This is a genomic window from Sphingomonas sp. Leaf339, assembly GCF_001426195.1.
GTDB lineage: Bacteria > Pseudomonadota > Alphaproteobacteria > Sphingomonadales > Sphingomonadaceae > Sphingomonas.
Genome location: NZ_LMRS01000045.1, coordinates 56841 through 113924 on the forward strand (window position 1 = coordinate 56841; position 57084 = coordinate 113924).

56 protein-coding genes (2 of these 56 running past the window's edge) are annotated in these 57084 nt (G+C 65.2%); 28 read left to right on the forward strand and 28 right to left on the reverse strand.

Annotated features, from left to right (window positions below; all coding sequences use genetic code 11):
• Positions 1-1422: the 5' portion of an amidase gene (locus tag ASG67_RS14415; RefSeq protein WP_082543573.1), read on the reverse strand. It extends 165 nt beyond the left edge of the window; 1422 of the gene's 1587 nt are visible here — the first part of the coding sequence; it begins with the start codon at positions 1420-1422; its stop codon lies off the left edge, out of view.
• A 136-nt stretch (positions 1423-1558) separates the two neighbouring features.
• Between ASG67_RS14415 and ASG67_RS14420 the strand changes: the two genes are divergently transcribed.
• On the forward strand, positions 1559-2806 hold the full coding sequence (locus ASG67_RS14420) for an MBL fold metallo-hydrolase (RefSeq protein WP_414887677.1): 1248 nt from the start codon (positions 1559-1561) through the stop codon (positions 2804-2806).
• Positions 2807-2810: 4 nt separating this feature from the next.
• Here the strand turns inward: ASG67_RS14420 and ASG67_RS14425 are convergent, their stop codons facing one another.
• On the reverse strand, positions 2811-3620 hold the full coding sequence (locus ASG67_RS14425; protein ID WP_082543574.1) for a ferredoxin--NADP reductase: 810 nt from the start codon (positions 3618-3620) through the stop codon (positions 2811-2813).
• A gap of 121 nt (positions 3621-3741) precedes the next feature.
• Between ASG67_RS14425 and uvrB the strand changes: the two genes are divergently transcribed.
• The gene (gene uvrB, locus ASG67_RS14430; protein WP_056531583.1) at positions 3742-5940 is read left to right on the forward strand and encodes an excinuclease ABC subunit UvrB; all 2199 of its coding nucleotides are present in this window, start codon (positions 3742-3744) and stop codon (positions 5938-5940) included.
• Entirely contained in the window at positions 5940-6329 is a 390-nt protein-coding gene (locus tag ASG67_RS14435) for a hypothetical protein (RefSeq protein ID WP_056531585.1), read from the forward strand. The genes uvrB and ASG67_RS14435 overlap by 1 nt, the downstream gene beginning before the upstream one ends.
• Before the next feature lie 39 nt (positions 6330-6368).
• Here the strand turns inward: ASG67_RS14435 and ASG67_RS14440 are convergent, their stop codons facing one another.
• Complete coding sequence (locus tag ASG67_RS14440) at positions 6369-6806, reverse strand: DUF3597 domain-containing protein (protein ID WP_056531587.1); 438 nt, start codon at positions 6804-6806, stop codon at positions 6369-6371.
• Between the two features lie 25 nt (positions 6807-6831).
• The gene (locus ASG67_RS14445; protein WP_056531589.1) at positions 6832-7203 is read right to left on the reverse strand and encodes a PRC-barrel domain-containing protein; all 372 of its coding nucleotides are present in this window, start codon (positions 7201-7203) and stop codon (positions 6832-6834) included.
• Between the two features lie 103 nt (positions 7204-7306).
• On the opposite strand from ASG67_RS14445, the gene ASG67_RS14450 reads away from it, so the two are divergent.
• The 4 genes from ASG67_RS14450 to ASG67_RS14465 all read left to right on the forward strand — a co-directional run bounded on the left by ASG67_RS14450 (position 7307) and on the right by ASG67_RS14465 (position 9525).
• Entirely contained in the window at positions 7307-7849 is a 543-nt protein-coding gene (locus tag ASG67_RS14450) for a hypothetical protein (protein WP_056531591.1), read from the forward strand.
• Between the two features lie 418 nt (positions 7850-8267).
• Positions 8268-8504, forward strand: coding sequence for a helix-turn-helix transcriptional regulator (locus ASG67_RS14455; protein WP_056531593.1), 237 nt, complete (start codon positions 8268-8270; stop codon positions 8502-8504).
• Positions 8504-9025, forward strand: a complete 522-nt coding sequence (locus ASG67_RS14460) for a hypothetical protein (protein WP_056531595.1) — start codon at positions 8504-8506, stop codon at positions 9023-9025. The genes ASG67_RS14455 and ASG67_RS14460 overlap by 1 nt, the downstream gene beginning before the upstream one ends.
• A complete protein-coding gene (locus ASG67_RS14465; RefSeq protein WP_056531598.1) occupies positions 9022-9525 on the forward strand; it encodes a hypothetical protein in 504 nt (167 codons plus the stop codon). Before ASG67_RS14460 ends, ASG67_RS14465 begins: the two co-directional genes overlap by 4 nt.
• A 76-nt stretch (positions 9526-9601) precedes the next feature.
• Here the strand turns inward: ASG67_RS14465 and ASG67_RS14470 are convergent, their stop codons facing one another.
• Both ASG67_RS14470 and ASG67_RS14475 read right to left on the reverse strand, forming a co-directional pair.
• Positions 9602-9982, reverse strand: a complete 381-nt coding sequence (locus ASG67_RS14470; protein WP_056531600.1) for a DUF2501 domain-containing protein — start codon at positions 9980-9982, stop codon at positions 9602-9604.
• Between the two features lie 65 nt (positions 9983-10047).
• Entirely contained in the window at positions 10048-11568 is a 1521-nt protein-coding gene (locus ASG67_RS14475; protein ID WP_056531602.1) for a fumarate hydratase, read from the reverse strand.
• Between the two features lie 115 nt (positions 11569-11683).
• Here ASG67_RS14475 and ASG67_RS14480 point away from each other — a divergent pair, with 115 nt between their 5' ends.
• The 4 genes from ASG67_RS14480 (at position 11684) to ASG67_RS14495 (ending at position 18048) form a co-directional block, all read left to right on the forward strand.
• Positions 11684-14302 carry an EAL domain-containing protein gene (locus ASG67_RS14480; protein ID WP_235535231.1) on the forward strand — a complete coding sequence of 873 codons (2619 nt, stop codon included), beginning with the start codon at positions 11684-11686 and terminating at the stop codon, positions 14300-14302.
• Positions 14303-14446: 144 nt separating this feature from the next.
• On the forward strand, positions 14447-15253 hold the full coding sequence (locus ASG67_RS19600; protein ID WP_056531605.1) for a PEPxxWA-CTERM sorting domain-containing protein: 807 nt from the start codon (positions 14447-14449) through the stop codon (positions 15251-15253).
• A gap of 433 nt (positions 15254-15686) precedes the next feature.
• Positions 15687-17570: a ribonucleoside-diphosphate reductase subunit alpha gene (locus ASG67_RS14490; protein WP_235535232.1), complete on the forward strand. Its 1884-nt coding sequence runs from the start codon at positions 15687-15689 to the stop codon at positions 17568-17570.
• 82 nt (positions 17571-17652) lie between these two features.
• Entirely contained in the window at positions 17653-18048 is a 396-nt protein-coding gene (locus tag ASG67_RS14495; RefSeq protein WP_056531608.1) for an endonuclease domain-containing protein, read from the forward strand.
• A 77-nt stretch (positions 18049-18125) separates the two neighbouring features.
• Here the strand turns inward: ASG67_RS14495 and ASG67_RS14500 are convergent, their stop codons facing one another.
• Entirely contained in the window at positions 18126-18377 is a 252-nt protein-coding gene (locus tag ASG67_RS14500; RefSeq protein ID WP_056531926.1) for a DUF2171 domain-containing protein, read from the reverse strand.
• 56 nt (positions 18378-18433) lie between these two features.
• On the opposite strand from ASG67_RS14500, the gene ASG67_RS14505 reads away from it, so the two are divergent.
• The 4 genes from ASG67_RS14505 to ASG67_RS14515 all read left to right on the forward strand — a co-directional run bounded on the left by ASG67_RS14505 (position 18434) and on the right by ASG67_RS14515 (position 21328).
• A complete protein-coding gene (locus ASG67_RS14505; RefSeq protein WP_056531610.1) occupies positions 18434-18634 on the forward strand; it encodes a hypothetical protein in 201 nt (66 codons plus the stop codon).
• 50 nt (positions 18635-18684) lie between these two features.
• Positions 18685-19743 carry a ribonucleotide-diphosphate reductase subunit beta gene (locus ASG67_RS14510; protein ID WP_056531612.1) on the forward strand — a complete coding sequence of 353 codons (1059 nt, stop codon included), beginning with the start codon at positions 18685-18687 and terminating at the stop codon, positions 19741-19743.
• 15 nt (positions 19744-19758) lie between these two features.
• Entirely contained in the window at positions 19759-20388 is a 630-nt protein-coding gene (locus tag ASG67_RS19005; protein WP_156460845.1) for a hypothetical protein, read from the forward strand.
• A 433-nt stretch (positions 20389-20821) separates the two neighbouring features.
• Positions 20822-21328, forward strand: coding sequence for a hypothetical protein (locus tag ASG67_RS14515; RefSeq protein ID WP_056531613.1), 507 nt, complete (start codon positions 20822-20824; stop codon positions 21326-21328).
• Between the two features lie 97 nt (positions 21329-21425).
• Here the strand turns inward: ASG67_RS14515 and ASG67_RS14520 are convergent, their stop codons facing one another.
• The 5 genes from ASG67_RS14520 to ASG67_RS14540 all read right to left on the reverse strand — a co-directional run bounded on the left by ASG67_RS14520 (position 21426) and on the right by ASG67_RS14540 (position 24719).
• On the reverse strand, positions 21426-21710 hold the full coding sequence (locus ASG67_RS14520) for an HNH endonuclease (RefSeq protein ID WP_056531928.1): 285 nt from the start codon (positions 21708-21710) through the stop codon (positions 21426-21428).
• A 153-nt stretch (positions 21711-21863) separates the two neighbouring features.
• Positions 21864-22493 carry a hypothetical protein gene (locus ASG67_RS14525; RefSeq protein WP_056531615.1) on the reverse strand — a complete coding sequence of 210 codons (630 nt, stop codon included), beginning with the start codon at positions 22491-22493 and terminating at the stop codon, positions 21864-21866.
• A gap of 350 nt (positions 22494-22843) precedes the next feature.
• A complete protein-coding gene (locus ASG67_RS14530) occupies positions 22844-23068 on the reverse strand; it encodes an MliC family protein (RefSeq protein ID WP_056531617.1) in 225 nt (74 codons plus the stop codon).
• Between the two features lie 11 nt (positions 23069-23079).
• Positions 23080-23421 (reverse strand): hypothetical protein, encoded by a 342-nt coding sequence (locus ASG67_RS14535; RefSeq protein WP_056531619.1) that lies wholly within the window; start codon positions 23419-23421, stop codon positions 23080-23082.
• Between the two features lie 68 nt (positions 23422-23489).
• A complete protein-coding gene (locus ASG67_RS14540) occupies positions 23490-24719 on the reverse strand; it encodes a multidrug effflux MFS transporter (protein WP_056531621.1) in 1230 nt (409 codons plus the stop codon).
• Positions 24720-24812: 93 nt separating this feature from the next.
• Here ASG67_RS14540 and ASG67_RS14545 point away from each other — a divergent pair, with 93 nt between their 5' ends.
• On the forward strand, positions 24813-25769 hold the full coding sequence (locus ASG67_RS14545; protein ID WP_056531623.1) for an isopenicillin N synthase family dioxygenase: 957 nt from the start codon (positions 24813-24815) through the stop codon (positions 25767-25769).
• A 22-nt stretch (positions 25770-25791) separates the two neighbouring features.
• Here ASG67_RS14545 and ASG67_RS14550 read toward each other — a convergent pair whose 3' ends face one another.
• The 6 genes from ASG67_RS14550 to hflK all read right to left on the reverse strand — a co-directional run bounded on the left by ASG67_RS14550 (position 25792) and on the right by hflK (position 32869).
• Positions 25792-26244, reverse strand: coding sequence for a hypothetical protein (locus tag ASG67_RS14550; RefSeq protein ID WP_235535233.1), 453 nt, complete (start codon positions 26242-26244; stop codon positions 25792-25794).
• 2 nt (positions 26245-26246) lie between these two features.
• Positions 26247-27476 carry a M20 metallopeptidase family protein gene (locus tag ASG67_RS14555; protein ID WP_056531625.1) on the reverse strand — a complete coding sequence of 410 codons (1230 nt, stop codon included), beginning with the start codon at positions 27474-27476 and terminating at the stop codon, positions 26247-26249.
• Positions 27477-27489: 13 nt separating this feature from the next.
• Positions 27490-29157, reverse strand: coding sequence for a helicase HerA-like domain-containing protein (locus tag ASG67_RS14560; RefSeq protein WP_056531627.1), 1668 nt, complete (start codon positions 29155-29157; stop codon positions 27490-27492).
• Positions 29158-29248: 91 nt separating this feature from the next.
• Positions 29249-30790, reverse strand: a complete 1542-nt coding sequence (locus ASG67_RS14565) for a Do family serine endopeptidase (RefSeq protein WP_056531629.1) — start codon at positions 30788-30790, stop codon at positions 29249-29251.
• A gap of 85 nt (positions 30791-30875) precedes the next feature.
• Positions 30876-31733: a protease modulator HflC gene (gene hflC / locus ASG67_RS14570; protein ID WP_056531631.1), complete on the reverse strand. Its 858-nt coding sequence runs from the start codon at positions 31731-31733 to the stop codon at positions 30876-30878.
• 5 nt (positions 31734-31738) lie between these two features.
• The gene (gene hflK, locus ASG67_RS14575; protein WP_056531633.1) at positions 31739-32869 is read right to left on the reverse strand and encodes a protease modulator HflK; all 1131 of its coding nucleotides are present in this window, start codon (positions 32867-32869) and stop codon (positions 31739-31741) included.
• A gap of 71 nt (positions 32870-32940) precedes the next feature.
• Here hflK and ASG67_RS14580 point away from each other — a divergent pair, with 71 nt between their 5' ends.
• From ASG67_RS14580 to ASG67_RS14595, 4 genes are all read left to right on the forward strand, one after another.
• Complete coding sequence (locus ASG67_RS14580; protein WP_056531635.1) at positions 32941-33876, forward strand: Mrp/NBP35 family ATP-binding protein; 936 nt, start codon at positions 32941-32943, stop codon at positions 33874-33876.
• Between the two features lie 54 nt (positions 33877-33930).
• Entirely contained in the window at positions 33931-34368 is a 438-nt protein-coding gene (locus tag ASG67_RS14585) for a CoA-binding protein (RefSeq protein ID WP_056531637.1), read from the forward strand.
• A 73-nt stretch (positions 34369-34441) separates the two neighbouring features.
• A complete protein-coding gene (locus ASG67_RS14590) occupies positions 34442-34786 on the forward strand; it encodes a hypothetical protein (protein ID WP_056531639.1) in 345 nt (114 codons plus the stop codon).
• A complete protein-coding gene (locus ASG67_RS14595) occupies positions 34783-35289 on the forward strand; it encodes a hypothetical protein (protein WP_056531641.1) in 507 nt (168 codons plus the stop codon). Before ASG67_RS14590 ends, ASG67_RS14595 begins: the two co-directional genes overlap by 4 nt.
• 299 nt (positions 35290-35588) lie before the next feature.
• Here ASG67_RS14595 and ASG67_RS14600 read toward each other — a convergent pair whose 3' ends face one another.
• A complete protein-coding gene (locus ASG67_RS14600; RefSeq protein WP_056531933.1) occupies positions 35589-36878 on the reverse strand; it encodes a homoserine dehydrogenase in 1290 nt (429 codons plus the stop codon).
• Positions 36879-36964: 86 nt separating this feature from the next.
• On the opposite strand from ASG67_RS14600, the gene ASG67_RS14605 reads away from it, so the two are divergent.
• Both ASG67_RS14605 and ASG67_RS14610 read left to right on the forward strand, forming a co-directional pair.
• Positions 36965-38923 (forward strand): OPT family oligopeptide transporter, encoded by a 1959-nt coding sequence (locus ASG67_RS14605; RefSeq protein ID WP_056531642.1) that lies wholly within the window; start codon positions 36965-36967, stop codon positions 38921-38923.
• A gap of 160 nt (positions 38924-39083) precedes the next feature.
• Positions 39084-39617 carry a GAF domain-containing protein gene (locus ASG67_RS14610; protein ID WP_082543558.1) on the forward strand — a complete coding sequence of 178 codons (534 nt, stop codon included), beginning with the start codon at positions 39084-39086 and terminating at the stop codon, positions 39615-39617.
• A 22-nt stretch (positions 39618-39639) separates the two neighbouring features.
• Here ASG67_RS14610 and ASG67_RS14615 read toward each other — a convergent pair whose 3' ends face one another.
• From ASG67_RS14615 to queF, 3 genes are all read right to left on the reverse strand, one after another.
• A complete protein-coding gene (locus tag ASG67_RS14615; RefSeq protein ID WP_056531646.1) occupies positions 39640-40920 on the reverse strand; it encodes a glycoside hydrolase family 130 protein in 1281 nt (426 codons plus the stop codon).
• Between the two features lie 51 nt (positions 40921-40971).
• Positions 40972-43242 carry a glycosyltransferase family 4 protein gene (locus ASG67_RS14620; protein WP_056531649.1) on the reverse strand — a complete coding sequence of 757 codons (2271 nt, stop codon included), beginning with the start codon at positions 43240-43242 and terminating at the stop codon, positions 40972-40974.
• A gap of 130 nt (positions 43243-43372) precedes the next feature.
• On the reverse strand, positions 43373-43819 hold the full coding sequence (gene queF / locus ASG67_RS14625; RefSeq protein WP_056531651.1) for a preQ(1) synthase: 447 nt from the start codon (positions 43817-43819) through the stop codon (positions 43373-43375).
• Positions 43820-43848: 29 nt separating this feature from the next.
• Here queF and ASG67_RS14630 point away from each other — a divergent pair, with 29 nt between their 5' ends.
• Genes ASG67_RS14630 through ASG67_RS14645 form a run of 4 tightly spaced genes read left to right on the forward strand, consistent with a single transcriptional unit; the run spans position 43849 to position 48774 of the window.
• The gene (locus tag ASG67_RS14630) at positions 43849-45396 is read left to right on the forward strand and encodes a cryptochrome/photolyase family protein (RefSeq protein WP_056531652.1); all 1548 of its coding nucleotides are present in this window, start codon (positions 43849-43851) and stop codon (positions 45394-45396) included.
• An 8-nt stretch (positions 45397-45404) separates the two neighbouring features.
• The gene (locus ASG67_RS14635; protein WP_056531655.1) at positions 45405-46235 is read left to right on the forward strand and encodes a sulfurtransferase; all 831 of its coding nucleotides are present in this window, start codon (positions 45405-45407) and stop codon (positions 46233-46235) included.
• Positions 46232-47428, forward strand: coding sequence for a cystathionine beta-lyase (gene metC / locus ASG67_RS14640; protein ID WP_056531657.1), 1197 nt, complete (start codon positions 46232-46234; stop codon positions 47426-47428). Before ASG67_RS14635 ends, metC begins: the two co-directional genes overlap by 4 nt.
• Positions 47425-48774, forward strand: a complete 1350-nt coding sequence (locus tag ASG67_RS14645) for a mechanosensitive ion channel family protein (RefSeq protein WP_235535234.1) — start codon at positions 47425-47427, stop codon at positions 48772-48774. Before metC ends, ASG67_RS14645 begins: the two co-directional genes overlap by 4 nt.
• Here the strand turns inward: ASG67_RS14645 and ASG67_RS14650 are convergent.
• The 3 genes from ASG67_RS14650 to ASG67_RS14660 all read right to left on the reverse strand — a co-directional run bounded on the left by ASG67_RS14650 (position 48755) and on the right by ASG67_RS14660 (position 51571).
• A complete protein-coding gene (locus tag ASG67_RS14650; protein WP_162244367.1) occupies positions 48755-49345 on the reverse strand; it encodes a sugar transferase in 591 nt (196 codons plus the stop codon). The genes ASG67_RS14645 and ASG67_RS14650 overlap by 20 nt on opposite strands.
• 95 nt (positions 49346-49440) lie before the next feature.
• Positions 49441-50865: a protoporphyrinogen/coproporphyrinogen oxidase gene (locus ASG67_RS19010; protein WP_162244368.1), complete on the reverse strand. Its 1425-nt coding sequence runs from the start codon at positions 50863-50865 to the stop codon at positions 49441-49443.
• Entirely contained in the window at positions 50858-51571 is a 714-nt protein-coding gene (locus ASG67_RS14660) for a PIG-L deacetylase family protein (RefSeq protein WP_056531663.1), read from the reverse strand. The genes ASG67_RS19010 and ASG67_RS14660 overlap by 8 nt, the downstream gene beginning before the upstream one ends.
• 150 nt (positions 51572-51721) lie before the next feature.
• Between ASG67_RS14660 and ASG67_RS18525 the strand changes: the two genes are divergently transcribed.
• Positions 51722-52486 (forward strand): WecB/TagA/CpsF family glycosyltransferase, encoded by a 765-nt coding sequence (locus ASG67_RS18525; RefSeq protein ID WP_162244369.1) that lies wholly within the window; start codon positions 51722-51724, stop codon positions 52484-52486.
• Positions 52487-52697: 211 nt separating this feature from the next.
• Positions 52698-53549 carry a TorF family putative porin gene (locus tag ASG67_RS14675; RefSeq protein WP_056531667.1) on the forward strand — a complete coding sequence of 284 codons (852 nt, stop codon included), beginning with the start codon at positions 52698-52700 and terminating at the stop codon, positions 53547-53549.
• A gap of 321 nt (positions 53550-53870) precedes the next feature.
• Here the strand turns inward: ASG67_RS14675 and ASG67_RS14680 are convergent, their stop codons facing one another.
• The 3 genes in view from ASG67_RS14680 to ileS are tightly spaced (each overlapping or abutting the next) and all read right to left on the reverse strand, a layout consistent with a single transcriptional unit that may run on beyond the window.
• Positions 53871-54332 (reverse strand): DUF3035 domain-containing protein, encoded by a 462-nt coding sequence (locus tag ASG67_RS14680; protein WP_056531669.1) that lies wholly within the window; start codon positions 54330-54332, stop codon positions 53871-53873.
• Positions 54325-54831 (reverse strand): signal peptidase II, encoded by a 507-nt coding sequence (gene lspA, locus ASG67_RS14685; protein ID WP_056531936.1) that lies wholly within the window; start codon positions 54829-54831, stop codon positions 54325-54327. Before lspA ends, ASG67_RS14680 begins: the two co-directional genes overlap by 8 nt.
• On the reverse strand, positions 54828-57084 hold the 3' portion of the coding sequence (ileS, locus tag ASG67_RS14690; protein ID WP_056531672.1) for an isoleucine--tRNA ligase. The gene runs 677 nt beyond the window's last position; only the last 2257 of its 2934 coding nucleotides appear in the window; its start codon lies off the right edge, out of view — the gene reads right to left on this strand; the stop codon is at positions 54828-54830. The genes lspA and ileS overlap by 4 nt, the downstream gene beginning before the upstream one ends.

The window sequence follows — 57084 nt, forward strand, 5'->3', positions numbered from 1 at the left end:
CCCCATCGGCACCGTCAGATTGGGATAGCCCGCCACGGCCGGCAATTCGGACGAGGACGGCCCGCCATATTGATCGCCGTGCACCGGATCGCTCAACCATGCCGCGCCGTAGCTCGGCTCGACCAAAACGGTGGCGCGCGCGGTTTTCAGCATCGCGTCGATCCCCTCCACCCCCGCCAGCCGCAGCGATGTGGCACGCGCGGCGCGATAGGCGGGATCGGCCAGCCCCTTTGTCAGCGCCGCCGCATCGAACGTCTCCTGATCGAAGAACGGCATCTCGGTCGCCGCGTTGGCGCGGTTGAAGGCGATCACCTGATCCAGCGTCCGCGTCGTCACCGCTGCCGGCGTGGTCGCCAGATAGGTGTTCAGGTCCGCCTTCAACTCGGTTTTCAGCACGGTGAACTCGGCATCGCCCAACCCGTCGAGCTGGGGTCGCTTCACCTCGACCAACGTGGCGCCGCCGGCGCGCAGTACCGCCAGCGCCGCGTCGAACCGCGCCGCCAGATCGCGCGTCATCTCTGGCCGCAGCACCGCCACCCGCAGGCCCGACAGCGCACTCGCCGACAGGCCGGTGGCATAATCGTGGCGCACCGCGTCCCTCGTCACCGGGTCGGCGAGATCGGGCGCGACCATCGCCGACAGCATCACCGCCACGTCGCGCACGCTGCGCGCCATCGGCCCCGGCGTATCCTGCGAATGGCTTATCGGCACGACATGCGTCCGGCTGACGAGGCCGATCGACGGCTTTAGCCCGACAAGGCCGTTCAGCGACGACGGGCAGATGACCGACCCGTCGGTTTCGGTCCCGACCGCCGCCGCCGCGAAACTGGCCGCCACCGCCGCACCCGATCCGGACGACGAACCGCAGGCGGTGCGATCCAGCGCATAGGGGTTGCGGACCAGACCGCCGACCGCGCTCCACCCGCTCATCGACCGGGACGAGCGGATGTTCGCCCATTCCGACAGATTGGTCTTCCCCAGGATCACCGCCCCCGCCCGGCGCAGTTCCGCCACCACGGGCGCATCGCGGCGGGTGAGATTGTCCTTCAGCGCCAGGCTGCCCGCGGTCGTCGGCATCGCATCAGCGGTTTCGACATTGTCCTTGATGAGCAAGGGGATCCCGTGCAGCGGCCCGCGCACCCGCCCCGCCCGGCGTTCGGCATCCAGTGCGCGTGCCTGGGCGATCGCATCGGGATTCACGGCGATCACCGCGCGCAGGGTCGGCCCCTTGCGGTCCATCCGCGCGATGCGATCCAGATAGGCGCGGACCAGATCGACGCTGGTCGCGCGGCCAGCCGCCATCATCGCCCGCAGATCGTCGATCGACCGCTCCTCCACCGCCACGGTCCGTGCCGCCGACGGGGTCACCGGCATAACCGCCAGCAGCGTGCCGACGGACAATAGCAGAGGGGATCGGCGCATGGATTTCCCTGACTTGATGGCGGGATGGTCGAAATGCACCATCACCCTTGATGCAGATATGCCATCACGCTGAACCGACGCCGTCAACCTGCGTTGAATGCATCCGGCCTTTTCCAGGACACCCGATTTGACTGCCATCGCCCGCCTTCTCGCCATCGTGCTGCTGTTCCTGGGCGTGATGGCGGGGTTGGCGATGACGATCGTCCCGCATTTCCTCGACCGGATCTATTATACCGGCCCCGCCAGCGGCCATTTCGACACCCAGCGCTTTTTCAACCCGGACGGCGATGCCGACACCGCCGCGCCGCCGACCGGCGGCAGCCGCGCCGGTTTTTTCTGGAACGCGATGACCGGGCGTGACGGTCGGCCGGCATGGCCCGACCGCGTGCCGATCCACGCCGCCAAGCCCGCCGAACTGCTGCAACCGCTGCCCGCCCCGTCGGTGTTCACCGTCGCCACGCCGGCGCAGGTCACAGCGACGCCCATGGTCGCGACCTGGATCGGCCATGCCAGCGTGCTGGTGCAGACGCCCGGTCTCAACATCCTGACCGATCCGGTCTGGGCCGACCATAGCGGCCCGTTCGGTTTCGGCCCGAAACGCTTGGCGGCCCCCGGCATCGCCTTTGCCGATCTGCCGCATGTCGACCTGATCCTGCTCAGCCATAATCATTACGATCATCTCGACCTGTCGACGCTCAAACGGCTCTGGGCGCGCGACCGGCCGCTGATCGTCACCAGTCTGGGCAACGACGCGATCCTGCGCAGCCGTGGTATTCCGGCGGTGGCGGCCGACTGGAACCAGGCGGTGACCGTGGAGGGTCGCCCGCGCGTCGGTGCCAACACATATTGGGGCCGGCCGGTGCGCGTTCACGTCACGCGCAATCATCACTGGGGCAGCCGCTGGTTCGCCGACCGCAACCGGGCGCTGTGGTCGAGCTTCGTCGTGACGCTGCCCGGCGGCAACCTGTTCTTCGCCGGCGACACCGGCATGGGCGATGGTCGCTGGCCCGCAGAAGCCGCCGCGCTGGGGCCGATCCGTCTCGCGTTGATCCCGATCGGCGCGTTCCGCTTCGCGCCGGGCCAGATGGCGAGCGGCAGTCATATCGGGCCGCCGCAGGCGGTGCAGGTGTTCGAGCGCCTGCGCGCCGCCACCGCCATCCCCATCCACTGGGGCACGTTCCGCCTGTCCTATGAGGGATACCGCACGCCGCCGGGGTTGCTGAAGGCGGCGATGGCGTGTGCGGGGCGGACCGGCTTTGATCCAGTGGCGATCGGGCGACCGAAAGCCATCGCCCCCATCGGGACGCAGGTGGCGGCGACCACGACGTCGGATGCCGCCATGGCTCGCTGCCTTGATACGCCGGCGGTCAGGGCGCTGCGTTAAGCCTTCACCCCACGAACGCCCGCTCGATCACGAAGCTACCCGGATTGGCGTTCGACCCCTCGACAAAACCCTGCGCCTCCAGCGACTTCGCGAAGTCGCGGATCATCTCGGTCGACCCGCACAGCATCACCCGGTCCGTCTCCGGGTCCAGCGTCGCGCCACCGTCGATTCCGCTGAACAGCGTCCCGTCCTCGATCAGCACGCCCAGCCGCGCCGACGTATGAAACGCCTCGCGCGTCACCGTCGGCACATAATGGAACTGTGCCGCCGCCTCGTCCGCCACCAGCGGGTCTTCCGCCAGCCGGCCGGTCATTTCCTCGTGATAGGCAAGGTCGCTCACCCGCCGCACCGAATGCGCGACCACCACCTTGTCGAACACCGAATAGACATCGGGATCGCGCATCAGGCTGAGGAACGGCGCCAGCCCGGTGCCGGTCGACAGCATCACCAGCCGCTTGCCCGGCAACAGCGCGTCGAGCACCAGCGTGCCCGTCGGCTTCTTGCCCAGATACAGCTCGTCGCCCGGCTCGATCGCCTGCAATCGCGACGTAAGCGGCCCGTCCTGCACCTTGATCGACAGGAACTCCAGCTCCTCGGCATAATGCGGCGACGCGATCGAATAGGCGCGCATCAGCGGCTTTTTCTCACCCGGCAGCCCGATCATCACGAACTCGCCCGACCGGAACCGGAAGCTCGCCGGCCGTTCGATCGCGAACGAGAACAGATGCTCGTTCCAGTGGCGTACCCACAGCACCTTGGCGCTCAGGAAAGCGGCGTTTTCGGGGATCAGCGCAGGCGCGCGCACGTCAGTCATGAATCTTCCGATGAATTGCGAACGCCGCGCAATATGGTCGCGGGCGACATGGGTCAACCATAGCACATCTTGGCCACGCCCCACGTTGCCTGTTCCGTACCCGTTCCCCATATCGGTCGCCATGGCCATCCAGATCCGCACCAGCCTCGCCGAACCGGACACGGACGAGCATTTCGTCCCCCACCGCCCGCAGCGACCGACCAAGGTGGAGGGCGGCAAGCGTTTCGAACTGGTCAGCGAATACAGCCCGTCGGGCGACCAGCCGACCGCGATCCGCGAACTGGTCGACACCGCGCTGCGCGGCGAAAAGGATCAGGTGCTGCTGGGCGTCACCGGGTCCGGCAAGACCTTCACCATGGCCAAGGTGATCGAGGCGTTGCAGCGCCCCGCCCTGATCCTGGCGCCCAACAAGATCCTCGCGGCGCAGTTGTACGGGGAGTTCAAGTCGTTCTTCCCGAACAACGCGGTCGAATATTTCGTCAGCTATTACGACTATTACCAGCCCGAAGCCTATGTCGCGCGGTCGGATACGTACATCGAGAAGGAATCGTCGATCAACGAATCGATCGACCGGATGCGCCATTCCGCCACCCGGTCGCTATTGGAGCGTGACGACGTCATCATCGTCGCCTCTGTCTCGTGCCTGTACGGCATCGGTTCGGTCGAGACCTATTCGGCGATGATCTTCGACCTGAAAAAGGGCCAGACCGCCGACCAGCGCGAGATCGTCCGCAAGCTGGTCGCCCTGCAATACAAGCGCAACGACGCCGCGTTCCAGCGCGGCAATTTCCGCGTGAAGGGCGACAATCTCGAAATCTTCCCCTCGCATTATGAGGACAGCGCGTGGCGCATTTCGTTCTTCGGTGACGATATCGAGGAGATCGTGGAATTCGACCCCCTCACCGGCCAGAAATCCGCCTCGCTCAACTCGGTCCGCATCTACGCCAACAGCCATTATGTCACGCCCGGCCCGACGATGAAGCAGGCCGCCGACGCGATCCGCCACGAACTGACCGAGCGGCTGAAGGAGCTGGAAGCGGAGGGCAAGCTGATCGAGCATCAGCGGCTGGAGCAGCGCACCAATTTCGATCTGGAGATGATCGCCGCCACCGGATCGTGCAACGGCATCGAGAATTACAGCCGCTTCCTCACCGGCCGCCTCCCCGGCGAGCCGCCACCCACGCTGTTTGAGTATCTCCCCGAAAACGCGTTGCTGTTCGTCGACGAGAGTCACCAGACGATCGGTCAGATCAACGGCATGTCGCGCGGCGATCACCGTCGCAAGATAACGCTGGCCGAATATGGTTTCCGCCTGCCCTCTGCGATCGACAACCGGCCGCTACGCTTCAACGAGTGGGACGCGATGCGCCCGCAGACCGTGTGTGTCTCGGCGACGCCGGGGCCGTGGGAGATGGAGCAGGCCGCCGGCGTCTTCGCGGAACAGGTCATCCGCCCCACCGGCCTGATCGACCCGCCGATCGAGATCAAGCCGGTCGAGGAACAGGTGCAGGACCTGATCGTCGAGGCGCGCAAGACCACCGAACTCGGTTACCGCACCCTCGTCACCACGCTGACCAAGCGGATGGCGGAGGACCTGACCGAATATATGCATGAAGCCGGCATCAAGGTCCGCTACATGCACAGCGACGTCGAGACGCTGGAGCGGATCGAGTTGATCCGCGACCTGCGTCTGGGCGTGTACGACGTGCTGATCGGCATCAACCTGCTGCGCGAGGGCCTCGACATTCCCGAATGCGGGCTGGTCGCGATCCTCGATGCCGACAAGGAGGGGTTCCTGCGCTCGGAAACCTCGCTGATCCAGACGATCGGCCGCGCCGCGCGCAACGTCGACGGCCGCGTCATCCTCTATGCCGACCGCATCACCGGCAGCATGGAGCGGGCGATGAACGAAACCTCGCGCCGGCGTGAGAAGCAGGAGGCGTACAACGTCGAACACGGCATCACGCCGACCACGATCCGGCGCAACATCGGCGACATCATCAAGGACGTGTCTAGCCGCGATCAGGTAACGGTCGAGATCGACGAGGATCGCCCGCACATGGTCGGCCACAATCTGCGCGCCTATATCGAGGACCTCGAAAAGCAGATGCGCAAGGCCGCCGCCGATCTGGAATTCGAAACCGCCGGCCGCCTGCGCGACGAAATCCGCCAGCTGGAGAACGAGGAACTCGGCCTGCCTGTCGATCAGCAGAAGCTGCCGATCATGGGCCGCAGCAATGAAGGCAAACCCGGCACGCGCAAGACGCGGTATGGGAAGGAAAGCAAGATGCGGATGGGGGGCCGGCGCGGGGGCCGGTGATGCGCCGCCGGTCCTTGGTCGTGCTCAGCCTGTTGGTCGCGGCGGTGGCGACGATCGCGATCATGACCGTGGGCAGCTATTACGAAAGCGTCTCGCTGTTGGCGACCCAGCTTCCCATGCTGGCGCTGCCCATCGCGGTACCGTTAGTGATTGCCAGCCTGTCCCGACATCACCCGCGCGCCATCTGGAGTGTCACTGCGCTGATACTCGCCGTCGGATGGGGCTATGTGCTGTATACCGACCTTCGGCCCGATCAGGGCATTGGCCCGAGCTTCGCGATCGTTATGGGATGGTTCGCCAGCGTCGTGGCATTGTGCGTCACATTGTTATGGATCACCGGCGCGGCAATCGCATCGGCCATACGCCGAAAGCGGACCGACGCCGCATAGACGGAGGCGACGCCATTGCCGCCCCCGCTCTGTTATCGATCAGTCCTTTAGCCCGGCCGGCACGGTGCCGCCGTTCTTCTCCAGCTCGCGCATCACCGCCTTGTGCAGCCAGATGTTCATTTCGGCCGATCCGTCCTTCGCGCCCGAATAACCCAACTCGGTCGCCAGTTCCTTGCGGTTGGCCAGCGACGAATCGAGATCGAGCAGCTTCATCAGATCGACGATCGAGGTGCGCCAGTTGAGGTCCGCGCCGCCCTTGCGCGCCGCGATGCCGTTCAGCACCGCTTCGACATCGACGGGCTGGGACGCGGCAACGGGTGCCGCTGGCGGCACTGGCGATGGTTCTGCGGCGGTCGTCTGCGGCGCGGGCGTAACCGGAGCGGGTGCCACCGGCGTGTCCTTCCTGCCGCTGAACTGCCCGCCGAGCGGCCCCTTGTCGCCAAAAATGGCGGTCTTGATCTTGCCGAAAATGCTCATGTCACAATCTCCTGTCGTCGATCGATCACGCGACCGACAGGTTTTCGGAACCGACGGCGTAATAGCTGGCGACACGATCGGCATAGGCTTGGTCGAACACCGGCGCATTGTTCGCCCAGCTCGGGCCGCCTTCCAGCAAGCGACGATCGATCGTCACGACGTACAGGTCGCGCACCGGATCGAAGGTCAGCAGGCTGAACGGGATCGGATAGAAACTGCGGCCCATGCCGAGAAAGCCGCCCAGGCTCAGCACGGCATGCGTCACCTTGCCGGTGCCCTTGTGAACCATGAACGAATAGACCGAACCGACCGCATCACCGTCGCGGCTTTCGATCTTCACGCTTTGCGAGACATTGGACTGGATCAGAATCTGGGTGGGGATCGTCTCGGTCGACATAAGTGGCTCCTGTTTGGTTGCCGGTCGAACCGGCGGAGCGTCCTGCCGGTTCCATCGCCACCCCCGGGTTGAGCGAGGAAGCGGTCGCGCCTAAGCCGCGACCATGCGCGCCAAGCCGATCCTGTTCGCCCTATTGTCCCTGTCGCTGTCCGTCTCCGCCTGCGTCGCGCCGCCCGCGTCGCCGCCGCCGCCGGTCGAACGGACACCCGCCCCCGCGCCGCCACCGCGCCCGGCGCCCTTGGCCGCCGACTGGCGTGATTGGGCGCGGACGCCCGGCGACTGGCGATATAATGCGACCCCGACCGACACCATCGCGACCTATGGCGCCGCGACCGGCAAACCCGCGCTGTCGATGACGTGCAACCGCGCCGCCCGCCAGGTCACGCTGACCACGGCCGGCACCACCGCCACCGCCATGACCATCCGCACGACCAGCGTCACCCGCGCCCTGCCGGGCCGCGTGATCGCCAATACCGGGGTGTGGGCGCCGATCGTCCTTCAGGCGACGCTGCCCGCCACCGATCCGCTGCTCGACGCCATGGCGTTCAGCCGCGGGCGTTTCGTGGTGGAACAGGCGGGAAGCCCGCCGGTGGTGTTGCCCGCCTGGGCCGAAGTCGGCCGCGTGATCCAGGACTGCCGCCCCTGATTTCAGGTCGGCGGGGGCGCGGATATTCGGCCGGATTATCGCGTAAAACAAGGCTTGTATGTGATCCGGGGATCGCCCACATTCCGGTTGCGGGCAGAGATGGCCGCGTCGTTTATCAACTAGCGAAAGGAGGTGATCCGATGTCTCATGGTTCAGCAGTGAGTTCGGTTCGGTTCGTTCGGGGGACGCGCTTTTAAGTCCGCCGGGCCGGTCGGGAGGTATCCTCCTCCAATCAACGACAGGCTCACAGGATAAAGAGGCACGCATGGTCCTCCGGGCTGGAGCTCTCCGGCCGCTGACCATGTCTGGGGGTTGTCGGGCATCCTGAGGGATGCTCGGCAACCTCTTTTCATATCTGGCGATGTCGCAGACGAAATGAATCGTTGTGTAAACACAACAATCCGATCATAAATCTGGTGTGTTTAATCGCATAGCCCTGTTTAGGAACGACCGCGCCGTGTCGCGGCGTCAGCTGGCCGATGCAGTAGGCGTCAATCCCCAGACCATCGGCTATCTGGAACGCGGCGATTACAAGCCCAGCCTGGAACTGGGCATGAAGATCGCCGCCTATTTCGGCGTGCCGGTCGATCTGGTCTTTTCCCTGACACCCTTTCCCTCGCTCCCCGACGCGCTGCGTCTGGCAGGAGACGCATGATGCGCCATGACAGCAGCGGCTGGACCGGCCGCCATGCGTCCGAGGGTCTGCTCGCCCGCGGCAAGCCGGTCATAGCGCGACGCCGCTGGGTTCGCTGGGTCTTGATCGGCTGCATCATCGCGGCAGCGGGGATGACCGTCGCCGATATTGCCTTCAGTCCGACCGGTGCGCTCCTGCCCGACAGCTTTTGGTTGTTCACGCTCCTGTTGTTTGGCGGCCAGGGCTTCTCGCCGTTCGCACGATCGAGCTTTTCCACCCCCGATAAGGGCGGTCTGGATGAATTCGAGCGGTCGACGGTCGAATGGGCGACCCTCCTCTCTTATCGCACGATCATGGCCCTGATCGTCGCCGGCTGCGGCTATGGCTGGATGGCGACCTATCGCGGATGGCCATTGCCGACCCAACCGGCGGATTGGGCGGCGCTGGGCATGGGCCTGCTGGTCATCGCAACGAACCTGCCCGCCTGCATCGCCGAATTCGCCATCCCGATGCCAGCCGATGCCGAGGAGGATACGCCGTGACCCACAAGACGTTTGTCGAACGCCTGGACGACAGCGTCCGCTGGACGGGTATTCCCGCCTTGGCGGCCGGCACGCAGCATCGACGGCCCCTGCGCTGGACCTCGCTCGTCATCCTGCTGCTCGCCACCGGCGGCATCGGCGCCACGCTACACGGCGCATCGCTCTATTGGCCGGGGCAGACCTTGACGATGCTCTGCTTCGGCGTTGCCGGGTTCGTCCGCCTGCTGGGTCCGGTCAAATCGTTCGGCACCGCCGAACAGGTCGACGAACGCGAGCGGGCCGAGCGGGAGCACGCACATATGCTCGGTCACTGGACGACGATGGCGCTGGCCATCGCCAGCCTCTCGATCATCGTCGTAGTGAGCATGATGGCATCATGGGATGTCCTGCGGCTGCGCAATGAACTGATCACGCTGACCTTCTACCTGATGACCATGAGTGCGATCCTGCCGACCTTTTATGCAAGCTGGCGATATCGGCCCTTGCCCAGCGAAGGCTGAGCGAACGCCTGATCGCCCCACTATTCAAGCGAGTGGGATCATGGCGACGCGGTCGATACCTTTCGAGACGTCCGGCTTACAGGAAGGACTGCGCCCGCTTCAGCACCATGCTGCACACCTGCGTCTTCACCCGGCCCTTCAGCGAATCGAGCGACAGCGCGGTATCGCCCGTCTGCAACTCGCCCTGCCTGCCCGCCTCGAAGCCCGGTGAGGCGGCGACGCCCTGCTTGCCGGTCAGCTTGCCCAGTACCGACGCGGCGCCATTGCCGCCCAGCACGTTGTTCTTGATGCAATAACCGAGCAGCCCGGCGGCGTTGCCCGCGCTCGCCGACGCGACATTGGGCAATGCCCCACCGAGCAGACCGCCCAGACCGCCAAGGCCACCCGCCCCTGTCTGCGCAGTCGCTGTGCCGGTCATCAGGGTGCCGCAGAGAAGGGCGATGAGGACGTTCTTCATGGGATCGTTCCTTGTTCGGGGGAAACCTCGTATACCCTCAACCGCTCCCCCGGCCGCCCGTTCCCTCAGGCGGGCGTCAGCAGCCCCTCGCGTGCGATCTTGTCGCGCCAGACCAGCGGAGCCAGCTGGTGGACGTTCTGCCCCTCCGCATCCACCGCCACCGTCACCGGGAAATCGGCGACCTCGAATTCATAGATCGCCTCCATGCCCAGATCCTCGAATCCGACGACCTTCGATCCCTTGATCGCGCGCGCCACCAGATAGGCCGCACCGCCGACCGCCATCAGATACGCGGACTTGCCCTCGGCGATCGCCTTCGTCGCATCCGGGCCGCGTTCCGCCTTGCCGACCATCGCCAGCAGGCCCTGATCCAGCATCATGCGCGTGAACTTGTCCATCCGCGTCGCCGTGGTGGGGCCGGCGGGACCGACCACCTCCTCGCCCACCGGATCGACCGGTCCGACATAATAAATGACGCGACCCGCGAAATCGACCGGCAGCGGCTCGCCCTTGGCCAGCATGTCCGCGATCCGCTTGTGCGCGGCATCGCGCCCGGTCAGCATCTTGCCGTTGAGCAGCAGGCGATCGCCATGCTTCCACGTCTGCACGACTTCTGGCGTCAGCGTGTCGAGATCGACGCGGATCGCGGCCTTGTCCGGCGTCCAGTCCACCTTCGGCCACTCGTCCAGCTTGGGCGCCTCCAGATAGACCGGCCCCTCCCCGGTCAGCGTAAAGTGCGCGTGGCGCGTGGCCGCACAGTTGGGGATCATTGCAACGGGCTTCGACGCGGCGTGCGTCGGCCAGTCGAGGATCTTCACGTCCAGCACCGTCGACAGGCCACCCAGCCCCTGCGCGCCGATGCCCAGCGCGTTGACCTTGTCCATCAGCTCGATGCGCAGCGCCTCGATATCGTTCTTCGGCCCGCGCGCCTTCAGCTGGCCCATGTCGATCGCGCCCATCAGCGACTGCTTGGCGAGCAGCATCGCCTTTTCCGCGGTGCCGCCGATACCGATGCCCAGCATCCCCGGCGGGCACCAGCCGGCGCCCATCTGCGGCAGCATTTCCAGCACCCAGTCGACGATCGAATCGCTGGGGTTCATCATCTTGAACTTCGACTTGTTCTCCGAGCCACCACCCTTGGCCGCCACGTCCACCGACACGGTCGCGCCCGGCACCATTTCGACATGCAGCACGCTCGGCGTGTTGTCCTTGGTATTGCGCCGGGTGAAGGCGGGGTCGGCCAGGATCGACGCGCGCAGCTTGTTATCCGGATGCAGATACGCCTGCCGCACCCCCTGATCGATCACCTCTTGCAGGGATCGGTCGCCCGACAGGCGGCAATCCTGCCCCCATTTGACGAAGACCGTGACGATGCCGGTATCCTGACAGATCGGGCGATGCCCCTCGGCGCACATCCGGCTGTTGGTCAGGATCTGCGCGATCGCGTCCTTGGCGGCGGGGCTCTGTTCGGCCTCATACGCCTCGCCCAGCGCACGGATATAATCCATCGGGTGGTAATAGCTGATGAACTGGAGCGCGTCGGCGACGCTCTCGATCAGGTCGGTATCGCGGATGATCGTGGTCATGGCCGGGGCTTTTGCGACACCGGCGCGCCCAACGCAATCCGCGGCCGTTCGATCGCCGGTTCGTTCCTAATAGCTCGTTGACCAGTTTCGCAGGCGGGAATCGTAACAGGAATGGGTGCATCACCACACCATGCAGATCCGCGCCTCCCTTCCCCCGGCCCCGCCCCCCGCCTCGCCGGCGGTGCTGCTGGGCATCGCCGCCGGCGAGGGCGACGAGGCGCGGATGCTGCCGCGGCTGGCGCAGGTCGCGGCATCGTGGCCGCTGGCCGCCCTGGTGCAGGGGCTGGCCGTCGCCACCGGCTGCGTCGCCAACGGTCGTTCGGCGCTGGCACTCTCGCTCGCCGCGCTGATCGCCGCCGCCGCCGCCGCAATCATGCTGGTCGCGGCCACCGCGCCGCGCGACTGGCGACCGCATCACCGGGTGCAGGGCATGACCGCGTCTGCGGCCCTCCTCGCCGCGGCCCTGCTGGGATTGCTCTGGACCGCCGCCCACGCGCCCGCGGGATCGATTCAGGCCGCCGCCACCGTCACGCTGGCCGGCGCGATCGGCATGGCCGGGCTGGCGGTGCATCCGGTCCGCGCCGCCATTCTGGGCTTCGGTGTCGGGCTGGTCGCGACGATGGCGCTGATGGTCGGCCCGTCGCTGGTGCTGGTCGAGGCGCTCGCGCTGCTGATCGCGCTCGCCATCGCGACCTGGCGCCTCGCCCGCCACGATCACGCCGCCACGCTGGCGCAGGCGGGGCAGGTCGACGAGGGCCAGCAGGCATCCAAGATGATCGCCGAATTCGAGGTCCACGGCACCGGCTGGTTCTGGGAGGCCGACCGCCATGGTCGCGTCACCTATCTGTCGGCCAAGGTGGCCGCCGAGATCGCGGAGCATGATCCCGCGCCGATCGGCCGCCTGCTGACCGACATCTTCCGCATGGACGGCGCGGTGCCCGGCACCGAACGCACGCTCGCCTTTCACCTGTCGTCGCGCACGTCGTTCTCCGACTATTCGGTCTGCGCGATGGGCGATCGCGACGGCAGCCGCTGGTGGTCGATCTCAGGCCGGCCGATGGTCGACGATCTCGGCCGCTTCCAGGGTTTCATCGGATCGGGCAGCGACCTGACCGAAAAGCGCCGGTCGGAAGCCGAAATCACCCGCCTGGCGCTGTTCGACGGCCTGACCGGCCTCGCCAACCGCCAGCGGATGCGCCTGTCGCTCGACAAGACACTGGCCCAGGTCACGGGTCAGCATCGCCCGTCTGCCCTGTTCCTGATGGACCTCGACCGGTTCAAGGCGGTGAACGACACACTGGGTCATCAGGCCGGCGACGCCCTGCTGAAACAGGTCGCTCAGCGCCTGCAACGCGGCGTCGGCGAATCGGGGCTGGTCGGCCGGCTGGGCGGCGACGAATTTCAGGTGCTGCTGCCCGGCATGGACACGCGCGAGCCGCTGGCGACGCTGGCGATCGACCTCATCACCGCACTGTCACAGCCCTATTTCATCGCCGGCACGTCGGTCACGATCGGCTGTTCGATCGGCATCGCCATCGCCCCGCACGACGGCGAGGATGCCGAGACGCTGGTCCGCAATGCCGATCTGGCGCTCTATGCCGCCAAGGCCGATGGCCGCGGCGTCCATCGTTTCTATCACGGCGACATGCTGCTCGGCGCCCGCAACCGCCAGCAGCTGGAAACCGATCTGCGCGCCGCGCTCGCCTGTGGCGATTTCCATCTTTGCTACCAGCCCGTCGTCAGCACCGCCGACGCCCGCATCGTCGGGTACGAGGCACTGGTGCGATGGCAGCATCCGATGCGCGGGCTGGTCTCCCCGGCCGACTTCATCCCCGTCGCCGAGGAATGCGGCCTGATCGAGGGGCTGGGCGAATGGGTCCTGCGCACCGCCTGTGCGGAGGCTGCGCGCTGGCCGCGCGACGTGCGTATCGCGGTCAACGTCTCGCCGATCCAGTTCGCCAATCCGACCCTGCCCGCCATCGTCACCAGCGCGCTGGCGCAATCCGGCCTGTTGCCCGACCGGCTGGAACTGGAGATCACCGAGGGGGTCTTCCTGAACAATTCGGACGATTCAGACCGGATGTTCCGGGCGCTGAAGAACATCGGCGTGCGGCTGGCGCTCGACGATTTCGGCACCGGCTATTCCAGCCTCGGCTATCTGCGTACCGCGCCGTTCGACAAGATCAAGATCGACCAGTCGTTCGTGCGTGGCGCGGCTCAGCCCGACAACCGCAACGCCGCGATCATCCGCGCGATCGTGACGCTGGCCGACACGCTGGGTATGGAGACCACCGCCGAGGGTGTCGAGATCCAGGACGAGATCGACCTCGTCCGCGATCTGGGGTGCAGCCATATCCAGGGCTATGTCTATGGCCGGCCCGCCCCCGCGGTCGAGGTGGCGACGGCGCTCGGCATCGATCCCCATGCCAGCCCGATCGGTTTCAAGGTCAGCCGCGCGCCGCGCACCCGCCTGCTCCGCTCCGCCCGGATCATGGTGCAGGGCCGGCCGGGCGACGTCCGCATCCGCGACATCTCGACCACCGGCGTGATGGTCGATGGCCTGACGCTGGGCGAACAGCCGGTCGGCCTGGACGTGCTGATCGAGCTGGTCGAAAACCAGATGATGGCCGCCCGCGTCCGCTGGGCAGAAGGCGGCCGTGCCGGCCTGCAATTCGACGAACCGATCGATCTGTCGATCCTCGCCGTCTCCCGCCAGACGCGCCGGGCCGGATAAGCCGCGCGGGGGATAATCGGCACGGCAGTAAAACTGACGCGGTTCTGCCACCGCACCGCAACATGACCGATGCATAGGATTGATGGTTAACCGCCCGCTTACCGGCAATGCCGCCGCGCGGGTATCAATCCGGGGGAGCATCCGATGATTCTGTTCAAGTACAGCCTGCCGCTGATCGCGTTCGTTTCGACCGCCGCCGGCGCCACCGTCTATCCGACCACACCCGCGCCCGTCTCGCTGACGTCGGCTGCCTATACGCAGAATTTCAACACGCTCGCCGCGACCGGCGCCACCGGCACTGCCCTGCCGACCGGGTGGCAGGTGTCCGAGAACGGCAGCAACGCCAACACGAACTACGGCATCGATGATGGCGGCAGCAACACCGGCAACGTCTACAGCTATGGCACCGACGGCTCCACCGATCGCGCGCTCGGCAGCCTCGGCAGCGGGTCGAACGCACCGCTCTATTACGGTGCCTTCTTCCAGAACGCGCTGGGCGCCACGATCAACAGCCTGTCGATCGATTACACCGGTGAGCAATGGCGCGGCGGCACGGCGACCGACCAGCTGGTGTTCCAATATTCGCTGAACGCCACCAGCATCGACAGCGTCGCCGCGACGTGGATCAATGTCGCCTCGCTCGCCTTCACCTCGCCCAACGCCAGCACCGCCGGCGCGCTCAATGGCAACGCGGTCGCAAATCGTACCGCACTGACCGGCACGCTGTCCGGCCTGACGATCCTGAACGGATCGACCTTCGCGATCCGCTGGACGGATATGGACAACAGCGGCAGCGACGACGGCCTCGCTGTCGACGACCTCCGCGTCGCCGCGTCGACGATCGCCGCGGTGCCGGAGCCAGCGACCTGGGCGATGCTCGTCCTGGGCTTTGGTCTGGTCGGCGCCACCACCCGCCATCGTCGCCGCAGCCTTCGCCGCGTCTTTGCCTGAACCGATCCCGGCATCTTCGGCCGGGCAGTCGTGATAGGAGCCTCGATCGGCGATCGGGGCTCCTTTTTATTTTATGGGCGGCACATTCCGCTTGCACTTCGCCAACCCCGCAGAGATCCACGCGTCGCGGCGCATGGCCGCCCGCCAACGGCCAACGGTTCGTCGCGCCCGGCCCGAAAGCCACTTGCTCCCGACCGCGATCTGCCACAATCAGTAGCGGTGTGAACCGGGGGCGGACCCAAGTGATGGTGTGTTCGTTGAAACCTCGTCATCTTGGCTGCGACGCTCGCGCAGGTGACATGCGGATCGATGGACCCTTTTTGTTCTCCTCCACACTGCGGTTTGGTGGTAACGATATGGCGCGCCGCGATTCGGTCTGGATAGAACAAGGAGTGGCGCGGTGATGGATTTCAGCAACGGCCGGGATAGCGATATGACCGACACGATCGACATTGTAAGCGAAAAGTCCGCCGCCGCCGCGCCGGCCACCGGCCCGGTGGCGCTCGACAGTCGCGCCGTCGCGCCGCAGCCCTATGCGCTGGACGTCGATCACAGCCGTGACGCGCTTCTGACCGATTTCGGCAAGGAGACGTTGAAGGATCGTTACCTGCTGCCGGGCGAATCCTTCCAGGACCTCTTCGTCCGCGTCGCCTCCGCCTATGCCGACGATGCCGCCCATGCCCAGCGCATCTATGACTATATCTCGAAGCTGTGGTTCATGCCCGCCACGCCCGTGCTGTCGAACGGCGGCACCGGTCGCGGCCTGCCGATCAGCTGCTACCTCAATTCGGTGCCGGACAGCCTGAACGGCATCGTCGACACCTGGAACGAGAATGTCTGGCTCGCTAGCCGCGGCGGCGGCATCGGCACCTATTGGGGCAACGTGCGCGGCATCGGTGAGCCGGTCGGCTTGAACGGCAAGACCAGCGGCATCATCCCGTTCGTCCGCGTCATGGATTCGCTGACGCTGGCGATTTCGCAGGGGTCGCTGCGCCGTGGTTCGGCCGCTGTCTATCTCGACGTGTCGCACCCGGAGATCGAGGAGTTCCTCGAAATCCGCAAGCCCTCGGGCGATTTCAACCGCAAGGCGCTGAACCTCCATCACGGCGTCCTGATCCCCGACGCCTTCATGGAAGCGGTGCGTGACGGCAGCGAGTGGATTCTGCGCAGCCCGAAGGACCAGACCGAGCGTGGCCGCGTCGATGCCCGCGCGCTGTTCCAGAAGCTCGTGGAAACCCGCCTCGCCACCGGTGAGCCGTACATCGTCTTCGCCGATCACGTGAACTCGACCATGCCCAAGCATCACCGCGATCTGGGCCTGAAGGTATCCACCTCGAACCTGTGTTCCGAGATCACGCTGCCCACCGGCCGCGACCATCTTGGCAACGACCGCACCGCCGTCTGCTGCCTGTCCTCGCTCAACCTGGAGACGTGGGACCAGTGGAAGGACGAGAAGGGCTTCGTCGAGGACGTGATGCGGTTCCTCGACAACGTGTTGCAGGATTATATCGACCGCCACGAACCCGGCATGGAGCGCGCCGCGTACAGCGCCGGTCGCGAACGCTCGGTTGGCTTGGGCGTCATGGGCTTCCACTCGTTCCTGCAGGCACGCGGTATCGCGTTCGAGGGCGCGATGGCGAAGTCGTGGAACCTGCGCATGTTCAAGCAGATCAACGCGCAGGTGAACGAGGCGTCGATGCAGCTCGCCGTCGAGCGTGGCCCCTGCCCCGACGCCGCCGACATGGGCGTGATGGAGCGGTTCAGCTGCAAGATGGCGATCGCGCCGACCGCGTCGATCAGCATCATCTGCGGCGGCACCAGCGCCTGCATCGAACCTATCCCGGCCAATATTTATACGCACAAGACGCTGTCGGGCAGCTTCTCGGTCAAGAACCCGTATCTCGAAAAGCTGCTCAACGAAAAGTCGAAGAACAGCGACGCGGTGTGGAACTCGATCCTGGAAAATGGCGGCTCGGTCCAGCATCTCGACTTCCTCTCAGTCGAGGAAAAGGACTGCTACAAGACCAGCTTCGAGATCGACCAGCGCTGGCTGCTCGAACTCGCCGGCGACCGCACGCCGTACATCGATCAGGCGCAGTCGCTGAACCTGTTCATCCCGGCGGACGTCGAGAAATGGGACCTCCTGATGCTCCACTTCCGTGCATGGGAACTGGGCATCAAGTCGCTCTATTACTTGCGTTCGAAGTCGGTGCAGCGCGCGGGCTTCGCGGGCGGGGTGGAGACGGACAACACCATCGCCAAGCCGAAATACGAGCTGGAAAGCACGGATTACGACGAGTGCTTGGCCTGCCAGTGAGATGGACGGTGCCGACGCCTCACTAATCCCCTCTCCCCTTGTGGGAGAGGGAGGGGCCCGCGTCGCGCAGCGGCGTGGGAGGGTGAGGGGGAATGCGGACGGCCTGACCAAACGCCAGTTGCTGCCCGCCGACACCATCGCTCACGCCAGAAGCCTGCGCCGCGCATCGACCGAGCCGGAAAAGCGAATGTGGAATGCCCTCCGAACTGCATTTCCGGATAGCAAATGGCGGCGTCAGGTGCCGATCGCTCGCTACTTCGCGGACTTCTGTTCGCATCGGGCGAAGCTGGTGATCGAGATCGACGGCGACGGTCACGCGCATAACGCGGACTATGATGCGGCCAGATCAGTGACCATCGAACATGAGGGATACCGGGTCGTGCGCTTCGCCAATGCCGATATCATGGCAAATCCGGATGGCGTGATCGCGACGATCACCCGCTGTCTCGACGCGTTCACGCAAAAGGGCCGCCCCTGATGGACGGCCCCCTCATCCTCCCACTGCCGATGGCAGCGGGCCCCTCCCTCTCCCACAAGGGGAGAGGGACTGTCAGCTCACTCGGCTTCTTCGAACATATCCACCGCGTTCTGGCCGGTCGCGGACAGGCGCACCGTGTCGCCTTCGATTTCCGCAACCAGACCGATCGGCAGGTAATGATGCTTCTGCCCCTGCCCGTCCTGGGTCGAGGGCGAGTCGTTCTTGGTCAGCTTGATGCGGTCGCCGTCGACGTGATCGACGGTGCCGACGTGCACGCCGTCCGCACCGATCACTGCGGCATGTTCCTTGATCTGCGTAACATCGACCATGGTCATTCTCCTTTTCGGGGTCCGGCCGCTCAACGCGCGAATCCGGCGTTGGTCGCATGACGTATGGCGTCATCATCATGTATCTGGTCGCCGCGGTGCTGGGGCTGGTCGGCGTCGTGCTCCTTGCACGACTGCGCTCGGCCACCATCTCGGAACGACAGGTCTATGCGTATCGGATGATCGGCATCATGCTGACGTCCGCCGGCATCGTGCTCGCCATGTCCGCCACCGCGATGTGGCGATGGAGCATGGCATGACCCGCCCCCTTTTCGTACCCCTTCCCCTATTCGTACCGGAGTAACCCCGCATGTCCCTCCTTCACGCCTCCAAGCAGTACAAGCCCTTCGAATACCCCTGGGCGTTCGAATTCTGGAAGCGCCAGCAACAGCTCCACTGGCTGCCCGAAGAGGTGCCGCTGGGCGAGGATTGCCGCGACTGGGCGCAGAAGCTGTCCGATCACGAGCGCAACCTGCTGACCCAGATCTTCCGCTTCTTCACCCAGGCGGACGTCGAAGTGCAGGATTGCTATCACGAGAAATACGGCCGCGTGTTCAAGCCGACCGAGATCAAGATGATGCTGACGTCGTTCAGCAACATGGAGACGGTCCACATCGCCGCCTACAGCCACCTGCTCGACACCATCGGCATGCCCGAGAGCGAATATGGCGCCTTCCTCGAATATGCCGAGATGAAGGAAAAGCATGATTACATGCAAAACTTCGGCGTCGACAACGATCAGGATATCGCCCGCACGCTGGCGATGTTCGGCGGCTTTACCGAGGGCGTGCAGCTCTTTGCCAGCTTCGCCATGCTGATGAACTTCCCGCGCTTCAACAAGATGAAGGGCATGGGCCAGATCGTCACCTGGTCGATCCGCGACGAGAGCCTGCATTGCGAGGGCATCATCAAGATGTTCCACACCTTCTGTCAGGAGCGCCAGTGCCTGACCAAGGCGGTGAAGGACGACATCGCCGACGTGTGCCAGACGACGATCCGGCTGGAGGACAACTTCATCGACCTCGCGTTCGAGATGGGCCCGGTGAACGGCATGACGCCCAAGGAGATCAAGAAGTACATCCGTTTCATCGCCGACTGGCGCATGGGCCAGTTGGGCCTGAAGCCGATCTACATGATCGACGAACACCCCCTGCCCTGGCTCGCCCCGATGCTGAACGGCGTCGAGCACGCCAATTTCTTCGAGCAGCGCGCCACCGAATATTCGAAGGCCGCGACCAAGGGCCAGTGGAACGACGTCTGGGACAGCTTCGACAAGCGCCAGAAGGCGAAGATCATCATGCCGGCGGCGAATGAGGAACTGAGCGGCATGGGTGACATGTTCGCGCGGGCTGGTGTGGCGGCGGAATAATCATGTGAGGCCAAAATGACGACGCCTAAAACGAGATTTTTGATCTCGCAAAAGCAAACAGAAAAACAAATATTTTCTGTAGAAGAACGACGCTCTGGTGATCTTCTAATTGGCTTCACCCCACCCAAAGCTATAAAAATTGCGGGACGCATTACCGAAAGGCCAAGGTCCCGCAAAGTTTCCGTTCATTTAAGTCTGATGAGCGACCCACCAGTTCACACTATAACGCATGAGATAGGATTTGGCCTTCGAGCTTCGCATAAGGGATACGCGGTAGTACGGCGGCTGAAAAATCAGCCGTTCATTTGGCCTATATTGTGTCAATCATTTGGAACTCATGAACCAAAATTTATCCATCGTCGAAAAGCAGATGAAATACGACGCATCGGAGCATACGATAGTAGTATAGACTGTCTATTGGTAGGCGTTTTTGTAACTCATTCTTCCTATGCAATCCCCGAATCACATGGATTATCAGTTACTATTAAACGATTTTCTAAGTTCAACCTTAATGTAGTTACTACTTTTGCAGATATTAAAAGTGGAAAATCTACATTAGAAATTTTTAATTATACCTCACCCGTTAAAGATGGTGATTCTTGGCTAAAATTGGTGGAAACGCCGCCGCCGATACTTTTAATATAGAAGGCCTTGAAAGCTACTTGATGAATGTATTTCTGAATTTAGCAAATCGAACATTCTATATTAGCAGTCCACTTATAATATTGCCAAAACCTCACCACATACAAATGCGTAGATTTGGCAGATACCCCGATGGCATTTCAGCAAATGAAGCTCTGTATGGAGAGCATTCAATCGCTAGATCGATAAGACATCTTCCTCAGCAAAGAATGGATCCAGCGGACGCGAATTCGATAGAGTTCGCAAATTATTCTGACCCAACACCCTATAAATTGATAGATGAATTTGCGGATTGAATTACTAATTGATTAGAAATTTATTTTATTGGTGAATTATTAGAAGAACTTGCTTAAAAGCAGGCATGTTACCCGGTGATATGTCCTACACGCCAAACCTCATATAAGTGGTCCGGCTCCTCGCATCGAAGGAGCATCACATGGATCAGCTTACCCTCCGCCCCCGCCACGACGGCTGGACCGCCGAGCGCCAGCGTCTCTTCCTCACCGCGCTCGCCGAGACCGGCACCGTGTCCACCGCGTGTGAGGAGGCCGGCATCACGCCCCGCTCCGCCTATCGCCTGCGCGCCGATCCGCGTGGTGCGGCGTTCGCGGCGGGGTGGGACGCGGCGTTGCATCTGGCGGTCGGCTGCCTGACCGCCATCGCGTTCGAACGGGCGACGTGCGGGGTCGCCAAGGAAATCTGGCGCGACGGTGTCCTGGTCGGCCATATCCGCGAGCCGTCCGACCGGATGCTGATGTTCCTGCTGCGCCACCTCGCCCCCGCCCGCTTCGGTCGGGAGGCCGGCACCGCGCCCGCGCTCCACGTCGCGCCCGATCCGGCCGCGCTGATGGCGACGATGGCGGCGCTCACCGACAGCCCCGTCACCGCCGATCCGATCGACGAATGGGGCGACAACGATGCGCCGACCGGCGGGGATGCGTGATTTCCCGTGCGCGCCCGCGCGATCACGCGCGCGTGGAGGGTGTGACTTTCGGGACTTTCCAGCTTCTGGTCCGGCCAACGACTGGTCGGCAGGCGGCCTATCGCCCTCGCCGCACCGGCGCGTGGAAATCGGCGGGCTTGGTCGCGATCCAGCGCAGGAAGCGCGCAATCTCTGGGTGCGTGCGCAGCACGGCCGGATCGGCATGGTCGCGCGCCAGTTCGGCATTGGTCAGCGTCGCATGGATCGTGCGATGGCAGATCGGGTGGACGGGGGCGGTCGTGCGGCCGCCTTCGCTCTTGGGGACCAAGTGATGCCATTCCACCCGCGCGCCCAGCGGCCGCCCGCACAGCGCGCAGGACACTGGCGGCGTCGCCCGCTCCATCAGAACCTCGGCCGCTGCCAGCCCGGCCCTGCGCTTCACTCTGCCGCCCATCGCTTGGATATTGGATCGACGACGCGCAACGAAAAGGGCGGGAGCGGCCCATCGGCCACCCCCGCCCCATCGATCGTCAGGCGTTTACCGCCCGCGCATCACTTAGAAGTGAGCGACGATACCGGCCTGCGGACGGAAGCTGTTCGCCGAACCGAAGGTCGACACTTCCATGCGGAAACGGATACCGGAATTGCCGGTGATGCCGCCCAGGCCGATGTCCTTCGGGCCGATCTCGGCGCCGACGCCATAGGTGATCGCGTCGAAATCGGGGCTGTTCTTGCCGAACCGATCGAAGTTCACCCAGCGATAGCCGACCTTGCCGTAGAACAGGCCGCTCTCGCCCGCGCGGAAGCCGAAGCGACCAGCGGCGCCGTAGCCCCAATCGATATCGCCATCGACGCCCTTGGTCACTTCACCTTCGGCGCCGACGAACAACGGGCCCAGCGGCACGTTCACACCGACGATGCCGGTGACGATCGCACCATCGAGCTTGTTGCCGCCGATCGGCGTGTTGGGGATGCCGTGGCCGACGCGACGATCGAAGCCTTCCCAGCCGCCCATGACGGCGACGTACGGCTCGATACCGAAGGCGCGCGTGCCATCGGGCGCGCGGGCGGGTTCATCGGTGCTGGTGGTGGACATCGTGGTGTCGGTGGGTGCCATGTCCTGCGCGACGGCGGGGACGGCAACGACCGCAGCCGCGAGTGCGACGGCGAGGGACAGCTTACGCATAAAAATGAAACCTTGATCTGCTACAACAAACCGGACCGCAGGGCCTCGGCCCGATCCAGACCCGCTCAAAGCCACAAACCGGCGGTTGGTTGCAGTGCAAAATGCACTTTCGGATCGCTAATTGGTATGTGTTGCCGATCGGCCACGGTTCCTGTCATCCAGATGAACCAAGCATGGCAATATAGTGGTTTAACCGTCGGCTGCCCCATTTCCGCCCCGTTCCCGCCGGGCATGGGGCAATACCAAAACAGCCCGGTAAGTCAGCGGGCCACGCATTCCATCGGCGCTGTAGCGGGCAGCGTGATGGTGGCCACGCGACCCTTGGCGCGCAGTTTCGCACCATCACCGATTTACCAGATTCCGGATGCCGCCCGCTGCTGCCTCAACCGCACAACGTGTCCGGCCACCGCCAGTGTCAGCGTGTCCGCCCGGTTATTGAACCGCGCCGACACGACATGGTCGTGCCCGCAATCATATGTTGCGGTCGCCGTCGACCGCCGGCCGGCCGCCAGCCGGTCCGTCGAGCATCCGGCGGCGATCAGCGATATTGTCGCCACCGCCGCCGGCTTCCACATCAGGGTGTGGATCAGGGTTTCAGCGCGACATCGTCGCCATCGTCCAGTTCGTCCTCGTCGACTTCGCCCTTGTCGAAATCGTCCTGGACGTCGTCCTCATCCATGTCATCTTCGTCCATGGTGACGGTAGAATCGGCCTTGCCGACTTCCTCGGAGTCCATGCCGAGATCGTCGATCGACTCCTCCTCCTCGTCGTCATCGCCCATATCGGGGGTCAGATCGGTCAGGACGATCCCGTCGGTCGGCCCGGAGCGGGTGGCTTCCAGGATTTCGGCGCGCTGGCTCTCGTCATAGCCTTCCTCGTCGTATCCGTCGTCGCCCGAACCCATGCCGGGCACCTGATGTCCGCCCATATCACTCTCCTTGGATTGATAGAGCGCGAACGGTGCGGAGGGGCCGGCGGTTCCCGGGTTTCAGCCGGTCATGCGTCGAACAGCCGCCCCCGCTCGGTCAACGCGATCGCTCCCAGCGACAGGATACCGACGACCATGAAGCCCGCAATCATCGGCACCGTCGTCCCGTCGAACGCCTGCCCGATGACCGCGCCGATCAGCACACCGGCGGTGATGCTGATGAATCCCTGCACGCTCGACGCGGTCCCGGCGATCGCGCCCATATTGGCCATCGCCATCGCCGAGAAATTGGACGTGGCCAGACCGAAGCACGCCATCGTCAACGCCTGCAACACCCCGAACGCGATCAGCGAATCCTGCCCCGTCTCCGCCAGCAACAGATGGAACCCCGACACGATCGCCAGCACCACGACCGCGCCATGTGCGATCCGCCGCGTGCCCAGCCGCATCACGAACCGCGCATTCAGCAGGTTCGCCGCCGCCATCGTCGCCGCCGTGCCCGCGAACACCGCCGCTAGCAGGGCCGGCCGATGATAGACGTCGAACATGATCTGCTGGATCGAATTGAGGTAGCCATACAGCGCCCCCGTCAGCAACGTCGCCGCCGCGGTATATCCCACCGACTGCCGATCGGTCAGCGACGTGCGCCAGCCCGCCATGATCCGCCCCGCTGCGATCGGCAACGCGGCTTCGGGCCGCAACGTCTCGGGCAGGCGGATCGTCACCCACACCAGCAACGCCGCCGCACTGCCCGCCATCACCCAGAATATCGCCCGCCAGTTGCCGAACAACAGCACTAGCTGCCCTACGCTCGGCGCCAGGATGGGGACGATCATGAACACCATGAACGCGATTGACATCACCCGCGCCATCGCCCGGCCATGATAACAGTCGCGCACCAGCGCGATCGTGGCGATCCGTGTCGCCGCCACGGTGGCACCGCCCGCCAAGCGCGCCGCGATCAGCAGCGTGAAGCTGCCCGCCACCGCCGCCGCGCTGCTCGCCACGACATAGCCCGTAATCGCCCACAACAGCACGCGCCGCCGGCCGAACCGGTCGACCAGCGGCCCATGCACCAGATGCGCAACGCCAAACCCGCCGAGGAAGGCGGAGACGACGAACTGCCGCCGATTCTCATCCGCCACGCCCAGCGCCTCGCCGATCGCGGGCAGCGCCGGCAGCATCGCATCGGTGCCCAGCGCCCCCAGCGCCATCAGCGCGGCGACGAGCGCAACGAACTCGACAAAGCCGATCGGCGCACCGGGCAGGTCCGGCGTGGGATGATCCGGGTTTTCCATGATGCGCCGCCCTTAGCCGCTGACGACGCGCGGCGGAACCCTATCGCCCGCCGGTGCGACGGGTTATGTTACGGTCATCTCGAAGGATATGTCATGCTCGATACCCCCGCCGCGCACGTCCCCACGCTCAGCCTCGCCGATCAGGCGACCGACCCGGACGGTTTCTCCGCCGCGTTCGGCGCCTCGTTCGAACGCTACGGCTTTGCCGTCATCGCCGATCACGGCGTCCCGCTCGACCTGATCGATCGCGCCTGGTCCGAAACCGAGGCGCTGTTCGCGCTGCCCGAGGACGAGAAGCGCGGCTATCACATCCCCGGCGGCGGCGGCGCCCGTGGCTATACCCCGTTCAAGACGGAGATCGCCAAGGGCGCCAGCGCCGTCGACCTGAAGGAATTCTGGCACGTCGGCCGCGAACTGCCCGCCGGCCACCGGTTCGAGGGGCAGATGACGCCGAACATCTGGCCCACCCGGCCGGAAGAATTTCGCGACACCTTCATCGAGCTGTTCGCTGCGTTCGACCGCGCCGGCGACCAGTTGCTGTCGGCGATCGCCCGCCATCTCGGCCTTGCCCCCGACTGGTTCGACCCGGCGGTGAAGGACGGCAACAGCGTGCTGCGCCTGCTGCATTACCCGCCGATCCCCCTCGATGCCGAAGGCGTCCGCGCCGGCGCGCATGAGGACATCAACCTCATCACGCTGTTGCTGGGTGCCGAGGAAGCCGGCCTGGAACTGCTCGACCGCGCCACCGGCCGCTGGTTGGCGATCAAGCCGCCGGAGGGGGCGATGGTCGTCAACGTCGGCGACATGCTCCAGCGCCTGACCAACCACGTCCTGCCCTCGACCACCCACCGCGTCGTCAACCCGCCGCCCGAACGCCGCGGCCATTCGCGCTATTCGATGCCGTTCTTTCTCCACCCCGCGCCCGATTTCCTGATCGAAACGCTGCCGCAGACGGTGACGGCGGAGAACCCTGACCGCTATCCGACACCGATCACCGCGCATGATTACCTGCATGAACGCCTGGTCGAGATCGGCCTGATCAAGGCGTAGCCAAAAAAAGCTCTCTCCCCCTTCAGGGGGAGAGGGCTTTGGCTCGCGCCAAATCCTTCTCGCGGCCAAAGCCGAGCAGCATCGCCATCAGTTCGGCCTTCGCCGGCACGAACACCGCGCGACCGTCCACCATCATCAGTTCCCGCGTCACCGGCCGAACCGCCCGCCAGCCATCGGCCCCGCAGAACCGAAACCCGACCATAAACTCTACCGTCAATGGTGGCCCGTCCCAACGCCCGAACACCGCTGACTGGAACAGCGCCGTCCCCGCGCCGGCGACGTCCGCGACACCAAGCCGCGCCAACACCGCTGGCGCATCCCGTTCGCTCAACAGGACATCGACGTCGCCTACCTCGACGCCATCGGCCCCGTGCAGCGCCACCGCCGCGCTACCGATCACCCACCACGGGTCCGCCGCCCCGGCCATCACGCCGACGACCATCGCCAGCGTCGTCCGCAAGGCCGCCGGCATCATCGTCAGTCGAACCCGCGCTCCAGAAACCGTTGCGCCATGGCACAATGCAGCGCGACGCCACGCGCCATCACGGCCTCGTCGATCGTCATCCGCGTATTGTGCAGCGGCGGGTTGGTCGCCGGGTCGCTGCCCTCGGGCGCCGCGCCGATGAAGGCGAACGCACCGGGGATCGCGCCCAGCACATAAGAGAAATCCTCCGCCCCCATCATCGGCTGCGGCATCGGTGCGAAGCCGGTGGTGCCGAACAGGCCCGTCGCCACATCGCGGATCATCGCCGCGCCGCGCGGATCGTTGACCGTGACGGGATAGCCCTTGTCGATCCACGCCTCGGCGGTGGCGCCGTGCGCGGCGGCGATGTTTTCCGCGATCCGCTTCAGCGCCGCGTGCATCGTCACCCGCGACGCCTCTGACAGGGTACGCAACGTCCCCAGCATTGTGACTTCGCCCGGGATGATGTTGTGCGCCGATCCCGCCTCGATCTTGGTGATCGACAGCACCGCCGGATCGGTGACGGCGATGCCCCGCGCGATGAAGGTCTGGAGCGCGGTCACGATCTCGCACGCCACGGGGATCGGATCGATGCAGTCGTGCGGCATCGCCGCGTGGCCACCCGCCCCCCGGACGACGACATGCACCGTCTCCGCCGACGCCATGATCGATCCCGCCCGCGTCACCACCACGCCCGATGGTACATTGGGCGTGATGTGCAGCGCAAACGCGGCGTCGGGTGCAGGATCGGCGAGCAGACCGTCGTCGATCATGAAGCGGGCGCCGTGATACCCCTCCTCGCCCGGCTGGAACATGAAGACCACCGTACCCGGCAGGTCGTCCACCCGCGCCGCCAGCGCCTTGGCCGCGCCCACCAGCATCGCCGTATGCGAATCGTGCCCGCACGCGTGCATCGCGCCGGCGATGGTGCTGGCGAAGGGCAGTCCCGTTTCTTCCTGCATCGGCAGCGCATCCATGTCGCCGCGCAACAACACGGTCCGGCCATTGTCGCCGCCCCGCCGACCACCGCCGCGCAGGATCGCGATCAGACCGGTCGTCGATGACCCCTCACGATATTCCAATGGCAGGCCGGCCAACGCCGCCTTGATCTTGTCGGTCGTGCGCGGGCAGTGCAGGCCGATCTCCGGTTCGGCATGGATCGCGCGGCGCAGCGCCACGACCTCGTCAAACACCGCGTCACTCGCGCCCTGCCAGTCGGCGGGGCCGGAATCGTCCAGGCTCATCGCATCTTCTCCATTAACCCCGGAACAGGCCGCCCAGCACGCCGCGGGCGATCTGCCCGATCAGGCCGCCACCGGCGGACGAGGATCGCCGCCGCGTGGTGCCACCGAATATCTGTTTGCCGACCTCGTTCGCCACCTGACGTCCGATCGACGACGAGGCCGCGCGCGTGGCGGACGTCGCCATTTTCGACCACGGGCTGTTCGCCGCCTCGCGTTCGGCCTCCCGCTGCGCCTGCGCGTCGGCGCGCGCCTGCCGATCCGCCTCGCGCTGTTCGGCGATCCGCGCCCGCTCTGCTTCCTTGGCGGCCTTGGCGTCATCCTTCGCCTTCAGCGCGGCGGCCTTTTCGGCGTCGCCCGCCGCCCGCGCGGCGGCGGCGGAAGCGGAGGCTTCCTGCGTCTTGGCGGCGAGCAGTTCTTCCGCCGACTCGCGGTCGATCACGTGATCATATTTGTCGCCGATCATGTCGGTCTCGATCAGCACCTTGCGTTCGTCCGCCGTTACCGGGCCGACCCGGCTGGCGGGCGGCTTGATGAGCGTGCGTTCGACCGGCGACGGCGCGCCATCGGCCATCAATAGCGATACCAGTGCCTCGCCCACCTTCAACTCGGTGATCGCGGTCGCGACATCGACGCCCGGATTGGCGCGGAACGTCTCCGCCGCTGCCCTCACCGCCGCCTGATCGCGCGGCGTAAAGGCACGCAGGGCATGCTGCACGCGGTTGCCCAGCTGCCCGGCGACCTTATCGGGGATATCCAGCGGATTCTGCGTTATGAAATAAATGCCGACGCCCTTCGATCGGATCAGCCGGACGACCTGTTCGATCTTTTCGAGCAGCGCATCGGGCGCCTCGTCGAACAGCAGATGCGCCTCGTCGAAGAAGAACGCCATCACCGGCTTGTCCGGATCGCCCACCTCGGGCAGCACCTCGAACAATTCGCTCAGCAACCACAACAGGAACGTCGCGTACAGCTTGGGGCTGGCCATCAGCTTGTCGGCGGCCAGGATGTTGACGACCCCGCGCCCCCTGTCGTCGGTGCGGATCATGTCGGCGAGTTCCAGCGCCGGCTCACCAAAGAAATGCTCGCCGCCTTGGGCACGCAACTGCAACAGCGCGCGCTGGATCGTGCCGACCGACTGTTTCGACACGTTGCCGTACGTCGTCGTCAACTCCGCCGCCCGCTCCGCGCAATGCGCCAGCAACGCCTGCAGATCATCGAGATCGAGGAGCAGCAACCCCTCCTTGTCCGCCAGGTGAAAGGCGATGGTCAGCACGCCTTCCTGCACCTCGTTCAGGTCCATCAGCCGCGCCAGCAGCAGCGGCCCCATCTCGCTGATCGTGGCGCGCACGGGATGCCCCTGCTCACCGAACAGGTCCCAGAACTGCACGGGATTGTCGCGATATCCCCAGCCGGTATCGCCCACCTCGGCGGCCCGCGCGGCGAACATCGCGTGGTTCTTGCCCGTCGCCGATCCCGCCATTGCTAGCCCCGACAGGTCACCCTTCACGTCGGACACGAAGCTGGGCACGCCGGCTGCGGAGAACCCTTCGATGATCCCCTGCAACGTCACCGTCTTGCCGGTGCCTGTCGCCCCGGCGATCAGGCCGTGGCGGTTGGCGCGTTTGAGGTCGATCGCCTGTGGCTTGCCGCCCCCAAGCCCGATGAAGATACCGTCGGTCATGCCATCACCCTACGCCCCGTCGCGTTCAAAAGGAAAGGGCCGCCGCGGTTTCCCGCGACGACCCCTTTGCCGTTATCGATATGCCGGACCCTCAGCCCTTGGCGATCTTCAAAGGCAGGAACCGCGCCGGGCTCTTGCCCCGCTGCGCCAGCACCAGCACCTGCGGGCGACCAGCCGCCTTGGCCTGCGCCACCGCACTCGCCATTTCGGCGGGCGTGCGAACCGGCGTGCCGTTGACGGCGGAGATCACGTCGCCGCGCTGCAGCTTGCCGGCCGCGTCGCTGGCCGGATCGACCTGTGCGATCACGACGCCCCGCACCGTCGAATCGACGTTCACCTGCCGGGCGATTGCCGGGGTCAGCGTCTGCACCGTCAGGCCCAGCGTGTTGCTGCCGGCGGGTGAGGTCATACCCGGCGTGCTGTCGTCGCCCTCATCGGTGGTGAAATCATCACCCTGACCGCTCAGTGCCGCCAACTGCTTGTCGCTCGGCCGCTCGGCCACCACGACGTTGAACGACTGTGGACGACCATTGCGCAGCACGTCGAGCTTCGCCGACTGGCCCGGCGGGACGTTGGAGGCGAGATACGACAGCGTCGTGTCCGGCGTCACCGCCTGACCGTTCACCTTCGTCACGACATCACCCGGTCGCAGCCCCGCCTTTTCGGCCGGACCGCCGGGCGCAACGCCCGCCAGCAACTCGCCCTGGTTCTTGGCGATGCCCAGCGCTGCGGCCGTATCGTCGTCGATCGGCCCGCCCTGCAACGTCACGCCCAGATAACCGCGCTGGATCTTCTGGCCCTTCATCAGGGTCGCGATGATCGGCTTGGCCTCTTCGGCCGGGATCGCGAAGCCGATGCCGATGTTGCCGCCCGACGACGAGAAGATCTGGCTGTTGATGCCGATCACGTCGCCGTTCAGGTTGAACATCGGCCCGCCCGAATTGCCCTGGTTGATCGAGGCATCGGTCTGGATGAAGCGGTCATACGCGCCACCCTGACCGGTCACCCGGTGCACCGCCGATACGATACCCGCCGTCACCGTACCGCCGAGGCCGAACGGCTGGCCGATCGCGACCACCCAGTCGCCGACCCGTGCGCGGGCCGAATCGCCGAACTTCACGAACGGCAACGCCGTCGCATCGATCTTCAGCAGAGCAAGGTCGGACGCTTCGTCGCGACCGATCAGGCGCGCGGTATATTCCTTGCGGTCGTTCAGCGTGACGGTGATCGATTCCACCGTCGCGCCGCGCGCGGGCGCAACGACGTGATTGTTGGTGACGACATAGCCATCAGCCGAGATCAGGAAGCCCGAACCCAGCGACTGGCCCTCGCGCTTCTGCGGCTGCCCGCCGCCCTGACCCTGCCCGAACATACCCTCGAACGGGGTGCCGGCGAACGGGTTCGCCTGTTGCTGCGGCGCCGCGATCGACTGTTTGGTCGAGATGTTCACGACCGCCGGCTGCAACCGGGCAACCATATCGGCAAAGCTCATCGGCGCGCCACCCTTGGGCGCGGCAGCCTGGATCGCGCCGGGCTCGTTCTGCGCGGTCTGGGCGGAGGTCGGCTGGAGCGCCAGCGTGGCGGTCGCACCGCCAAGCAGCAACGCACCGGTAATAGCGTAGGCGTAGCGCACTGTGTTTAGTTCCTCTCGTTCGTCGTTCGAACCCGTCGGCTTATCGACGAAAACGGCTGAACGACGGTTGAATATGAACGGTTGGTCAGCGTGTCCGACCTTCGAACTGACGAAGATAGGAATTGTTCGGCGACAGAATGATCTGCGTCGACCCACGCCCATCGGTGCTGCCATCCGCCACGAACGTGCGGCGATAGGACTGCATCGCGCGATAGAAGTCGTAGAACTCGGCATCCTTGCCGAAACTCTGCGCATACACGCGCGATGCCGCGGCGTCCGCGTCCGCCTGCACGATACGCGCCTGCCGCTGACCCTCGGCGGTGATCGTGATCGCCTCCTGCTGGCGCGCGGTCTGCATCCGGCGCAACGCGCTTTCCAGCGGCGTACCCTCGGGCAGTTCGGCCTGCTTGATCCGCACGTCGACGATCTCGACGCCGTACTGGCGCGCGCGCCGGTCGAGCCCGGTCTGGATCGCATCCATCACTTCGCTGCGCTCGGCGGTCAGCAATACGGCGAAACGCACCTTGCCCAATTCGTTGCGAAGCGTCGATCCGAACAGCGGCCGCAACTGGTTGACGACACCCTCTTCGCTGCCCGCCGTCGCCAGCATCAACCGGGGATCGACCACGCGAAACCGCGCGAATGCATCGACGTTCAGTCTCAACTGGTCGGTCGACAGCACCGGCGTGTTTTCGAGATCGAGGTCCAGCGTCCGCTTGTCGACATAGGTCACGCGGTCGATGAACGGCACCCGCGCGATCAGGCCGGCGCCGCTGTTACCCGGTGCCTGCCCCGCCTGATATCGATTGATGACCCGGATCGGCTGCGCCAGTCGATAAACCACCGCCTGCTGCGTTTCCGGGACGATCGCGAAGGTTGCCGCCGCCAGGATGACGATCAGCAGGGCGGCAATGCCCAGGATGACCGGATTTTTCCACGTCATGGCGTTCACTGTCCCGCTCCCGCCGTCGGTTCGGACGCCTGTGGCTGCGCCTGCGCCGCCGGCTGGGCGGCCTGCGGCTCACCTGCTTGCTTCGCGCTGGGCAACGGCAGGTAGGATACGACACCCGATGGTTCGACGATGGTCTTGTCGGACTTCGCCAGCACGGCCTCCATGGTCTCGTAATACATGCGGCGACGCGTTACCTCGGGGGCGAGGCGATATTGCTCGTACACCCGGTCGAACGCCGCGGCCTCGCCCTGCGCGCTGGCGATCACCTGCTGAGCATAGGACCGCGCCTTGTTGACCGCGCCGACCGCTTCCTGCTGCGCCGCCGTCACCTTGTTGAAATCGTCGACGATCTGCTGCGGCGCCGCCGCCCGGTTGATCGACACGCCCTGGATGCGGACGCCCGATTTATAGCTGTTGAGGATCGACTGCATCGATTCCGCCACCCGCTGCTCGATCGTCGTCCGCCCCGCGCCCAGCGCCTGGTCGAGCGTCGTCGTGGCGATCACCGCGCGCATCGCGCTTTCGGCCGCCGCGCGCACGGTTTCCTCGGGCTGGGCCAGCTGGAACACGTAATCGCGCGGATCGCCGATGTTCCACCGCACCGAATAGGTCAGGTCGACGATGTTCTGGTCCGCCGTCAGCGCCAGATTGACGCCGTCGCCACGCGGGAAATTCTCGGTGCGGAACCGCTGCACGTCCACCGTCTGCACCCGCGCGATCGGCGCCGGCGGAGTCAGCTGCACGCCCGGCTGCAGCACCCCGGCATAGCGACCGAAATAGGTCACGATCCCGCGCTGCTGCGGCCCGATCTGGTGGATCGAGGTGAACAGCACCCATACCGCGACGATGATCGCGGTGCCGATCGCCCACAACATGCGCGGATTGGCCCCGGCGGGCAGGCCCGGAAAGCCGCCGCCCGAACCACCGCCGCCACCCGGACCGCGCGCCTTTTTCAGGAACTCGTCCAGCGCGCTGGGCCGGGACGCGCCCTTGCGCCCCCCCGGCGGCAACGCCCAGGGGTTGCGGGGACCGCCGTCATTGCCTTCGTCCGAGCCGCCCCAGGGGCCCTTCGGATTGTCGGCGGCGAGGATAATCGGGCGCTTGAACCAGCGCGGCAGGATCGTCATCCTTCCTCTATAGGAAGGCCGTCGCGCGAAAAACAGTGGCAAGGAACCATTGCCGGCCTATCTGGTGCGCCATGGCGGATATGAGAACGATGGAAGCGGCGATCGTCGCGGTGGCGGGCGCGCGGGCGACGGTGCGGATGGATGGCGAGCGGATGGGCGTGGTGATCGACGCCACCGGCCTGTCGCAGCCTGCGCGCGAGGCGATGGAAGCCGCCGTCCGCGCCGCCGCCCCCGCCGCCCGCGTCATCGTCACCGCGGAACGTGTGGCGCGCGCCCTGATCGCGGTGGCCAGCGGCAAGGGCGGGGTCGGCAAATCGACGCTCGCCGCCAATCTCGCCATCGCCCTGTCGCGCGGCGGCCGGCGGGTCGGCGTGGTCGATGCGGATATCTATGGCCCGTCGCAGCCCCGGCTGCTGGGCGCGGAGGGCACCCGGCCGGAGGCGCTGGAGAAGCAGCTGATCCCCGTCGCCACCCCCTTCGGCGTCCCCCTGTTGTCGATGGGCCAGCTGGTCGAACCCGGCCGCGCCATCGCATGGCGCGGGCCGATGATCGCCGGCGCCCTCAGCCAGCTGGTGGACGGGGCATGGGGCGCGGCCGACACGCTGGTGGTCGATCTGCCCCCCGGCACCGGCGACGTGCAGCTGACGATGGTGCAGAAGCATCGCCCGGCCGGCGCGGTGATCGTATCGACGCCGCAGGATCTGGCGCTGATCGACGCCACCCGCGCGATCGATTTCTTCGTGAAGGCGGGCGTGCCGATCATCGGGCTGGTCGAGAACATGGCCGGATACCAGTGCCCGCATTGCGGCGAAGTGTCCGATCCCTTCGGCCGTGGCGGCGCAGAAGCCGCCGCCCGCGATCTCGGCATCCCCTTTCTGGGCCGCGTGCCGCTGGAGATCGCCATCCGCACCGCCTCCGACGCAGGGAGGCCACCCGCCGCCGAGCCGAACGATACCGTCTTCGCGCCGCTCGCCGCACAGGTCGCGGCATGGCTCGCCGCGCGGTGAAACCCGGAACGGCGGGCGGACGTTGAGGCGGGCGACAGATCAGGAGTTCCCGCCATGCCGCTGACGACCGACGCCCAGATCCGCGACCTGCTTGAATCCGCGCGCACCATCGCGCTGGTGGGTGCGTCGGATCGCCCGAACCGACCGTCCTACGGGGTGATGGCGATGCTCCAGCGCCACGGCTATCGCGTCATCCCGGTGAACCCGCAGATCACCGGCGAACATGTCCATGGCGAATTCGTCTTCCGCGAATTGTCGCAACTCGGCGACCCGATCGACATCGTCGACATCTTCCGCAAATCCGCCGCGGCGGGCGAGGTGGTGGATCAGGCGATCGCGATCGGCGCGAAGGCCGTCTGGATGCAACTCGGCGTGATCGACCACGACGCCGCCGAACGGGCCGAGGCCGCCGGCCTGAAGGTCGTGATGGACCGCTGCCCCGCGATCGACATTCCCCGGCTGGGCTTGGCCCGTATCGCCCCGGCCGCCTGACTTGCTCGCGCGCAACATCGCTTTACCGAGGGAGCCAGGCCCGGCATGATCGCCGCCGTAGCGGGAGGTGCCGATGCTGTTGCTGATGTTGATGTTGGCCGACGACATGGGCGCGTTGATCCAGTCCGCACGTGATCGCACCGCCGCCGAGCATCGCTGCGTCGCCACCGCCGACACGACCGACATCACCGTCTGCGGCTTACGCCACGCCGATCGTTACCGCGTCCCCCTCGTCGTCCACGATCCCGGCGACCCGCGCCATGAGGGCGTGTCGGCGGAGCGTAACCGCCTGCTCGCCCGCACCGACAATTGTCAGGAGAAGCGCGCGATGCAAGTGGGCTGCGGCTTTGCCGGCGTCACCATGACCACTGGCGGCGGCAGCACCAGTGTCGGCGGCATGCGGAAACTGGCACCGTGATCCTTACGCTGTTTCTGGCCGCACAGACCGCCGCCATTCCTCTGCAACCGGCATCGCCGCCGCAGCGCATATCGATCCTCGCGTCCAATTGTCCCAAACCGACCGGCGAGGAAATCACCGTCTGCGCCCCCATCGCTCAACCGCGCCTGCCGCTGCCGGCCGAACGCGGCCCGCCCGATCATCCCGTGCCGTCCAACCCCGATCTAACCCCCGCGACCGCCCTGGCCGAAGCCGCCCCGCCCTGCGCTACCCTTCAGGGCGGCTGTCAGGTCGGGATGGATGTACTCGGCGGCGGCACCGCCGCGATCCGATTGATCGGCAAGCTGATCGACCCCAACAGTTGCTGCGAACGCCCCGGCGAGTCGACCAGCACCGGCATGCTGATCGGCGACATGGTCGGCGGCATCAAACGGGCTTTCGGGAAGAAACCTGACAAGTCGAACCGCGTGTCGATCGCGCTGGATGCGCCGCCGCCCTCTACGGCGGGCAGGTTGTCGCCGTAATCTAGCAGAAGCCGAGAACGCGACTCCAACAATCCCGTTATTCCCGCGAAGGCGGGAATCCATACGGGCGAACGCTGCGGCAGGATCCACCGGCTTCAAAGGTTCTGGATCCCCGCCTCCGCAGGGATGACGGCAATCGACATGCCGGATGTCCTACAGCGAGCCATCGGACTATACCCGACCGGCGACCGCTCTTTCACACCGTTCAGCCCCACGGATCAGCACCGCCCCGCGCACGTACGCGTGCGTGGCGCACGCGTACGTGGGTGTGACTTTCGGGACTTTCCGCCGCCCGCTCCTTACCCCAGGATCGGCATCCACAGCGGCTGCCCCGCCACGCTCTGCGACCCGCGCAGCCGCTCCAGCGCCTGTGCGACACAGCGCTCCGGCCCCTCATGCGTCACGATCGCGACCAACACGCGGTCATCCACCGTCGCCCCACGCTGGATCAGGCTTTCGATCGACACGCCCGCATCACGCATCGCCGCGGCGATCTCGGCCAGTACGCCGACCCGGTCCTCGACCGTGAAGCGCAGATAGGCCCGTCCGCGCCGCTCGCCGCTGTCCGCCGGCTTCGCGTCGGTCAGCACCGCCGCCGGCATCGCGAACGGCGGCCCGAACTCGCCGCGCGCGATATCGATCAGGTCCGCCACCACCGCGCTCGCGGTCGGCCCCTCGCCCGCTCCCGGCCCCTGGAACAACAGCCGGCCGACGAAATTGCCCTCCGCCACGACCGCATTGGTCGATCCGGTAACATGCGCCAGCGGATGGTCGAACGGCACCAGATGCGGGTGCACCCGCTGGAACAGCCCGTTCGGACCAGACTCCGCCAGCCCGACTAGCCGCACCCGGTGGCCCAGCGCCGCCGCCTCGGCGATGTCGGCGCCCAGCACATGGCGGATGCCCTGCGTCAGGACACCGCCGAACGCCGGCCGGGTGCCGAAAGCGATGCTCGCCAGGATCGACAGCTTGTGCGCGGCATCGATGCCGTCGATGTCGAACGTCGGATCGGATTCGGCAAAGCCCAGCGCCTGCGCCTCCGCCAGCACCTCGGCGAAGTCGCGGCCTTCGGCCTCCATCTTGGACAGGATGAAATTGCAGGTGCCGTTCAGGATGCCATAGACGCGGCCGATCTCGTTGGCCGCCGCGCCCTCGCGCAGCCCCTTGATGACCGGAATGCCGCCCGCCACCGCCGCCTCGAACTTCAGTGGACAGCCGGCCTTCTCCGCCGCCTCGGCCAGCTCCAGCCCGTGATGCGCCAGCATCGCCTTGTTCGCGGTGACGAAGCCACGCCCCGCCGCCAGCGTCGCCCGCGCCAGCGTCAGCGCAGGACCATCCGATCCACCGATCAGTTCCGCCACGACATCGACGTCCGGATGCGCCGCCAGTGCGGAGGTGTCGTCCACCCATTCGAAGCGCGACAGGTCGATCCCGCGATCGCGCGTCCGGTCGCGCGCGGATATCGCAACGACATCGATCGGCCGGCCGGCCCGCCGCGCGATCAGGTCGCGATTGGCGTCCAGCACGCGGATCACCCCGCCGCCCACCGTGCCCAGTCCCGCCAACGCCACCCGCAACGCTTTTGCCATCGTCATGAATTCCTGATCTTGATGGCCAGCGACTAGGCGAGCCGGCCGGCTTTGCAAAGCACCGGCGTTCGCGCCATGGTCGGCGCATGACCACGACCGCTACCCGGCCGATCGCCGAACTCACCGTCCGCAGCATCCTGCTCGGCGGGTTGATTACCCTGCTGTTCACCGCCGCCAACGTCTATCTTGGGCTGAAGGTCGGGTTGACCTTCGCCACCTCGATCCCCGCGGCGGTGATCTCGATGGCGATCCTGCGCTATTTGCCCGGCGCGACCATCCTGGAAAACAACATCGTCCAGACCGTCGCCTCGGCGGCCGGCACGCTGGCGGCGATCATCTTCGTGCTGCCCGGCCTGGTCATGATCGGCTGGTGGCAGGGTTTCCCGTATCTGACGACGGCGGCGATCACCGGTTTCGGCGGCATCTTGGGCGTGATGTTCTCCGTCCCCCTGCGCCGTGCCCTCGTGATCGACACGCCCCTGCCCTATCCCGAAGGCCGCGCCGCCGCCGAGGTGCTGAAGGTCGGTGCGGGCAGTCGCGAAGGCGCGGCGGAAAGCGCGCGCGGACTGTGGGTTATCGTCTGGAGCGCGCTGGTATCGGGCGGTTTCGCCATCCTGACCCAGACCAAGCTGGCGGTGGCGGAGGCGGCGCTGTGGTTCCGCGCCGGCGGTGGCGCGACCGGCATCGCCGGCGGCTTGTCGTTCGCCCTGATCGGCGCCGGGCATCTGGTCGGCCTGTCGGTCGGTCTCGCGATGTTCGCCGGTATCGTCATCGGCTGGTGGATCGTCCTGCCGATCCTGACCGCCGCCAGCCCGATGCCCGCCGCCGGCATCGCCGAATGGGCGGGCACCGTTTTTCGCAGCGACGTGCGTTTCTTCGGCGCCGGCGTGATCGGCATCGCAGCGATTTGGACGCTGCTGCGCATCATCGGCCCCGTGATCAACGGCATCCGGTCGGCACTCGCGGCGTCGCGCGCGCGGCGCGGTGGGGCGATCATCGCCGATACCGAGCGCGACCTGCCGATCGGTTTGGTCGGCCTCGTCTCGATCCTGATGATGATCCCGATCGGCCTGCTCCTCTGGTCGGTCATCGCCGGCGGGCCGCTGGCGGGGTCGGAGGCCGCGCTGATCGGCGGTGCGCTGTTGTTCATCCTGGTCATCGGCCTCGTCATCGCGGCGGTATGCGGATACATGGCGGGGCTGATCGGCGCGTCGAACAGCCCGGTGTCGGGCATCGGTATCCTCTCCGTCCTTGCCGCCAGCCTGATGCTCGTCGGCCTGTTCGGTCGCGGCACTCCGCCGGAAACGACGCAGGCGCTGGTCGCCTATGCCCTGGTCGTCACCGGCATCGTGTTCGGTGTCGCCACCATCTCCAACGACAATCTTCAGGACCTGAAGACCGGCCAACTCGTCGGCGCGACGCCGTGGAAGCAACAGGTCGCGCTTATCTTCGGCGTAATCTTCGGATCGCTGGTCGTGCCACCGGTCCTGAACCTGCTCGGCAGCACGCTGGGCTTCGTGGGGGCGCCCGGCGCTGGTCCCAATGCGCTGGCCGCCCCGCAGGCGGCGTTGATCTCCGCACTGGCGAAGGGCGTGCTGGGTGGCGACCTGAACTGGGCGATGATCGGCTGGGGCGCGCTGGCCGGCGCAATCGTGATCGTCGTCGACGAGGCACTGGGCCGGGCGGGGCGGATGCGCCTGCCGCCGCTCGGTGTCGGCCTGGGTGTCTATCTGCCGATGACGGTGACGTTGCCCGTCGTGATCGGCGCGGTCATCGGCTCCGTCTATGACCGCTGGGCGAAGCGACAGGCCGATCCGGAAGCGGCGGAGCGGATGGGCGTGTTGGCCGCGACCGGCATGATCGTCGGCGAAAGCCTGTGGGGGGTCGCCTTTGCCGGCATCGTTTATGCAACCGGAAGCGACGCGCCCTTGGCCTTGGTCGGCGATTCGTGGGCAGTGCCGGCCGCGATTGGCGGAACCGCCCTGTTCCTGATTCTCGTCGTCCTGCTTTATCGCTATGCCCAGCGGATGGTGCGCCCCGCCTGATTGTTCAGCCGATTTTCGAATAGAATTCTGTGTAGGATAATACAGTTATAAAATCTGGGACGATCACTGTCCTTTTGGTTTTAAAAATGGTGGATTAATATCTACTTCACTGCTTACGGGTCACAACAGACGGGGTTGAGAGACGGGGTCCGGCGCGGCGATGGGCATTACCAGTTACGAAATGTCACCGCATCCGGCCAACGAGGCCCAGCGCGAGCAGGCGGTGATCCGATCCGGCGCGCTGCACGCCACCGGCCGCGCCGAATTGCAGCGCGTCGTCGATCTGGCGTGCGAGACCTTTGTGGCGCCGATGTCGTCGGTGTCGATCGTCTTTCGCGACTGGCAATATCTGATCGCAACCAAGGGTATGAAGGCGGGTGTCTATCGCCGCTCCACATCGTTCTGCGGCCACGCCATCATGGCACCCGACACGACATTCTGCGTGCCGGATGCGACGCGCGATCCACGGTTCGCAGGCAATCCCGTCGTGACCGACGGGATGGAGCTGCGCTTCTATGCGGGCGCGCCGATCATCGACGACCATGGCCTGCCGCTCGGCACGATCTGCGTCATCGATGTGGAACCTCGCGAACCTATCTCGCCGTCCGAGGCGCAATGCCTGGAAACGCTGGCGGCGGACATCATGGCGATCTTCCATCGCCATGCGCTTGTCCCGACCGGCGAACCGGTCTGAGTCGGCCGCCGGCGGGGCGGCTTCACATCTCGGCGAGTAGCTCGCTGATTGGCACGAACGCAAACCCGATCGAACTGTCGGCGATGCCGTAAGGCAGAAACAGCGAATTGCCGTGCCGGATCGCGCCGCATGAATAGACCACATTGGGGACATATCCCTCGCGATCTTGATCCTTCGCGGCCAGCAAGGGTTCCTTTGTGCGGCCAATGACCTTCGACGGATCGCGCTTGTCGAGCAGCGCGGCCCCGATGGAATATTTACGCATCGCCCCCACACCGTGCGTGAGTAGCAGCCAGCCTTCGTCCAGTTCGATCGGTGGCCCGCAATTACCGATCTGGACCAGCTCCCACGGATATTCCGGCGTCAGTATCTTGGCGCCGTCATCCCAGTGGGTCAGGTCGGCCGATTTTAGCAGAAACAGATTCTCGCCATCCGACCGGCCGATCATCATATACTGGCCGTCGATCTTGCGCGGAAACAGCGCCATGCCCTTGTTACGGCTGGCAGCGCCCGTCATCGGCACCAGATCGAATGCACGGAAGTCGCGGGTTCGCATCAACTCCGACTGAATCTGCGAACCGTTATAGGCAGTGTAGGTGCCGATCCATTCCCACGAACCGTCGTCGTGTTGGAAATGGACGATACGCAAATCCTCCAGCCCCTTGGATTGGGCGGCGGTCATCGGGAAGATCACTGTACCCGACAGCGTCGAATCGCGGTGGCGATGGACGGTGATCGGCCCTTCGGGCATCGATTCCAGATCGCTGCCAACGGCATCGGTGGCGGTGGCGAAGGGTGGCTCGGGCGCCAGCTTCATTTCCTGGTGATCGGTGATGATCCCCTCACGGAAGGCCACTGACGAAATGTGCCCCTCACCCACCGCCCGCATCGACATCAGAATGCGCAGCGATCCCGGCGGCATGCCCGACTGGTCGAAATGCGGCACTGCGCTAGGGTTCATCAGCGCGGCCGCAGCGTAACTATACTCGTGACAGAAATACGCGCCGATCAGCTGGCGCTTCTCATCGCCGATATGCGCGCCGTCCAGCTCCAGCAGATCCTCGATCTCGTCGTACCGGGTCATGAACACGCGGCGCGTCTGCCAGTGACGCGCCTCGAAATCCTTCAGCACCACTTCGAGCTGCTCGCGCGCCTGAGCGGGCGTCATGCCCAGCACTTCCGCCACCAGTCGCTCGGTCCGGTTCGGGGTTGCGCCCTTCCCGCCCCAGGCGATGTGAAAGGGGCGCACCACGACGCGCGATGGATCGGCGTGCAACCGAAGCTCGTGAGTGAACAGATTCATCGCAAAAAGACGGCCTCGCTCGTGATCTTCGGCACGCCGATGCGAGCGGGGCTACGCGACGGCGCGGGTTTCTCCTGCCACGGGGACGGCCTCTTGCGAAAGCCTAGAAATGGCACAATTCGCCAATTGCAGCGCAAGGATCGATTCCGCACCCTGATTTCGATTGAGGCCGGTCGGCATCAAGCCATCGAAACAACCCCCGTCGTTCGGGCTGGCCAATGGCAGGTCAAGGTCGTTCATTCCCAGGAACCAGCCATAGGCCCGCTTGGCTTCCTTCATCCAGCGCTCGTCGCCCGTTGCCTCGAACGCCGCCAGACAGGCATCGACCGTCGCCTGCGCCTCAAGGGGTTGCTGGTCGAACTGAAGCGGTTCGCCGTATGGCCGATGGAAACTTTCCGTCCCCACCGCACGGAAACGGCCCTCTGGCGACGTCTGCGTCGTACAGATCCATTCCAGTGTCGACAGACCGCACTGCACCAGATCGTCGCGCCCCAATGCCCGTCCCGCCCGGATCAACGCCTCAGGCAAACGCGCGTTGTCATAGGCCAGTACAATCTCGAACCACTGCCATTCCGGCCGACGCGTGCCGGCGAGCATTTCGAGATGCATGTCGGGAAAGCGTTGTAGGATCGACCGCGACAATTCATGTCCCGGCCGCGCTTCCAGCATCGCTGCAGCGCCGAGCATCGCAAACGCCTGAGCGCGCAATGACCCCAGGTCGAAGGCGATACTGGCAGTGATGTCGAACATCGCCCCGGCCCAGTCGCGATGCTTCTGTTCCAATGCATCGCGGGCAGTCACGCCAAGCGCCCACAGCGTCCGGCCGTTGGAATCCTCCGATCCTTCATCCTCGCACCATGTCCGGTCGAAATTCATGAAGTTACGGAAGCGGCGCTTATCGGGATTCCAGGCATATTGAAGAAACGATCCGTAGATCGTCATCCATTTGTCGCGCCGTTCGGCATCCAAATCGGCCATCGCACTGACGAGCATCAGCGCGCGAGCATTGTCATCGATGCAATAGCCGTGACGGCGATCCGGGATCGAATAGATCGAATGCTGCAACATGCCCGTCGAATCGCTCATCCGCTCGACCGCCGAAAAATCAGGGGTCAGCGGCTTCACGTTGGGGGCTGGCTTGGCGATCCGTCGCGGGCGAGCGGCCACCGCCGCCTCGGTCTCTTCCATGGTCGCTTCGGCCAGTCGCGGCCAGATCATGGTACGGCCACGTGCATAGGCGCGCTCCGACAAGCGCCGGCGGTCGCCATCGTTGGACAACAGCGCATCGATCTCATGCGCAAAGGCAGCCACATCGCCGAAATCAACCAATACGCCGTGACGGTCGGCCAAAATTTCGGTCGCATGGACATAAGGTGTCGACACCACCGGCTTGCCGACGCCGATGGCATAGGACAGCGTGCCGCTCGTGATCTGGGCGGGGTTGGTGTAAGGCGTGACGTAGATGTCCGCGGCCTGCAGATAATCGATCAACTCGTCATGCTCCAGAAAAGCATCGACGAATTCGACGTTGGCGGCGACGCCCTTTTCCTCGGCCAGCGCCTTCAGCCGGTCACGATATTTCTCGCCCTCGTGCGCCACCAGGTTCGGGTGCGTGGCGCCCAGCACGACGTAGAGCAGGTTGGGATGATGCTCCACCGCCTTGGGTAGGGCCGCGATGATCGTCTCGATACCCTTGTTCGGCGCGAGCAGCCCGAACGTCAGCACCACCGGCCGCCCGGCCCAGCCGAAGTTTGCCTTAACATCGGCGGGATCGACCAGCGCACGATCAGGCACACCGTGCGGGATCATCACCACCTGACGCAGATTGGCGCCATAGACGCGTTGCAGGATGTCGCGCCCCCGCTCAGCCATCACGATGATTTTCGCCGCGCGGCGCAATAGTCCTTCCAACACGCGACGCTCATCTGCGCTCGGCTTTTCCAGCACGGTGTGCAGTGTCACGATCACCGGTAACGTCGTCCGGTCGAGCAGCGCGAGAATGTGCTCCCCCGCAGGGCCGCCATAGATGCCATATTCGTGCTGCAGCCAGATGGCCTTCGCCCCGCTAGCCTCGATCTTGCGAGCGGTATCGAAATAGGCCGACAGGTCATTCTGCGGGATCGTGCCGACGACCGCTTCGGGATAGTCGTACTTACCCGGATGATCGTCCATCGCGTACACATCGACGCGAGTATCGGGAAAACGGTGGCGGACCGCCGTGTAGACGTCGGTGGTGAACGTCGCGAGGCCACACTGGCGCGGCAGAAAATTACCGATCAGCGCCAGATGATTGATTGCCGTCGCGTTCGTCGCTTCCGCCATCTTTAGTCCTCTAAATGAGCGTGGTCACAGCACTCCCGGAAACTGCACCATAAGCGTAAACCGTTCATCTGGCGGAAAGTTGCATGGACATGGTGCGTCGCAATAAGAATTACCGTTGCGATTGTGGAGGTTAGCCACGCCCGCGATACGGTGCGACGCCCTGATCGGGCAGCCACAGGTTGGCCGGCGCAATTCCCGACTGCCAGAAGACATCGATCGGGATGCCGCCGCGTGGATACCAATACCCGCCGATCCGCAGCCAGCGCGGCTGCATCTCCTCGAACAGCCGCTCGCCGATGCCCACGGTGCAATCCTCGTGGAAGCCGGCGTGATTGCGGAAACTGCCGAGAAACAGCTTCAGCGACTTGGATTCGACGATCGTCTTGCCCGGCGCATAATCAATTACGAGGTGCGCGAAATCCGGCTGCCCCGTCACCGGACACAGCGACGTGAATTCGGGGGCGGCGAAGCGCACCAGATAGGTGCTGCCGGGCCGGGGATTGGGAACATAATCGAGCACCGCCTCTTCCGGTGTAGCGGGAAGCGCGCTGGTCTGGCCAAGATGCATGGGTGTCATGCGCGACCATGTAGGAGATCGACGGCTCGATGAAAACGCTGATCCCGGTGCTGGGCGATCAACTGACGATGACACTGTCTTCGCTGAACGACGCGAACCCCGCCGATACCCTCGTCCTGATGATGGAGGTCGCCGACGAGACGACCTATGTCCGCCACCACAAGCGCAAGATCGCCTATATCCTGTCCGCCATGCGCCACCACGCCGATGCGTTGCGTGATGCCGGCTGGACGGTCGATTACGTCACGCTCGACGATCCCGACAACAGCGGCAGCTTCACCGGCGAGATCGCCCGCGCCGTTTCCCGCCACGCCCCCGACCGCATCGTCGTGACCGAGGCGGGAGAGTGGCGCGTCGCCGCGATGATCGATGCCTGGGAGACGCTGTTCGGCATCCCCGTCGACATCCGCCCCGACACCCGCTTCGTCGCCACCCATGCCGAATTCGACGATTGGGCGAACGACGGCCGCGTCGAACTGACGATGGAGTGGTTCTACCGCGTCATGCGCCGCAAGACCGGGCTGCTGATGGACGGCGACAAGCCCGCCGGCGATCGCTGGAACTTCGACAAGGACAATCGCAAGCCGGCCAAGGCGGACCTGCTGATGCCCGGCCCGCTATCGTTCCCGCCCGACGCGACGACACGAGCGGTGCTCGATCTCGTCGCCGCCCGCTTCGCGGATCATCCCGGCAGTCTCCACGCATTCGATTATGCCGTCACCGCCGTCGATGCCGAGCGACAGGCCGCCGCGTTCTTCGCCAACGCCCTGCCGCAGTTCGGCGATTACGAGGATGCGATGCTCACCGGCGAGCGGCATCTCTGGCATTCGATCCTCAGCCCCTACATCAACTCCGGCCTGCTCGATCCGCTCGACCTGTGCCGCCGGGCGGAGGCCGAATACCGCGCCGGCCGCGCACCGCTCAATTCGGTTGAGGGTTATGTCCGCCAGATCATCGGCTGGCGCGAATTCATGCGCGGCATCTATTGGCGGGAGGGGCCAGATTATGTGAATCGTAACGCGCTCGACCATCACCGACCGCTCCCCGGCTGGTACTGGACGGGCGACACCGACATGCATTGTCTGGCGGAGGCGATCGGCCAGACGCTCGACACCGCGCACGCACATCATATCCAGCGGCTGATGGTGACGGGCAATTTCGCGCTGCTGATCGGCGCGGACCCGAAGCAGGTCCATGAATGGTATCTGGAGGTCTATATCGACGCCTATGAATGGGTCGAGCTGCCCAATACATTGGGCATGAGCCAGTTCGGCGATGGCGGCCTTGTCGGTTCCAAACCCTATATTTCGTCGGGCGCCTATATCGATCGCATGTCCGATTATTGCGGGCAGTGTCGGTACAACGTGAAGAAGCGGATCGGCGACGATGCCTGCCCCTTCAACGCGCTCTACTGGGATTTTATCGCCCGTCACGAGGATACGCTCGGCCGCAACCGCCGCATGGCGATGCCCTACCGCACCTGGGCGAAGCAGCCCGAGGAGGCCAAGGCCGACACCCGCGCACAGGCCGCCCGTTTTCTCAGCCGGCTCGACGCCAGCGGAGACGCTGGTTACTGACCATGACCATGGACTCGCTGGTAACCACCGACTGGCTCGCCGAGGCACTTGGCGCGCCCGATCTGATCGTCGTCGATGCGACGTTGCTCGACGCATCGCTCGGCCGCGATGCACGGGCGGAGTTCGAGGCCGGGCATATCCCGGGCACTGTCTTCCTCGACCTCGCTATCCTGCGCGATACCGCGTCGTCCCTGCCCAACATGCTGCCCGACGCGGCAAAGGTCGCAGCGCATCTGTCAGCACTTGGCATCGGCGACGGCAAGCGCATCGTCCTTTACGACGCATCGCCATGGCGGACCGCTGCGCGGGCGTGGTGGCTGATCCGCAGCTATGGCATCGGCGACGTGGCGATCCTCGATGGCGGCATCGCCAAATGGCGCGCAGAGCACCACCCGCTTGCCATCGGCTCCGCCACCCCTACGCCGCATCCCGCAACGCCGTCGTTCAACGAGGCCCGACTGCGCGACATGGCGCAGGTCCGCGCCAATCTGGCGAGCGGCGCCGAACAACTGATCGACGCCCGCTCGCCTGCGCGTTTCACCGGCGATGAAGGCGATCCGCACGGCGCTGCGCCCGGTCATATCCCCGGATCGCGCAACATCACATACGGTCGCCTATTTACCGCCGATGGCACGTGGAAACAGGGCGATGCGCTCGCCGTGGAATTCGCCGATCTGGATCTCGACGCCCCCATCGTCGCCACCTGCGGCTCCGGTGTCACCGCCGCGGTGCTTGCGTTTGGCGTACATCTGCTCGGCCGCGAGGCCGCGATCTATGACGGCAGCTGGTCCGAATGGGGCCGCGATCCCTCCACCCCAAAGGCGACCGGCACCGCATGAGCAACGATTCCCGTTCCGACAAACCCGCCACGCAGGTCGTGCAGGCCGGTCGCCGTCCCGAATGGACCGCCGGCATCGTCAACACGCCGGTCTGGCGGGCGTCGACTATCCTGTACGATTCGGTCGCGCATCTGCGCGAGTCCGCCGGCCGCGATACGCATCACCGCCTGTTCTACGGCCGGCGCGGCACGCCGACGCAATGGTCGCTTGCCGATGCGCTGACCGAGTTGGAGCCGGGCGCAGAGGGCACCTTCCTCTATCCCTCCGGCGTCGCCGCGATTGCCGCCGCGCTGCTCGCGATCCTGTCACCGGGTGACGAGCTGTTGCTGGTCGACAGCGCCTATGATCCCACCCGTGGGCTCGCCACCGGGCTGCTCAAGCGTTTCGGCATCACCACCCGCTTCTACGATCCGATGATCGGCGCCGGCATCGCCGACCTGATCGGGCCGAACACGCGCGCGATCTTCATGGAAAGTCCCGGCAGCCTGACCTTCGAGGTACAGGACATCCCCGCCATCGTCGCGGTCGCGAAGGCGCACGACATCGCGACCCTGCTCGACAACACCTGGGCGACGCCGCTGCTGCTGCCCGCCATCGCGCTCGGCATCGATTACACGATCCTCGCCTGCACCAAGTATATCGTCGGTCATTCCGACGTCATGCTCGGCTCCGTCACCGCCGGCCCCGGCCGCTTCGCCGCCTTGCGCGACACCAGTTTCCAACTCGGCCAGCACGTCTCCCCCGACGATGCGTGGCTCGGCAGCCGTGGCCTGCGCACGATGGCGATCCGCCTGAAACAACATGGCGAAAGCGCGCTGAAGATCGCGCATTGGCTGAAGGGCCGGCCGGAGATCGCAACCGTCCTCCACCCCGCCCTGCCCGACTGCCCCGGCCACGACGTCTTCGTTCGCGATTTCCGCGGCCCCGCCGGCCTGTTCTCGTTCGTTCTAAACGGCGGCGACGAGGCCGAGCGTGCCGCCCTGATCGACGGGCTCGCTCATTTCGGCATCGGCTATAGCTGGGGCGGTTATGAAAGCCTTGCCATTCCCGTCGATCCGCATCGCCACCGCAGCGTCAACCGCCGCGAACACGCCGGGCCGATGATCCGTCTGCAGATCGGGCTGGAGGATGCCGACGACCTGATCGCCGATCTCGACCGCGGCCTTGCCCGCTTTGCCGCCGCGCGGGGATGACGCCACCGCCGGTCCTTGCCACGGGGGGCGCGAACCCCTTTGCCGTCTGGTGGCATTCCACCGGCTTCGACACGCCTGACCGCGCCGACCTGACCGAGGTGGCGATCGCCGGCGGCTTCGTGCTGCTGTGCCTCGTCGCGGGCGTCATGGCCGGTCGCCACCTCGGCCCCGTCATCGCCCGCTGGTGGAAGGACCATGTCGGCGGCCATCACGAGCCCGCTTGGGGAGAGGGCGTCGCTCCGCATTTGTGCGCGATCGTCCGCCACGGTACTGCGGCACTGCTGCTGGAACTGCTGCTTGCGGTCTATCCATGGGGATCATTCGCCGCGTTGCCGGTTGGCATCGCGCTCGGCAGTGCCGCCGCACTCACCGCGCACCAGATTTTGCGCGGCCTGGGCCTGCCGCGCTGGATCGGCTGGTCGGTCGCGCTGATCGCGTTCGTTGCGCTGCTTAGCCAGGCGGTCGGAGGACTCGATCCGATCACCGCCGTGCTGGAGCGGATCGGCATCAACATCGGCCGTCGTCGCCTGTCCTTGCTCAGCGTCATCACCATGATGCTGACCATCGTGGTGCTGTTCGCCGTCGTCCGCTTGGCCAACCGCATCATCGCCCACTGGATCACCCGCACCGGCAGCCTGGACGCCACGCAGAAACTGCTCGCGCAGAAGCTGATCGGCATCGTCGTCATCATCGCCGCGTTCTTCTTCGGCATTGACTTGCTCGGCATTGATCTTACGACCTTCGCAGTCTTTTCCGGCGCACTCGGCCTGGCGGTCGGGTTCGGCCTGCAAAAGACCGTGGGTAACCTGATCGCCGGCATCATCCTGCTGATGGACCGGTCGATCAAGCCGGGTGACGTCATCGTCGTCGGGCAGGAAGCCGGCCGCGTGAACCGGATCGGCGTCCGCGCCGTCTCGATCATCACCCGCGACGGCAAGGAACACCTGATCCCGAACGAGAACCTGATGACGCAGGAGGTGGAGAACTGGTCCTTCTCCGACCGCAACGTCCGCGTCCGCATTCCCGTCGGCGTCCCCTACGAATGCGATCTGCGGGTCGCCCAGCAACTGATGTTGCAGGCCGCGCGCGAATCCCCGCGCGTGCTGAACAGCCCCAAACCCAATGTCTGGCTGACATCGTACGGCGACTATGCCGTCGAACACGAAATCCTCGCCTGGATCAGCGACCCCGAGGGTGGCGTCGGCAATGTCCGTTCCGACGTGCTGAACCGGTTGTGGTGGCTGTTGAAGGACAACGACATCGACATCCCCGTCCCCCGCCGGGATATCCGGATCATTGACCGGACGACGACCCATCGCGACGGGTTCAGCGATCAGGCAGGATGATCTTGTTCACCGTCAGGAAAAGAATTTTCAAGTCCAGCAACAGTGAGTAATTGGCGATATATTCGAGATCGTCGGCCTGCATGTCCAGCGCCCCGACGTTCTTCCGCCGAGCCCGGACCTGCCACAGGCCGGTGATGCCTGGCCGCATCACCGCACGGGCGGCGGCGAATTGCGGAAATGGATCGAGCATCGACAGCGCCAGCGGGCGAGGGCCGATAAGGCTCATTTCGCCCCGGATGACGTTTACGATCTGCGGCAATTCGTCGATACTGAGCAACCGGAGCCAATGCCCCAGCCGGGTGATCCGCGGATCGCGGGCGTGCAGCAGGGGGCGGCCATCCTCTCCAACCATGGCGAGGCCGCTGCGGCGCATTACCGCGTCCTGGTCCTGACGCATCGACCGAAATTTCAGGCAAGGAAACCGCCTGTTGTTCAGCCCGTATCGCTCTCCAGCATAGATCGCATTACCCCGCGACGTCATCCGCACCGCAACGGCGACCATCATCAGGAACGGCGCCAGCGCGATCAGCAGGACGACCCCGGCAATAACGTCGATTACCCGCTTAGCCACCAGTTGCCTTCGCAACGCGGCCGAGGCGGATACGCGTTCATGATAATCCCCTGATTGATGCGGCTGCGCGATGGGCAGGTTGACGACCGGCGGCGTCAATTGACCATTTCCGGCGTGACATAGGTAGTCTCCGCGGTACCGTGCAGCACCCGGTCGACCGCCTCCACGCCCTGCATGAAGGGGTGGTCCATGTTCGACACCTCGTACTTCCACCCGCCGAACCGCCCCCGACTGAAGATGCGCCGCTTCTCCAGCAGGCCATGCACCGCCCCTAGCAGATGATCCCGCCGAAAGAACGGAACGGGATAGCCGTGCTCCATACTATGCTGCCACAACGATACGATCTTCGCCCCTACCGGGATGATGCCGATCTGCCGCAGATGGCCCTCGATCCGCCCGGCCGCCTGACCAACGTCGTAATTCAGGCCGTCATTGTGACTGATCTCGCACAATATCGACCAGTGGTCGGCATCTGGTACGTTCCGATCGGACAGGCTGGCCGGGAACGAGAGCCGCCAGCAGGGGATGTCTGGATCGGGCAAGTGGAACGAGTGCACACCCGTCAACCACGCCGGCGGTGCGCCTTCGATACCGAAGCCGACGAACGACGCGCTGGCATAATGAAATGGCGGCAGATCAGGCGTCGTCTCCAACCCACACACCGTCATCAGCAGATCGAGCGGCATACTCGATATCAGACTGCCGTAAGAAAGCGTCCCGCCATCGGCGAACCACAATCGCCGACCTTCGGTATCGATCCGCACCACCTCTGCGCCCGTGCGCACCCGCGTCGCCGGCAGTTGATCCGACAGCGTCCGCCAGATGGCACCGGTGCCGCCTCCGCGTGGATAAGGAATGGTTGTCGTATCGTCCCAGCCGACATGGTCCTGCCCGGTGAAGATGCTGCGAACGACCTTGCGCAGCGATACGTCGGCGACGTTGGCTACCTTTGAACCGCTCCGTTGATGTGTCCACTGGCTGCTCATCGCCGCCGGCGCGATAGACCACATTTTCTGATTGATCGGCTCCATCACATGTCGGGCTAGTCCACGCCCAAAACGTTGGCGGAGATGGTCGGCGAGCCCCCGATCCTCATGCCGCCCGCCGCGCCGAAAGCCATTTGACACTCGCGCCGCCGCCAATCCCGCAAACGCGGAGGCCAGCTTGCGTTTCCCGAGGTGATGGATGTTCTGTTGCACCGGATACGGGATCAGCTTGCCGTCATAAAACACACCACGCACCGGCACCGATCTGTCCCAGCCATCCACCAGCGTGTCGACCAGCTCGCCAAACGTCGCGTAATTCGCATGTGGATAGAGGATGTGGCCGCCGAAATCGAAGACGAAGCCCTCGGGTGTCGTCACCGATCGCGAGCTACCTCCCAGTTCGCCCTTTTCGACCAGCAGATAACTTGGCGCGCCCGATACGGTCGCGGATTGCTCAAGCCGCCATGCGGCGCCCAGCCCGCACGGCCCGCCGCTGATGATCGCCACGTCGACGTAATCCGGCATATCAGGCATGGATGTAGGGGCGTTCTGCGGAAGCATCGACATATGTCCGTTCGGTCAGCGTTTGATCGGTGAAACGATCGTCGGAAATCGCCGGGAAATGGCAAGGATCGTGCCTTACCGCAGCAAAAGCTTCGCATGGTCGCCCGACATGACGCGGCCATGCCCGGTAAGCCCCCACCGCCTTTGCCCATTCGATATACGACCGCCGCTGCATTTGGCTGCGATGACAATCCAGCGCGGCGATCTTGGTGGCCCAGCCCGCCGTGCAGTCTACCGTCATCGTCGGCGCGAACAGCGTGGACGATGGTCCTTCGTAATAGAAGAGGTTGCCCACATCGCGACAGGCGGACACCGTGGCCTGCGACGTAATAATATGGTCCTGATGGGTATCTGCGGGCGAATGGGTCAGCACCATATCGGGACAAATCTCATCAACCATCGATGCGATGCAATCGATCGCCTGCGGCAGTGCGATATGCCCGTCCGGCAGATAACCGAACGTCACCTCGAACCCGCAAAGCCGCGCCGCTGCCCGTTCTTCATTCTCCCGCGCAACCCGGTCGCCGCCAAGCGCACCCGATGTCAGGGTCAACAGACGCACCTGATGTCCCTGCTGCCGCAATTGGAGCAGATATGCCCCCGCCCCAAGAAAGATATCATCAGGATGCGCGCCGATTGCCAGTATCCGGCAGCGCTTGTTATCAAATAATCGCATGTCGACGCCCCCCGCCTGATTTCCAGCCGTGGCGTGCGGAAATTACTGAATCAATAGTCAAATACGGCAGGCTTCCCATCGATCAAAAACTGTCCCATTTTTGAAAAATAGCCGATGTATCGCGACATGCCTGTTGACCGAATTATGGTAATGAACGCGCCGTTTTCGACGGTCGATTTCACGGGGGTGGTGCGCCAACTTCGAACGTGTCGCACCGACGCGCCATTCCGGTATGTCGTCACGCCGAACGTCGATCATCTCGTCCGCCTGTCGAGAGAGCCCCGGCTATTGCCTTTGTATGAGAGGTCATGGCTATCGCTGTGCGATGGCCGGATCGCTCAACGCCTTGCCCGAATCCTGGGACATCATCTCGGGCTCGTTTCCGGATCGGATCTGGTGGCTGCGATGTTCGCACACATAATCGAAGCCGGTGACAGAATTTGCGTCGTCGGCGGCTCTGCTGGGATGGTTGAAGCGCTCGGATTGATGCGTCCGGATATTGCCATCGATCATGTGTCGCCCCCCATGGGACTGGCGCATGACGAAGATGCGCGGAACTGCGTCGTGATGCGGGTGGCGGGCGAACGGTATCGATACATTTTCCTCGCCGTCGGATCGCCGCAGCAGGAGATGATCGCCGCCGAGATGATGGATGCCGAAACCGTTACCGGCACGGCCTTATGCGTCGGCGGGGGACTGGATTACGTTACCGGACACAAGCGGCGGGCCCCCTTAATCGTCCAGCGCGTCGGTCTCGAATTTGTGTGGCGGATCGCCGAAGATCCCCGGCGCCTGTGGCGGCGATATCTACAGGATGGACCTGCGATCTTGATCATTGCGTTCAAGTGGGCGCTGGCCGGCAAATCCGACGGTCACCAATCGCGAGCGAGATCCAATCACCGAACGCGCGACTGATGCGTTCCAGACGCGCACCCTGTGTCTCCCGCGCAACATCCGTTGCCTCTCGGCTTCGCACACGCACAAATGCTCTTGTGCGGGTACGGGGCCAATGGCATGTCCTCCACACCAGTGGACAGATCGCGCACGGGACCACTTCCCGGCAAAGACGCGGCATCCCGGTATACGCAGGCGGGGACATCGGACTTATCCCACGAAAGGGGAAACGATGCGCTTCTCGCACCTCATGGTCAGCGGGCTTTGCCTGGCGGCCGCTACGCCTGCTCTCGCGCAGGAAGAAACCGCTCCTCCCAAGCCGGTCACCGTCACCGGTTCGGTCGGTCTGGTGTCCGATTATCGCTTTCGCGGCGTATCGCAGTCGGACCGCAATCTCGCAGTTCAGGGCGGCATCACCATCGCGCATGAAAGCGGCCTGTACATTGGCACCTGGGGATCGAACCTGGCCGGCTGGGGCACGTTCGGCGGGGCCAACATGGAGCTGGACCTGATCGCGGGCTACAAGCTGCCGGTCGGCGGCGGTACGCTCGACGTCGGCGCGACATGGTACATGTACCCGGCCGGCTTCAACAACACCGACTTCATCGAGCCTTATGCGAAGTTGTCGGGCACCGTCGGCCCGGCCAGCCTGACCGCCGGTGTCGCCTATGCCCCCAAACAGGAGGCGCTGGGCCCCTGGTATGCGAACGGCACTGCCGCAGCTAGCGGCAATTACACAAATCGGGGTGCCAAGGACGACAACCTCTATATCTGGGGTGACGCCAGTGCGGGCATCCCGAACACCGGCCTGACCGTGAAGGGCCATCTCGGCTATTCTAACGGCAACAAGGGCCTGGGACCGTTCGCGACCAGCGTCGCGCCGACGGGCGAGTATGTCGACTGGCTGGTCGGTGCCGACTACGCGATCAAGGGCACGCCGCTAACCGTGGGTGTCGCGTACACCGACACTAACATCAGCAAGTCCGATTCGGCCTATCTCCAGCCCAGTTTCAGCCGGGGCCAGGATGGCAACGGCTCGATCGCCGGCTCGACCGTGGTGTTCGCGCTGACCGCCGCGTTCTGAGCGAGCGGGCGGCGCTTCCGGGGGGAAGGCGCCGCCCGTGTCGTATCTGGAAAGTTAGGCTAAGGTTAGGCCAAGAACGGCCCATTTCCGGCGGGATGGCTGGGCTATAGCGCATTGAGAAAGATCGTCTTTCTTCAGCCTATAGCGAGATCGGACGTTGTAGGACAGCGCCGCTGGTGACGCGTGGTTTCGGGCATCCGCCGCGTCGTTACAAACTCCGTATATCCATGTCCGTCACGCCATGGCGAAGCAACCCGGAGCCTCGCGCGGGGCTCCGGGTTACTTCGCATGCTCGCAAGAATGGTTGGTGTTGGCGCGTCTTTACGACTTGGGCGTCGGCGTAGCGGCGGGAGCCGGCGTCGGGGCCGCAGTCGGCGTGGCGCCATTGGCGGTGGCGCGGGCGTCCTGCCCGTCACCGGCGGGAGCGGCGACGATGGCGCGGGTCGTGGCGCCCTTGTCGACCACGTTCGTGCCCGGATCGCCGACTGACGAGCGGATGCCCGGGTCGACCGCATCGGCACCCGCCTGATCCAACGTCGCCGTCTCGGCCGCGCTGCGCGGGGCGGCGCCGCCGAACATCGCGTCGAGCGTCTGCGTCTGCCCTGCGGCATCCTGCGGCCGGGCGGCGCCCGGCTGCGGCGGGACCAGCGCGTAATCGGGCGGGATCACCAGCGGCGCCTGCCGTGCCACGGCGAACTCGTCGGGCCGCGCCCGGTCGAGCGACTTGCTCGCACAGCCGGACAGGAGCGCAAGCCCCGCGGCCAGAAAAACGACGTTACGCATGGGGACTCTCCACAGAAGGCCGGGGCTTGTCGCGGGTCAGCAGCGCACGGACGAGCAGCACCAGCACCCCCACCGTAATCGCCGCGTCAGCGACATTGAAGACCAAAAACGGTCGCCACTCACCGATATGCAGATCGGCGAAATCGACGACATAACCAAAACGTATGCGATCAAGGATGTTGCCGAGCGCGCCGCCAAGCACCAGCCCCAACGCGACCTGATCGAGCGGATGCTCCTCACGCGTCATCCACACCGCGACACCCGCCGCGATCAGCCCCGTCATCGCCACCAGCGCCCAGCGGGTGGCGTCGCTGTCGGCCGACAACAGCCCCAGCGACACGCCGATATTGGGCACGAAGCGCAGCGAGAAGAACCCGGTCAGATCCTGCGACGCACCCAGATGATCGATGCCGAGCGGGCCGGTAACGGCCCATTTGCTCAACTGGTCCGCCACAAACAGCGCGATTGCGGCGCCAATGCCGCGCGCCGGCACCCTCATGCGACCACCGACGTGCAGCGGTCGCACAGCGCGCCATCCACCGTGACCTCTGGCAGATGCCGCCAGCAACGGCCGCATTTGTGCTTGTCGGTCGGCGTCACCAAGACCGCGACGGCGGCGCCGGCGGTATCGCCCGGCGCGACCTCGACCGAGGCGGCGATGCACATCTCGGTAAAGGCATCCAGCCCGACTTCCTCGATCGCGCGAAGCGGCGGCGCCAGCGCGATCCGCACGTCGAGATCGGCTTCCAGGCCGGTCCGCACGCGCTTTTCACGCCGCGCACTTTCCAGCGCCACGTTGATGTCGCCGCGCACCAGCCGCAACGTCCGCCACCGCTCGATCAGCGCGCCGTCGGCGGCCAGATCGGGTAGCGTCGGCCATTCCAGAAAATGCACCGACCGGTCCTCGCTGGGGAAACGCGCCTGCCACACTTCCTCGGCGGTGAAGCACAGCACCGGCGCCGCATAGCGGACCAGCGCGTGGTACAGCACGTCGAGCACGGTTCGATAGCTGCGCCGCGTCACGCTATCCGGCGCGTCGCAGTACAGGCTATCCTTGCGCACGTCGAAGAAGAACGCCGACAGGTCCTCGTTCGCGAAATCGGTCAGCAGGCGGATATAGCGGTTGAACTCATACCCCGTCGCCGCCTCGCGCAGCTCGGTATCGAGCATCGCCAGCCGGTGCAGCACATACCGCTCCAGCTCAGGCATGTCGGCGACCGGCACCCGCTCCGCCTCGTCGAACCCATCGAGCGCGCCGAGCAGATAGCGGAACGTGTTGCGCAGCTTGCGATAGGCGTCCGATGCCGTCGCCAGCACTTCCTTGCCGATCTTCACGTCGTCGAAATAATCGGTCGAGGCGACCCACATACGCAGGATGTCCGCGCCGCTTTCGCCGATGATCTTCAGCGGATCGACGACATTGCCGAGCGACTTGGACATCTTGCGGCCCTGACCGTCGAGCGCGAAGCCGTGCGTCAGCACCGCATCATAGGGCGCCCGCCCGCGCGTGCCGCAGCTTTCCAGCAACGACGACTGGAACCAGCCGCGATGCTGGTCGGACCCTTCCAGATAGAGGTTGGCACGGGTGCCCTCGCCGTACCGCGCCTCAACGGTGAAGACATGGGTGCAGCCCGAATCGAACCACACGTCGAGGATGTCGCGCTGCGGCTCGTAATCAGTCAGATCGTATCCGTCGCCGAGCAGCACGGCGTGGTCGGCGGTGAACCACGCATCCGCGCCACCATCGCGAAACGCCGCGACGATCCGCGCGTTGACGGCAGGATCGTTCAGATACTCACCGGTCTGGCGATGGACATAGAGCGCGATCGGCACGCCCCAGGCGCGCTGGCGAGAGATGACCCAGTCGGGGCGGCCGGAGACCATCGAGGTGATGCGGTTCTCGGCGCGGGCAGGCACCCATTTGGTGGCGGTGATCGCGTCGAGGGCGATTTCGCGCAGGGTGGCACCGTTATTCGGGGTGGACAGTCCCTCCCCTATCTCCTCCCGCAAGCTAGCCGCAGAGCCGGACGCGCTCTTGTCCATCGGGATGAACCATTGCGGGGTGGCGCGGAAGATCACCTTCGCCTTCGAGCGCCACGAATGCGGATAGCTGTGCGCGAAGTCGTCGCTGGCCGCCAACAGGGCGCCGGCCGCGCGCAGGTCCGTACAGATCGGCCCTTCTGCAGCGACGAACTTCTTGTTGATGACCGAGCCCTGCCCGCCCAGCCACGCCCAGTCGGCGCGATACATCCCTGCGCCATCGACCGCGAACACGGGGTCGATGCCGTATTGCTTGCACAGTAGGAAATCGTCCTCACCGTGATCGGGCGCCATGTGGACGAGGCCGGTGCCGGCATCGGTGGTAACGAAATCACCCGGCAGGAACGGGCGTGGCTTGGCGAAGAACCCGCCGAGGTGGTGCATCGGGTGGTTTGCGGTGGCGCCTTCGAGATCGGAGCCCTTGCCGCGCCACAACACGTCGTCATCCCCGCCTAGGCGGGGATCCATAATCGCTGACGTCTGAGCATCTGGATTCCCGCCTGCGCGGGAATGACGGGATTGGGCAGAAGCGACCAACGCTTCAGCAAGCAACAGGCGACGGCCGTCGACCTCGACGACCACATACTCGATCTCAGGCCCGTAACTCAGCGCCTGGTTCACCGGGATGGTCCACGGCGTCGTCGTCCAGATCACCGCATGCGCGCCGACCAGTTCCGGCGCGTTGGGCGCATCGACGATCTCGAACGCCACG

Coding starts and splice junctions, on each gene's coding strand:
- ASG67_RS14590 (WP_056531639.1), top strand. CDS start 34,442: ATGCTGTTGCTGATGTTGATGTTGGCCGACGACATGGGCGCGTTGATC.
- ASG67_RS14470 (WP_056531600.1), bottom strand. CDS start 9,982: ATGAAGAACGTCCTCATCGCCCTTCTCTGCGGCACCCTGATGACCGGC.
- ASG67_RS19600 (WP_056531605.1), top strand. CDS start 14,447: ATGATTCTGTTCAAGTACAGCCTGCCGCTGATCGCGTTCGTTTCGACC.
- ASG67_RS14615 (WP_056531646.1), bottom strand. CDS start 40,920: ATGAATCTGTTCACTCACGAGCTTCGGTTGCACGCCGATCCATCGCGC.
- ASG67_RS14630 (WP_056531652.1), top strand. CDS start 43,849: ATGAAAACGCTGATCCCGGTGCTGGGCGATCAACTGACGATGACACTG.
- hflC (WP_056531631.1), bottom strand. CDS start 31,733: ATGACGTGGAAAAATCCGGTCATCCTGGGCATTGCCGCCCTGCTGATC.
- ASG67_RS14535 (WP_056531619.1), bottom strand. CDS start 23,421: ATGGGCGGACATCAGGTGCCCGGCATGGGTTCGGGCGACGACGGATAC.
- ASG67_RS14610 (WP_082543558.1), top strand. CDS start 39,084: ATGGGCATTACCAGTTACGAAATGTCACCGCATCCGGCCAACGAGGCC.
- ASG67_RS14530 (WP_056531617.1), bottom strand. CDS start 23,068: ATGTGGAAGCCGGCGGCGGTGGCGACAATATCGCTGATCGCCGCCGGA.
- ASG67_RS14605 (WP_056531642.1), top strand. CDS start 36,965: ATGACCACGACCGCTACCCGGCCGATCGCCGAACTCACCGTCCGCAGC.
- ASG67_RS14550 (WP_235535233.1), bottom strand. CDS start 26,244: ATGATGCCGGCGGCCTTGCGGACGACGCTGGCGATGGTCGTCGGCGTG.
- ASG67_RS14555 (WP_056531625.1), bottom strand. CDS start 27,476: ATGAGCCTGGACGATTCCGGCCCCGCCGACTGGCAGGGCGCGAGTGAC.
- ASG67_RS14635 (WP_056531655.1), top strand. CDS start 45,405: ATGGACTCGCTGGTAACCACCGACTGGCTCGCCGAGGCACTTGGCGCG.
- ASG67_RS14645 (WP_235535234.1), top strand. CDS start 47,425: ATGACGCCACCGCCGGTCCTTGCCACGGGGGGCGCGAACCCCTTTGCC.
- ASG67_RS14560 (WP_056531627.1), bottom strand. CDS start 29,157: ATGACCGACGGTATCTTCATCGGGCTTGGGGGCGGCAAGCCACAGGCG.
- ASG67_RS14675 (WP_056531667.1), top strand. CDS start 52,698: ATGCGCTTCTCGCACCTCATGGTCAGCGGGCTTTGCCTGGCGGCCGCT.
- ASG67_RS14450 (WP_056531591.1), top strand. CDS start 7,307: ATGCGCGCCAAGCCGATCCTGTTCGCCCTATTGTCCCTGTCGCTGTCC.
- ASG67_RS14435 (WP_056531585.1), top strand. CDS start 5,940: ATGCGCCGCCGGTCCTTGGTCGTGCTCAGCCTGTTGGTCGCGGCGGTG.
- ASG67_RS14425 (WP_082543574.1), bottom strand. CDS start 3,620: ATGACTGACGTGCGCGCGCCTGCGCTGATCCCCGAAAACGCCGCTTTC.
- ASG67_RS14540 (WP_056531621.1), bottom strand. CDS start 24,719: ATGGAAAACCCGGATCATCCCACGCCGGACCTGCCCGGTGCGCCGATC.
- ASG67_RS18525 (WP_162244369.1), top strand. CDS start 51,722: ATGAACGCGCCGTTTTCGACGGTCGATTTCACGGGGGTGGTGCGCCAA.
- ASG67_RS14600 (WP_056531933.1), bottom strand. CDS start 36,878: ATGGCAAAAGCGTTGCGGGTGGCGTTGGCGGGACTGGGCACGGTGGGC.
- metC (WP_056531657.1), top strand. CDS start 46,232: ATGAGCAACGATTCCCGTTCCGACAAACCCGCCACGCAGGTCGTGCAG.
- ASG67_RS14660 (WP_056531663.1), bottom strand. CDS start 51,571: ATGCGATTATTTGATAACAAGCGCTGCCGGATACTGGCAATCGGCGCG.
- ASG67_RS14500 (WP_056531926.1), bottom strand. CDS start 18,377: ATGGTCGATGTTACGCAGATCAAGGAACATGCCGCAGTGATCGGTGCG.
- ASG67_RS14515 (WP_056531613.1), top strand. CDS start 20,822: ATGGATCAGCTTACCCTCCGCCCCCGCCACGACGGCTGGACCGCCGAG.
- hflK (WP_056531633.1), bottom strand. CDS start 32,869: ATGACGATCCTGCCGCGCTGGTTCAAGCGCCCGATTATCCTCGCCGCC.
- ASG67_RS14510 (WP_056531612.1), top strand. CDS start 18,685: ATGTCCCTCCTTCACGCCTCCAAGCAGTACAAGCCCTTCGAATACCCC.
- ASG67_RS14475 (WP_056531602.1), bottom strand. CDS start 11,568: ATGACCACGATCATCCGCGATACCGACCTGATCGAGAGCGTCGCCGAC.
- ASG67_RS19005 (WP_156460845.1), top strand. CDS start 19,759: ATGACGACGCCTAAAACGAGATTTTTGATCTCGCAAAAGCAAACAGAA.
- ASG67_RS14580 (WP_056531635.1), top strand. CDS start 32,941: ATGGCGGATATGAGAACGATGGAAGCGGCGATCGTCGCGGTGGCGGGC.
- ASG67_RS14460 (WP_056531595.1), top strand. CDS start 8,504: ATGCGCCATGACAGCAGCGGCTGGACCGGCCGCCATGCGTCCGAGGGT.
- uvrB (WP_056531583.1), top strand. CDS start 3,742: ATGGCCATCCAGATCCGCACCAGCCTCGCCGAACCGGACACGGACGAG.
- ASG67_RS14680 (WP_056531669.1), bottom strand. CDS start 54,332: ATGCGTAACGTCGTTTTTCTGGCCGCGGGGCTTGCGCTCCTGTCCGGC.
- ASG67_RS19010 (WP_162244368.1), bottom strand. CDS start 50,865: ATGCCTGATATGCCGGATTACGTCGACGTGGCGATCATCAGCGGCGGG.
- ASG67_RS14525 (WP_056531615.1), bottom strand. CDS start 22,493: ATGCGTAAGCTGTCCCTCGCCGTCGCACTCGCGGCTGCGGTCGTTGCC.
- ASG67_RS14520 (WP_056531928.1), bottom strand. CDS start 21,710: ATGGAGCGGGCGACGCCGCCAGTGTCCTGCGCGCTGTGCGGGCGGCCG.
- ASG67_RS14620 (WP_056531649.1), bottom strand. CDS start 43,242: ATGGCGGAAGCGACGAACGCGACGGCAATCAATCATCTGGCGCTGATC.
- ASG67_RS14445 (WP_056531589.1), bottom strand. CDS start 7,203: ATGTCGACCGAGACGATCCCCACCCAGATTCTGATCCAGTCCAATGTC.
- ASG67_RS14505 (WP_056531610.1), top strand. CDS start 18,434: ATGACGTATGGCGTCATCATCATGTATCTGGTCGCCGCGGTGCTGGGG.
- ASG67_RS14440 (WP_056531587.1), bottom strand. CDS start 6,806: ATGAGCATTTTCGGCAAGATCAAGACCGCCATTTTTGGCGACAAGGGG.
- ASG67_RS14545 (WP_056531623.1), top strand. CDS start 24,813: ATGCTCGATACCCCCGCCGCGCACGTCCCCACGCTCAGCCTCGCCGAT.
- lspA (WP_056531936.1), bottom strand. CDS start 54,831: ATGAGGGTGCCGGCGCGCGGCATTGGCGCCGCAATCGCGCTGTTTGTG.
- queF (WP_056531651.1), bottom strand. CDS start 43,819: ATGACACCCATGCATCTTGGCCAGACCAGCGCGCTTCCCGCTACACCG.
- ASG67_RS14490 (WP_235535232.1), top strand. CDS start 15,687: ATGACCGACACGATCGACATTGTAAGCGAAAAGTCCGCCGCCGCCGCG.
- ASG67_RS14585 (WP_056531637.1), top strand. CDS start 33,931: ATGCCGCTGACGACCGACGCCCAGATCCGCGACCTGCTTGAATCCGCG.